The organism is Bacteroides sp. K03 (genome assembly GCF_019734355.1).
In the GTDB taxonomy this organism is placed as follows: Bacteria; Bacteroidota; Bacteroidia; order Bacteroidales; family Bacteroidaceae; genus Bacteroides; species Bacteroides nordii.
Genome location: NZ_JAASHC010000035.1, coordinates 1 through 57,671, shown reverse-complemented (window position 1 = coordinate 57,671; position 57,671 = coordinate 1). Strand labels below are relative to the sequence as shown.

Annotated in this window: 32 protein-coding genes; 23 read left to right on the top strand and 9 right to left on the bottom strand. The window is 40.2% G+C overall.

All coding sequences use genetic code 11. The features are described 5' to 3' along the window. Positions 1-89 precede the first annotated feature (89 nt). The 9 genes from argC to HCG69_RS20780 all read right to left on the bottom strand — a co-directional run bounded on the left by argC (position 90) and on the right by HCG69_RS20780 (position 6,809). Entirely contained in the window at positions 90-1,058 is a 969-nt protein-coding gene (argC, locus tag HCG69_RS18055) for an N-acetyl-gamma-glutamyl-phosphate reductase (RefSeq protein WP_221651171.1), read from the bottom strand. Beyond that, complete coding sequence (locus HCG69_RS18050; RefSeq protein WP_221651170.1) at positions 1,051-1,263, bottom strand: PspC domain-containing protein; 213 nt, start codon at positions 1,261-1,263, stop codon at positions 1,051-1,053. Before HCG69_RS18050 ends, argC begins: the two co-directional genes overlap by 8 nt. A gap of 6 nt (positions 1,264-1,269) precedes the next feature. Then, positions 1,270-2,475 (bottom strand): argininosuccinate synthase, encoded by a 1,206-nt coding sequence (locus HCG69_RS18045; protein WP_221651169.1) that lies wholly within the window; start codon positions 2,473-2,475, stop codon positions 1,270-1,272. A gap of 15 nt (positions 2,476-2,490) precedes the next feature. Beyond that, positions 2,491-3,048, bottom strand: coding sequence for a GNAT family N-acetyltransferase (locus HCG69_RS18040; protein ID WP_002559039.1), 558 nt, complete (start codon positions 3,046-3,048; stop codon positions 2,491-2,493). A gap of 36 nt (positions 3,049-3,084) precedes the next feature. Then, complete coding sequence (gene argR / locus HCG69_RS18035; protein WP_221651168.1) at positions 3,085-3,558, bottom strand: arginine repressor; 474 nt, start codon at positions 3,556-3,558, stop codon at positions 3,085-3,087. Between the two features lie 383 nt (positions 3,559-3,941). Next, on the bottom strand, positions 3,942-4,136 hold the full coding sequence (locus HCG69_RS18030; protein ID WP_195660559.1) for a hypothetical protein: 195 nt from the start codon (positions 4,134-4,136) through the stop codon (positions 3,942-3,944). 519 nt (positions 4,137-4,655) lie between these two features. Continuing rightward, positions 4,656-5,018 (bottom strand): hypothetical protein, encoded by a 363-nt coding sequence (locus tag HCG69_RS18025; protein WP_221651167.1) that lies wholly within the window; start codon positions 5,016-5,018, stop codon positions 4,656-4,658. 361 nt (positions 5,019-5,379) lie between these two features. Next, positions 5,380-6,393, bottom strand: a complete 1,014-nt coding sequence (locus HCG69_RS20785) for a hypothetical protein (protein WP_255586232.1) — start codon at positions 6,391-6,393, stop codon at positions 5,380-5,382. Between the two features lie 20 nt (positions 6,394-6,413). Next, entirely contained in the window at positions 6,414-6,809 is a 396-nt protein-coding gene (locus tag HCG69_RS20780; protein WP_255586231.1) for a hypothetical protein, read from the bottom strand. Positions 6,810-7,168: 359 nt separating this feature from the next. Between HCG69_RS20780 and HCG69_RS18015 the strand changes: the two genes are divergently transcribed. From HCG69_RS18015 to HCG69_RS17905, 23 genes are all read left to right on the top strand, one after another. Beyond that, positions 7,169-9,697 (top strand): glycoside hydrolase family 88 protein, encoded by a 2,529-nt coding sequence (locus tag HCG69_RS18015; protein ID WP_195448758.1) that lies wholly within the window; start codon positions 7,169-7,171, stop codon positions 9,695-9,697. Between the two features lie 87 nt (positions 9,698-9,784). Next, positions 9,785-12,538, top strand: coding sequence for a glycosyl hydrolase (locus HCG69_RS18010; RefSeq protein ID WP_195448756.1), 2,754 nt, complete (start codon positions 9,785-9,787; stop codon positions 12,536-12,538). Next, the gene (locus HCG69_RS18005; RefSeq protein WP_221651166.1) at positions 12,531-14,363 is read left to right on the top strand and encodes a silent information regulator protein Sir2; all 1,833 of its coding nucleotides are present in this window, start codon (positions 12,531-12,533) and stop codon (positions 14,361-14,363) included. Before HCG69_RS18010 ends, HCG69_RS18005 begins: the two co-directional genes overlap by 8 nt. Positions 14,364-14,668: 305 nt before the next feature. Beyond that, positions 14,669-17,710 carry an endo-1,4-beta-xylanase gene (locus HCG69_RS18000; protein ID WP_002559052.1) on the top strand — a complete coding sequence of 1,014 codons (3,042 nt, stop codon included), beginning with the start codon at positions 14,669-14,671 and terminating at the stop codon, positions 17,708-17,710. A 45-nt stretch (positions 17,711-17,755) separates the two neighbouring features. Then, positions 17,756-19,285, top strand: a complete 1,530-nt coding sequence (locus HCG69_RS17995; protein ID WP_002559053.1) for a glycoside hydrolase family 28 protein — start codon at positions 17,756-17,758, stop codon at positions 19,283-19,285. A gap of 96 nt (positions 19,286-19,381) precedes the next feature. After that, complete coding sequence (locus HCG69_RS17990) at positions 19,382-20,806, top strand: glycoside hydrolase family 28 protein (RefSeq protein WP_196039443.1); 1,425 nt, start codon at positions 19,382-19,384, stop codon at positions 20,804-20,806. 17 nt (positions 20,807-20,823) lie between these two features. Continuing rightward, the gene (gene rhaB / locus HCG69_RS17985; RefSeq protein ID WP_007483728.1) at positions 20,824-22,281 is read left to right on the top strand and encodes a rhamnulokinase; all 1,458 of its coding nucleotides are present in this window, start codon (positions 20,824-20,826) and stop codon (positions 22,279-22,281) included. Beyond that, positions 22,275-23,534, top strand: coding sequence for an L-rhamnose isomerase (locus HCG69_RS17980; RefSeq protein WP_182416605.1), 1,260 nt, complete (start codon positions 22,275-22,277; stop codon positions 23,532-23,534). The genes rhaB and HCG69_RS17980 overlap by 7 nt, the downstream gene beginning before the upstream one ends. Before the next feature lie 121 nt (positions 23,535-23,655). Then, a complete protein-coding gene (gene rhaT, locus HCG69_RS17975) occupies positions 23,656-24,687 on the top strand; it encodes an L-rhamnose/proton symporter RhaT (protein WP_002559057.1) in 1,032 nt (343 codons plus the stop codon). A 152-nt stretch (positions 24,688-24,839) separates the two neighbouring features. Continuing rightward, the gene (gene rhaD / locus HCG69_RS17970) at positions 24,840-25,649 is read left to right on the top strand and encodes a rhamnulose-1-phosphate aldolase (protein ID WP_002559058.1); all 810 of its coding nucleotides are present in this window, start codon (positions 24,840-24,842) and stop codon (positions 25,647-25,649) included. Between the two features lie 20 nt (positions 25,650-25,669). Then, positions 25,670-26,968, top strand: coding sequence for a glycoside hydrolase family 105 protein (locus HCG69_RS17965; RefSeq protein WP_221651165.1), 1,299 nt, complete (start codon positions 25,670-25,672; stop codon positions 26,966-26,968). Positions 26,969-27,207: 239 nt separating this feature from the next. Next, positions 27,208-30,210, top strand: coding sequence for a LamG-like jellyroll fold domain-containing protein (locus HCG69_RS17960; RefSeq protein WP_221651164.1), 3,003 nt, complete (start codon positions 27,208-27,210; stop codon positions 30,208-30,210). A gap of 673 nt (positions 30,211-30,883) precedes the next feature. Beyond that, positions 30,884-32,878 carry a T9SS C-terminal target domain-containing protein gene (locus HCG69_RS17955; RefSeq protein WP_195349796.1) on the top strand — a complete coding sequence of 665 codons (1,995 nt, stop codon included), beginning with the start codon at positions 30,884-30,886 and terminating at the stop codon, positions 32,876-32,878. 170 nt (positions 32,879-33,048) lie between these two features. Beyond that, a complete protein-coding gene (locus tag HCG69_RS17950) occupies positions 33,049-35,964 on the top strand; it encodes a LamG-like jellyroll fold domain-containing protein (protein ID WP_122201118.1) in 2,916 nt (971 codons plus the stop codon). An 11-nt stretch (positions 35,965-35,975) separates the two neighbouring features. Then, entirely contained in the window at positions 35,976-38,228 is a 2,253-nt protein-coding gene (locus HCG69_RS17945; RefSeq protein WP_122201006.1) for a fasciclin domain-containing protein, read from the top strand. 16 nt (positions 38,229-38,244) lie between these two features. Then, the gene (locus HCG69_RS17940; RefSeq protein ID WP_221651163.1) at positions 38,245-41,514 is read left to right on the top strand and encodes a TonB-dependent receptor; all 3,270 of its coding nucleotides are present in this window, start codon (positions 38,245-38,247) and stop codon (positions 41,512-41,514) included. 16 nt (positions 41,515-41,530) lie between these two features. Next, positions 41,531-43,015 carry a RagB/SusD family nutrient uptake outer membrane protein gene (locus tag HCG69_RS17935; RefSeq protein WP_221651162.1) on the top strand — a complete coding sequence of 495 codons (1,485 nt, stop codon included), beginning with the start codon at positions 41,531-41,533 and terminating at the stop codon, positions 43,013-43,015. 16 nt (positions 43,016-43,031) lie between these two features. After that, positions 43,032-44,585, top strand: a complete 1,554-nt coding sequence (locus tag HCG69_RS17930) for a fasciclin domain-containing protein (RefSeq protein WP_221651161.1) — start codon at positions 43,032-43,034, stop codon at positions 44,583-44,585. 11 nt (positions 44,586-44,596) lie between these two features. After that, positions 44,597-46,219, top strand: a complete 1,623-nt coding sequence (locus HCG69_RS17925) for a fasciclin domain-containing protein (RefSeq protein WP_221651160.1) — start codon at positions 44,597-44,599, stop codon at positions 46,217-46,219. A gap of 69 nt (positions 46,220-46,288) precedes the next feature. Continuing rightward, complete coding sequence (locus HCG69_RS17920) at positions 46,289-49,375, top strand: SusC/RagA family TonB-linked outer membrane protein (RefSeq protein ID WP_221651159.1); 3,087 nt, start codon at positions 46,289-46,291, stop codon at positions 49,373-49,375. A 19-nt stretch (positions 49,376-49,394) separates the two neighbouring features. Next, the gene (locus tag HCG69_RS17915; protein WP_221651158.1) at positions 49,395-51,107 is read left to right on the top strand and encodes a hypothetical protein; all 1,713 of its coding nucleotides are present in this window, start codon (positions 49,395-49,397) and stop codon (positions 51,105-51,107) included. A 4-nt stretch (positions 51,108-51,111) separates the two neighbouring features. Next, the gene (locus tag HCG69_RS17910; RefSeq protein ID WP_221651157.1) at positions 51,112-54,192 is read left to right on the top strand and encodes a LamG-like jellyroll fold domain-containing protein; all 3,081 of its coding nucleotides are present in this window, start codon (positions 51,112-51,114) and stop codon (positions 54,190-54,192) included. Positions 54,193-54,434: 242 nt separating this feature from the next. After that, positions 54,435-57,281, top strand: a complete 2,847-nt coding sequence (locus HCG69_RS17905; protein WP_221651156.1) for a glycoside hydrolase family 2 TIM barrel-domain containing protein — start codon at positions 54,435-54,437, stop codon at positions 57,279-57,281. Positions 57,282-57,671: the final 390 nt, after the last annotated feature.

Here is a 57,671-nt window from a genome sequence, read left to right as displayed (position 1 = left end):
CAATTTACGATTGAAGTTACTTTTATTGATTTACGATTTACAATTGAAGTAACCCCAATCGTCTAATTGTAAATCGTCCAATCGTCAATCTAAAAGGCCGATGGTTTTAGTCGGAGACCTACCGTTTCTTCGAGATTAAACATTAGATTCATGTTGTGGACAGCTTGCCCACTGGCACCTTTCAGTAAGTTGTCGATACAGGAGATGATGAGTAGCTTATCACCGTGTTTCTCCAGATGTATCAGACACTTGTTGGTGTTGACAACCTGCTTCAAATCGATATTCTTTTCTACGATGTGCACAAAAGAGTCTTTGGCATAATACTCCTCATACATGCGTACGATCTCTTCCAGAGCAACTTTTGTTTTTACGACAATTGTAGTGAAGATGCCGCGTGGAAAATCTCCCCGGTAAGGGATGAAATCTATCTCTGATGCAAAACTATTTTGCAGCTGCTTCAGTGACTGTTTGATTTCAGGCACATGCTGATGATCAAAAGCCTTGTATACGCTCATATTGTTATTGCGCCAACTGAAATGGCTGGTTGCACCGGGTTTTACTCCGGCTCCTGTGCTTCCGGTTATGGCATTCACCATGATGTCGTCATTCAGCATCAAATGTTTGGCAAGTGGAAGCAGTCCTAACTGAATGCAAGTTGCGAAACAGCCGGGATTGGCTACATGCTTGGCAGAACAAGTGGCGCGCCGATTCAGTTCGGGTAATCCGTAGATAAAGTCATGATCCGGAGAAGCAATGCGATAATCCATAGAGAGATCGATGATTTTCAATTCTTCCGGGAGGTTGTGGCTCTCTATAAATTTTTTGGTATCGCCATGAGCAGTGCAAAAGAAAAGTACATCAATGTCATCCAATGGAAGTTCGTCTGTAAAAGTCAGATCGCACTCTCCGTAAAGTCCTTCGTGTACGTCGGTTATTTTATTTCCGGCGTTACTACTACTATTAATGAATACAATTTCGGCTTCAGGATGATTCAGAAGCAGGCGTATTAATTCACCTGCGGTATATCCGGCTCCGCCTATTATTCCTACTTTAATCATTTGAATATCTGTTTTTTTCTTCGGGAATGATAATCCACATTAAAATATATACAGGGACACCGGCAAATGCGGTGAATATTGTTAATATAGCATAGGCGATGCGTACGAGAGAGGTATCCAATCCGAAGAATTGGGCCAACCCGCCGCAAACACCTGCAAGCATTCTATCACTACGTGAGCGTGTAAGTTTACGTTCGTTACTCATCAGGGACTAAATTTCTTCGTCCTTATGGTTTGCGTAATAAACGCGTAGTGGGGTGGAAGTTACTTTTATGAAACCTTTTGCATCTTCGGCTGTCCAGCCTTTTTGCATTTCACCGTACTCACCAAACTTTGTTTTTACAAGATCATCTTCAGATTCTACTCCGATGGTAGAGAAAGAGAGCGGACGGAGTTCAAGGATAGCCGTACCGTTCACATTGCGTTGTGATTCCTGTAGCATAGCTTCAATATCTCTCATCACAGGTTCCAGATACTGGCTTTCATGAAGGAACATGCCATACCAGTTGGCTACCTGATCTTTCCAGTATTGTTGCCATTTGCTCAATGTATATTTTTCAAGGAAACGATGAGCACCGATGATCAGCATAGGAGCGGCAGCTTCAAAACCAACACGGCCTTTAATACCGATGATTGTGTCGCCAACGTGCATGTCACGTCCAATACCATAAGCGGCACCAATTTCTTCCACTTTCTGAATAGCGGCAATCTTGTCTTCAAATACTTCTCCGTTTACGGCATGAAGTTCTCCTTGTTTGAATTCAAGGCGTAACTGTTCGCTACCTTCTTTTTCAACTTGCTTCAGGTAAGCTGTTTCGGGCAATCCTTGTGCAGAATCCAGTATCTCACCACCACAGATGGAGGTTCCCCATAGGCCTACGTTATAAGAGTATTTGAGTTTTGTAAAATCGGCACTGAAACCATTTTTGTTTAGATAGTCAATCTCTTCCTGACGGCTCAATGCCATATCACGGGTTAGTGTAATGATTTCCACACCCGGTGCAAGTACCAAGAAAGTCATATCAAAACGAATCTGATCGTTTCCGGCTCCGGTAGAACCATGAGCGATAGCATCCGCACCGATTTCATTTGCATAACGAGCAATGGCAAGTGCCTGGAAAATACGCTCTGAACTGACAGAGATGGGATAAGTACCATTACGCAATACATTTCCGAATATCATGTATTTTAAGCTCTTTTCATAGTACTCTTGTGTTACGTCGAGTGTAACATATTTCACAGCACCCAATTTATAGGCGTTTTCTTCATTCTGTTTCAGTTGTTCGTCACTGAAACCTCCTGTATTGGCACATGCTGCATATACTTCATAGCCTTTTTCTTTGGCCAGGTACATTACAGTATATGAGGTATCCAATCCTCCGCTGAATGCAACTACCACTTTCTTTTTCTGTTCCATGATATATCTCCTTATTTATATAATATCTTCTTTATGTTTTTCGGGGTCGTAAAGCATAGCTGTACAGATGCAGAACTTACGGTTTTTTGCCACCAGTATGTCATGATTGATACAACCTTCGCAACCGCGCCAAAATGATTCATCATCAGTCAGCTCGTTGAATGTTACAGGTACATAACCAAGTTCTGTATTCATTTTCATTACAGCAGCACCGCTGGTCAGACTGAATATCTTAGCCCATGGCCAACGTAAGCGAGCCAGTTTGAAAGAGGCTTGTTTGATACGTTTTGCCAGTCCCAATCCACGGTAGTCGGGATGTACAATAAGGCCTGACGTTGCTACATATTGTTTGTTACCCCATGACTCAATATAAGTAAAGCCTGCAAATTTTTCTCCTTCAAGGGCGATAATAGCTTTGCCTTCCTTCATTTTGGTAGCAACATATTCATGTGTACGTTCTGCAATCCCTGTTCCGCGCACTTTCGCTGCGTTTTTAATTGTCTCCAAAATAGTGTCAACGTAAACCTCATGTGAGGCGTCGGCTACCATCACATCTATTTTTTGAGTCTCCATTTCTTTAATTCGTGTGTCGAGTATATTGTTATATGATTATTGTATATTCGGGAAGATGAGCGACAAAAAGTTCTGCACCATTTTAGGTTCAGCTCCTTCACGCAGTACTAACATGATAGTATCATCTCCTGCAATGGTACCTAAAATATCTCCGAACTCACGGTTATCAATGTCATAAGCCATACTGCTGGCATATCCGGGACGTGTTTTGATAACAGCAATATTGCCAGAGAACTGTAGGGAAATGAAACCATTGTTCATTAACATCTCAGTGGCACTTTGGTCACCTACGCGTTTATACATGATGTCATTGGGCAATACATACACATATTTACCATTCATGCTGGCTGCCTTGGCTACCTTTAATTGTTTCAGGTCGCGAGAAAGAGTAGCCTGAGTCAATTCAAAACCTTCAGCGGCAAGTGCTTGCAGAAGTTCTTCCTGTGACCCTACCTCTTTGCTCGAGATAATCATTTTAATAGCATCTAATCGGTTTGCTTTCTTTTTCATCTTGTATAATTATTCTAAGAATGGCGCAAAAGTATGCAATATTTTGGAGATTTGATGCATAAAACCAAACTTTTTTATTCTTTTTATACATGAAAGCAGAATTTATTCAAAAATGGTTTTAATAAACACTGGAAGGGAGGGGGGAGTATAGCGATATAACTAATATAGAAGATTGCAAAGTTGTCTTAGGCTTCTTGGAAACAGCTTCTATATTTTCAATTTTATTGAATTATTGATTAGGGATATATACGATGTGTCGTCAAATCAAAAAAAATCCCGACCGAAAAACAAAAGGTGTCATTGAAACACATCTTAACATAAAACAAAAATGATTTTGAGTGCAAAATAAAGCCTGTTTGATTGAGTGGAAAATATCTTGGATTTTAATCGTCTTCATTTTCTTGCCAAATATCCATAGGAACTCCATATTTTTCTAGTGCAAATTCTTTACATGATAAACTGTCGTCCTGTAAGTAATCCGCAATGCATTTACCTTTTTCAAAAACATATAAATATGTACCTATTTCTGGAAAATCATTTTTGATTATAAATTTCATGTTATTATAAATAGCTTTCATGTTTTTTGATCTTATTAAATTTATTGAGGGTATATACGATGAGTTCCTGGTATTGCATTTTTCTATTTTTAAAGATTTCTAAATGAATATGGGGAGCATCCCCATGTGGAGTTGATATCAAAACGTATTTTTCTTAATCTGTCTTTCGATATGAAAACATAACCCGTTAACTCTCTCTGACTTCCAAAGATAAGATTTTTTCTTTTCAATTGATTTCATTTGAAAGAAAAAAAGCAGGAGTTTGTCAGATTGTATGGCCGATTTGTCTGATCGGATGGTACTTTTGAAGTTGCAATGTCCAATCGTGCAGGTCCTCCCGCTTGTAACGTTCGGTGGAACAAACCCTTTTATGCCCGGCCATGTATTGCACCTGACGGATGTGGTACTTCTTCAGCCAGTTCATAATGACCGACGAACGGATGTGCCTTGGATTGCGGATTTCAGGATGCTGTTGTTTAAGCCTGGTTACAAGAGTTGATACCAGATCAAAGAACCGTTCTGTGGTTTCCTGTTTTTCATTCAGCTGAGCCTTGTATGGGTCATGTAGTGGTTAATAGAGAGTATCTGAACAGATTCCAGTCTGAACGTTTTTACCGCATTATTCCTCGATGTTGCAATGTAAACAATGCCTTCCCTCAGGTTGATGTCTTTGACCGTCAATCGTTCCAGATCACCGCTGTCTAATCCCTGGAAGACCATCAGCCCTAACATTACACTGTTCCGTTGGTACAGAAGTTTCTTATACGGATGACCCGGTTCTTTAGCCAGGAAGGTTTTGTAGATATCCTGCAGGGTTTCTTCCTCCATGGGTAGGAATAGAAGACCATACTGCCTGTCCTGCAGGCGTATTCCTAAAATACAGCAAAAAATCCCGTTAGCCACTTTTAGACCAACGGGATTTAAACTATTCAATCAGTTTTGGGCAGACCAAAACACAAACTTGCTACTTTTCTCAATATATTGAGAGAAAATAATTCGATAAAGAAATAAACCACAATACTAATGTTACAATCAAAAACAATTTAATTCCAATCATATTCTTGAACAGAAGTAGTGCTATATAAGCTCCAATAATCCCAAGCAAAGCGTTTATCAATAAGACCCAATTCGGATACATAAACAAAAACAATTTGTCAGTGAAATTATATGTAAAAAGCAAATAGAGAGATTTGAAAAATAACAGTACATTAATACATATTGTTATCAATCCGAGTATCTTATTTGTTTTATATCTTTCCATAATCTACCAATTGGAGGTTGCATTTCTGTATTCTTCTTCACTATTATATGTCTGAAAAGAGACATTATTGTTTTTATCTCTAGACACAGTCATATAATGAGTAGTAGTTTCCTTTCTTGTCTTATCAGGTACTCTTAAACCCAGAAAATTTTTCTTGTAACTCTCAACAATTGTGGTGGTTTTTGTATAACTAAAACCGTAACTTGTTTTATCGGAATTATTGCCTAGTGTAGCAAAGTCTGATATTTTTTCATTTCCTCCAAATTGGTGGAAATTTCCTTTTATGTAACCATATTGTTCTCTCAATGGTGACAATGAGTAGGTACTTCGCAAATAATTTCCAAAACTTACAGCACGAGGTTCTACAAGATCTCTACTATACCCCGCATTGGCCGAATTATTAATAACATATAGAGCTTGTACAGCACAGATGTTTGCATAATGTTGATAAGCCGTTAAATCAGAAGGAGAATAGCGCAAAACTAAATTGCTGTTTTCTTCTATAAAATGATCATAGCCATAACGGGAAATGTAATAAGCAGACAAGTCATTGAGAATATGGGCAATAGTCTGTTTCATAGTCCGTGGATTCAGATAAATACCTGTCTGTATAGCTTTGGATTTAATGAAACCGCTATTCATATAGAAATCATCTGTGACAACAGCACCTTGAGTTAGCTCTATGTTATACCAACGGTTTTGCTTGTCTTGGAATTTTATAAAAGAGTGGCTCGGTGAAAAACACCAGAAAGCTTCTGTTTCCAACTCTTCGGCAAGAATCAAAAACAATAAAGGCATGGAATGGCACTGTCCAGTGTTTTGGGCTAAAAGCTTTGATACCATGTAATTACTGGTGTTAACATCTGCGCGATAATCTTCAAAGTCATATTTCATCGGGTGATGAATGATTGTTTTTTCACTACCGGGTTCTTTGACTTCGATAACTTCCGACAGAATACGAAAGATCATCATTAATTTTGCTAACCCGTCATTCTTATCTAATTTTTCTTCCTGCATTTTCAGCAGACAAATGTGTTTTAGATTCTGAATGGCTGCATCAAACTCTTATATTTCATTTTATTCCCGAAAAAAGCGTTTTCCGTCACGAATACGGCTCTTTTCAGACTCATCTCCTTTTTGCCTTCAAGCATTTCAAGTATCTCTTCACGGGCACTTTGAAAACATTCTGAACCGGGAACTGAGGAAAAATCCGGTAAAGGGATCGAGTTGGATTTCATGTATTTCTGAATAGCATATTTGCGGTTGATGGCTGCTCTTCTACGTTCGTTTTCTTTTACCTCACGTATGATGGCCTCATTTTGCCTTTGAATCAAGGCATCACAGGAAGATGATATGCCAGGTGTCTTTTGGGGAGAAGTTTGGTGGAAGTTATCGAAACGACCTATTTCTGCCGGTTGAGGAATTGATATCACTGGAACTTGGGCAAACAAAGAATTTGCTCGGAGTATTGGGATTAATATTATACTCCAATAAATTATTTTATGTAAAACCACCTTAATCATAGCATTTGTTTTAAGGATTTTTCAAAGGTAACTTTATTTACTTAGATTTCTTATGGCCTTTAACTTTTTTTGTATTTTAAATAAAGCCTATCGGTTGATTTATAGAAAAATGAATATGTAGTAGAGATATTCTACGGACAAGTAATTTTTGAGATGAAACGACAAAAAGGTTAAGATTACAGTCAAAAAACAGATCAATACTTTGGATGATTCTGCCTATTTTTGCATCATCAATAAATCCATTAATTTTCTTAAACTATCAAAAGCACATGAAAAAGCAGTTTTGGTACTTTATACTTCTATTCTTATATGTTGTTTCGTTTCCGGTACAAGGTAAAGTAACGCTTCCTTCTATTTTCTCAGACAATATGGTGTTGCAACAAAAAACTCAGGTGAATATCTGGGGAAAAGCCCGTCCGGGTGAACAGGTGACTGTTTCTCCTTCTTGGGATAAAAGAAATTATGCGGTGCAGACATCTGCTGACGGACATTGGAAGCTACAGTTGAAAACTCCTGGGGTGATGGATAATCAGACACTGATTGTAAAAGGAGAAAACACGATTATCATACATAATATATTAATAGGTGAAGTATGGCTTTGTACGGGACAGTCTAATATGGAGTTTCCGGTGGCACGTGATCCTAAAGTTAAATGGAAAACGGGGATGATAAATGAAGCGGAAGAGATGAAAGATGCTGATTATCCTTCTATTCGACTTTTTCATGTAGAGCACCAACTTGCGCCTGAGGATGAAAAAGAGGATTGTGTAGGGCAGTGGGTGATTTGTAATCCGGAGAATTTAAAAGATTTCTCGGCTGTTGGATTCACATTCGGGCGTAAACTTTATAAAGAATTACAAATTCCGGTTGGGTTGATCCAGTCTACCTGGGGAGGTACACATGCTGAGTCATGGACGAAGATGGAGGTTATGAAAAATAACCCATTATATTCTGATGTTCTGGAAGATTTTGCTGTGCAAAACGTGAAACGTGAAAAAGATAAATGTAAAGTACCGGCTACCTTGTGGAATGGTATGATTGCTCCGATTCTGGGTTATACAATAAAAGGGAATATCTGGTATCAGGGAGAATCTAATTCCATTCGTTATGAAAAGTATCAGGAGGTATTTACAAACCTTATCAATAGTTGGCGTAAGGAATGGGGACAGGCCGATATGCCTTTCTATTTTGTGCAGATTGCTCCACATTATAAACAACCTGCTGGCATTCGTGAAGCACAATTGAATACCTGGCAGAGTGGTTTACGCAATGTGGGTATGGCGGTAATTACAGATGCTGCTGATTCTATCGATATTCATCCGCGTAATAAAAAGGTGACAGGGGAACGTCTGGCAGCTTGGGCTTTGGCTAAACAATATGGTAAAAAGGGGGCTTATTCCGGTCCGCTTTATAAGAATATGAAAGTGAAAGAGGGAAAAGTTACACTTACTTTTGATTATGCAGAAAGTGGATTGCAGACCCCTGATGATACCCCTGTAAAAGGCTTCTTTATTTCAGGTCCAGATGCTCGTTTTTATCCGGCAACGGCAATGATCCAGGGGAATAAGGTAGAACTCTATGCTCCTGAGGTTCCTCAGCCTACAGCCGTGCGTTATGGTTACGGAAACTTTTTCCGTGTGAATCTTTATAATAAAGCCGGTTTCCCGGCCATACCTTTCCGTACGGATCATTTTGCTCCGGATACGTATGCCCGCTGGTTTGCTGATTCTGAGATGCGCCGGTTTCCGAAGGCTTATCAACTGGATCATGGAAAGCGTTTGTTTTTTGGCTATGCACAAGGAGTAGGTTGTTGCGCTATGCTAAGGATGTGGAAACAGACAGGTGAGAAGCGTTATTTTGATTATGTAGAGGCATGGGCGGATTCGCTGATAAATGAAACAGGGCAAATCCATCTGTATGATGTGTCCACCTACAACATTGATTATATTAATTCGGGTAAAGTGCTATTTGATCTTTATCGTGAGACGGGTAAGGAAAAGTATAAAATGGCAATGGACCTTTTAATAAAACAGTTGAAGAACCATCCCCGTACACTGGAGGGTGCATATTGGCATAAATTGATTTATCAGCACCAAATATGGTTGGATGGTTTGTATATGGCTTCACCTTTTCTGGCACAATATGGGGCGGAGTTCAATCAACCGATGTGGATAGATGAGGCAGTGAAACAATTTACACTTTGTCACAAGCATACTTATGATGCTAAAACGGGTTTGTATCATCATGCTTGGGACGAGAGTAAAAGCCAGCGTTGGGCAGATCCGGAAACGGGACATTCACCTAACTTCTGGGGGCGCAGTATCGGCTGGTGGTTTATGGCTTTGGTGGATGCTCTGGACTATATTCCGGAGAATCATCCCGGACGTGCCGATATGATAAGCTGGATACAAGGGCTTGCCGATACACTTCCTAAATACCAGGATAAGGCCGGCTTGTGGTACCAGGTGATTGATCAGCCGAAGCGTGAAGGCAATTTCCCGGAAGCATCTGTAACTTCACAGTGTATGTATGCTTATGCAAAAGCGGTAAATAAAGGATATATTGATGCGAAATACAGAGAGGTAGCGGAGAAAGCTTTTAAGGGATTGAAAGACAAACTGCTTATTGAGAATCCTGATGGTACACTTACGTTGACGCGTTGTTGTCAGGTAGGTGGTCTGGGAGGACATCCGTACCGGGATGGTAGTTTTGAATATTATATCGGTGAGAAAATGCGTGATAACGATGCCAAAGCTACGGGTCCTTTTATCATGGGATGTATCGAACTGGGAGAGTAGGTGATAAAAATAATGATGAGTACTGATTTAAAATTAGTATAAATAATACCCGCTAAATAATCATTTAATTGTGATGCATTACTTAGGATGATGGATAAAAAAATAAGAATAGTGTTACTGGCTTGGTTATTGTGCCCTTTTGCAGCGGCACAAACAATAAGTTGGCCGGAGATAACCACTGAATCGAAACCTGCTGCCCGTTGGTGGTGGATGGGAAGCGCCGTAGATAAAGAAAATCTGACTCATAATCTGAATGCTTATGCGAAAGCGGGAATGGGAACGATGGAGATAACTCCTATCTATGGAGTAAAAGGAAATGATGAAAATGATATTCCATTTCTTTCTTCTCATTGGATGGAGATGCTGCAATATACTGAGGGTGAAGCGAATCGCCTGGGTATGCAGATTGATATGAATACTGGTACCGGGTGGCCTTTCGGAGGCCCGGAGGTAACCATAGAAGACGCTGCCTGCAAGCTTTTCGTATCGGAATATACATTGCAGGGTGGTGAACAACTGAAAGAGAAAATAGAAGTTGCTGACGAGAAGCAACGTGCCTATGCTAAGTTAAGCCGTTTGATGGCTTTTTCTGATAAAGGGAAATGCATAAACCTGACGTCTAAAGTGAAAGACGGTATTTTGCAATGGAAAGCTCCCAAAGGAAACTGGCAATTGATAGCTGCCTTTTGCGGAAAGACATTCCAGAAAGTGAAGCGCGCTGCTCCCGGAGGAGAGGGATACGTGATGGATCATTTGTCCGGCCGGGCTGTGAAAAATTATCTGAATCGTTTTGAACGTGCCTTTGAAGCATCAGGAGCACCTTATCCGCATAACTTCTTCAATGATTCTTACGAAGTCTATAAGGCAGATTGGACTGAAAATCTTTTTGACGAATTTGCCACACGCCGCGGATATAAACTGGAAGAACATCTTCCGGAATTTTTGTCGGATAAACGTACGGATATGGTTTCCCGGATTATTTCCGACTACCGGGAGACGATTGCCGAATTACTTTTAGAGAACTTTACCCGACAATGGACAGAATGGGCGCATTCACACGGTTCCAAAACACGTAATCAAGCACATGGCTCACCTGGTAATCTGATAGATCTGTATACTACTGTAGATGTTCCCGAATGCGAGGGCTTCGGAATTTCTGATTTTGGAATCCGTGGTTTACGCCGTGATTCATTAACACGTCCTAACGATTCAGACTTGTCGATGCTGAAATATGCTTCTTCGGCTGCTCATATTGCCGGTAAACCATTTACTTCGTCTGAAACATTCACCTGGCTGACGGAACATTTTCGTACGTCGCTTTCTCAGTGTAAGCCCGATATTGATCTGATGTTTATCTCAGGGGTAAATCACACCTATTTTCATGGGACCACTTATTCGCCTGTTGAGGCTGTATGGCCGGGATGGAAGTTCTATGCTTCCGTTGATATGAGCCCTACAAATAATATCTGGCGGGATGCTCCGGCATTTTTTGATTATATAACCCGTTGTCAGAGCTTTCTGCAGATGGGGAAATCTGATAATGATTTTCTGGTATATCTGCCTGTATATGATATGTGGCAGGAGCAGGACGGACGTCTCTTGATGTTTGATATTCATAAAATGGCAAAGCGTGCGCCCCGTTTTATCGATGCAGTTCATCGTATTTATAATGCAGGTTATGATTTGGATTATATTTCCGATAATTTCATACGCTGTCTTACTTGTATGGGTGGGAAATTAGTTACCTCCGGAGGTACCGTGTATCAGGCGTTACTCATTCCGGGCGCGAGACTGATGCCGGATGATGTACTTGCCAAATTATTCCGGTTGGCAGATGAGGGAGCTACTATTGTATTTCTGGAACAATATCCGGAAGATGTTCCAGGATATGACCGGTTGAATGAACGTCGTGCTGCTTTTAAGAAATTGATGGCACAAAAAGACAAATTACGGAAAGGGCGTATTTTGTTTGGAACGGATTATGACCACACATTGGCGGAAACAGGTGTACAACCCGAAAGGATGAAAACAGCTTATGGTTTGAGTTGTATCCGTCGTACAAACGAAGATGGATATCATTATTTTATTTCTGCCCTGAAAGGAGAAGATACGGAAGGATGGATACCTTTGGGAGTTCAGGCTGCATCTGTCCTGATCTATAATCCTGTGAACGGAGAGAGTGGAAAAGCTCTTTTGCGTCAGAAGGATGGACGTACAGAGGTGTATTTGCAGGTAGCATCCGGGGAATCAATATTGCTGAAAACGTTTACGAATGCCGATGTACAGGCTTCTGCATGGGGATATTACGAGCCAAAAGCCGATGGATTGACTTTGACGGGTAAATGGGGCTTTCGTTTCGTAGAAAGTATTCCGGCTGTTTCGGCTGCTCCTGATTCGGTAACGCTGGGCTCATGGACTGAACTTCCGGTAGCAGAAGTAAAGAATACAATGGGAACAGCCTCTTATTCATTCAAATTTAACCTGAACGATCTTTCTATTCCTGAATGGAGACTCGATTTGGGTGATGTGCGTGAGAGCGCTCGTGTTCGTATTAATGGAAAGGACGTTGCTACATTGTGGTCAGTTCCTTATCGTTGTCTGGTAGGTAAATATCTTCGTCTCGGTGAAAATATACTGGAGGTAGAAGTAACTAACTTACCTGCCAATCGCATTGCGGATATGGACCGGAGAGAAATACCCTGGCGTATTTTTAAAGATGCCAATATTGTAAGCCTGGATTATAAAAAAACGGGATATGGAAACTGGGAACCTGTGTCAAGTGGATTGATTGGCCCGGTAAAAGTAATTCCAATGAAGAAAGGAACTTTCTATTATGAATAAATATTTTGCTTTGATACTTTTTTTGTCTGCTGTAGTTGCTGTTTATGCACAGGACCCTCGCGAGCGGCAATATATGTATGAGATACTTGATCCGCGGCATGAGCCCAAACCACTGGTTGAGGGTTTTGCTAAAGAGCGGATTACGGAACATTTGAATCGCGGACTTTATGCCGCTCCTTCCCAGGATGGGAAAGGGGTTTACCTTAGTTGGCGGTTATTGAATACAGATACTCCTGCTACCGCCTTTCATGTTTATCGGGAAGTAAATGGCAAGAAACGCCGTCTCACTAATAAACCTGTGATGCAAACCTGCGACTTTATTGATAATGCTCCTGTACAGGAAAAGGCGGTTTATTGGGTAGTTCCCGTGGTAAAAGGGCTTACACCTGTTGCATCCGAAAGAGTAGAGATTGAAGCCGGGAAATGTACTAATTATACTTCTATCCGGCTGAAAGATAATGCGAAGGCTGGTAAAGTAGCTTTAGCCGATTTGAATGGCGATGGTGCTTATGATTACATTATCCGTACACCTGAAACCAATGTAGATCCGGGTATGCCGGGAGATACTACCGGAAAAACGTATAAGATATCTGCCTATCTGAATGATGGTACCTGGCTTTGGACCTATGATATGGGCCCTGGTATTGAGCCTGGTATCTGGTATTCTCCTTTTATCGTTTATGATTTTAATGGGGATGGTAAAGCTGAAATTGCTATAAAAACAGCCGGTTCTGATTTTGTAAAAAATGAGAAAGGACGTGTTTGTGGTGGTAGTGAATATCTGTCTGTGCTGGACGGAATGACCGGTAAAGAGATTGATCGTGTGGACTGGCCCGAACGGAATGATCGTTATGGCAATCTGATCCGACAGAACCGCAACCAGATGGGAGTGGCTTATCTGGATGGGAAAACACCTTGTATACTCGCTGCCCGTGGTACTTATAAGTTGATGGTGGTAGACGCCTGGCAATTAAAAGAAGGTAAGCTACAACGTATGTGGCGTTGGGATGGAGACGAAGAAAATCCGGTTGTGCGTAGTATGGGAGCTCATAGTATGGTGACGGGAGATGTAGACGGTGATGGGCGTGATGAGATACTGCTGGGTTCTTGTATGCTTGATGATAATGGGACTTTACTCTGGTCATCGGGATTAGGACATAGCGATAAGGCCTATTTGTGTAAGTTACATCCGGATATGGAAGGATTACAGGTATTCATGGTGAGTGAACCCAAAAAAGAAGATGGACGTGGGGTATCTGTTGTGAGTGCCCGTACCGGAGAATTAATATGGGACATTGGGCATACAACTTACCACGTAGGTGATGGTATGGTAGCCGATTTTGATCCGGAATATCCCGGTTTAGAGTGCTTTGCCAGTGAAGACCGCAAAGGAGGGAGTACTGATAAGTATTTGTTGACTTCAGACGGAAAGAAACTGAATGTAACCCGTGAAGAGGTTCCGGGTTGTCGTAATTGGATTTGGTGGGATGCCGATCTGCTTCGTGAAACCTTTCGTGGCGATGATAATCGTTGGGGAGCAGGCTCTTCTTCCAATGGTAAGAAACAGAGTATCTGGAAGTGGAAAGGCGAAGAGCTGACCAAAGGTGTTGAGGGAGATATTCTGATGATGGCCGATATGGAAGGAGATTGGCGTGAAGAGCTAATTACTGCACTTCCGGGAGAGTTACGCATTTACCATACTGTTATTCCGGCAAAGGATCGTCGTATTACGCTTATGCAGGATCCACTCTATCGTAGCTATGTGGCTCATCGCAGTATGGGATATCCGCAGGCACCGGTAACCTCTTATTTTCTTGGAGAATAATTGAGTCACATAAACTAAGAATATTTGCAGTGATGCTTTGAAGGAATATACCACGAAGTTGAGAGTCTGTTTTAATCTTCCTCTTAAAAGTATTTCTCGATTTATTTAGAGTTTATTTTTGGGCCATTTTTCTGTTTTTATTTGTCAGATAGTGCGCTATCCTTCTTCTTGGAAATGTAAAAAGTCCTCGATGATAACTTTAAAATAATACTGAACAAAATTTATAAAATATATGCTTCAGTAGCATGTACTGCATGAATCAACCTATATGGTAAATCAAATTTTTAACGATATATTATTTAAGGATGAAAAAGAAAATTTGTGCTTTTTTGCTTACAGCTACAATGGCTGTAGTATCTGTTGCCACTCCCCTTACAGTGTGCGATTTCGAGAATTATCCCATTGGAACGGAATGGAAACTATGGCAGAGTAACGGTGGATCTATCACTTCGACTGCCATAGTAGAAGCTGATCCAACAAACCCTGATAACAAAGTTCTCCATATCGTGTTGAAAGATTGGGGATGCCATCCTGAGTTTATAATCAACAGTACATTGCGTGGCAACGAATTAACGGATCGTTATGGTTCCATACGTTATCGCTTGTATCGCAGTGCCACCGACATCGACAATTGGAAGCAGTTTGCAGCTTTTATAGGTGACACGGAAGTATATCGTGACGAAGGCTATCCCCAACAGGGTAATAACAACGAATGGCAAGTGAAAACTTATACGATGAAGGGATTGTCTCCTGACAATGTCTCCGACAAACTTCGCTTGGGCATCCATCACGCCAATTCGGATTTTTACATTGATGATATACAATTGGTTGGGACCTATGATGATTTTGTGTCTGTGGAAGATAATGGTACCTTCGATTATTGTGTGGACAACACAGCTTCTTCCTATAGGAATATTTCTGACAATATCTATATCTCTGCGGGACAAATTGCCAATGTGCTAACCTCACGCTATTCGGAATGGACGGGTAAGTTGGCAGGTGAAGGCACGCTCAAAATACATGCTGGAGGTGAACGTTCGTATTTGGGAACCTCTGCCAGTAAAGGAACCACTACGCCGGATTGGAGTGGTTTTAAAGGAAGTATCGAACTCTATCCTTATAAAGATGTGAATAGCAGTTGTGGATTTTATGGGCTGGTTATGAGTAGTGGTACTTTTCAACCCGATAATCTGGCTGCATCGAATTGCAATAATCTTCTTGCCGACAAGACTCTCATCATGAGAGACGGTACGATGTTGGCATTGGAGTCTGGTACGCGTGGCGTCCGTATCGGTGAAATCCACAGTAGTAAAAACTCTTGGTTGGGAGGGTATTATAAAAAAGGTACAGCCAATTCTTATTATGTCATTGGAGGCAAAGGTACTGATGGCGTGTTGGGCAGTCTGATTGCCCCTCAAGCATCGGGTAACAAAGTGGGTATCCTCAAGGAAGGTATTGGTAATTATTATCTGACAGGCAACGAGAACGATATCAACGGAGGATTGTGCGTTCTTCAAGGTGGTATCATAGTTGCAAATGACAAAGAAGTGGCTTTACAAGAGAATTTATCGGGTGCGACTGGTAATAGTAGTACTGTGATGGTATATCATAGGGCTACACTCTGTGGAAATGGGAATATTGCTGCCGCTACAGAGGTGTATGGCACATTGACGGGGGGAGACCCGTTTACACTTGACCAAGCGTTGGGTACACTCACTTTTGCGGACTATACTAAAGCAGCGTTGGCAGTGAAAGTAACTTTGCATCCCGAAGCCAATATTATTGCATATATTAAAGATGCGAAAAACTTTTCGGCGATTGACATCAAAGGTACACTTGTCTTTAGTACGATAACTGAAGACTTTGAAACCTCTGATAAGCAGCCTCGTTTGAAGATAGCGTTGACAGAAGATGCCGAACTGCATGTGGGTGATGAGATTGTCTTGCTTTCAGCTATGAAGGAGGATGTGGATAGTTGGGATTTCGACATCCGTTATCCCAAGTCTTATACATGGGTAGTGGATGAACGAGAAGCAGAAGACGGTCGTTTCTGCGTAGTGGCCAAAGTGACATCGCTCGCCTATAGTGGTCAAGGTGATCAGGAGGACGATGACGAACCAGATGATGGGGAGACTGTTTATCCTGATGACGACTGGGTTGAGGATATGGATATGACTACCTCACTTCGTTTCTATGCTGAGAAATTAGGAAAAAATATTGGTGTGGCAGCTGCCAGTTATCGATATGATTTCAGCCAGACTAACGGTGAGATTGGTCTTGTGGGGGAGGAATTCAATATGATTGTTGGTGAAAATGAGATGAAATTTGATGCCACTGAACCTAACCAAGGTGAATTCAATTACGGAGGTTCTGATGCCATTCTATGGCTTTCAGACAGATACGAGCAGGTGGTACGTGGTCATACCTTGGCATGGCATCAGCAGGTTCCATCGTGGGTAAGTTCGGATGGAAAGAAGAATAATAACAATTTCTCCAAACGTCAACTTTTGGATATCTTGAAAAATCATATATTCAATGTTGTTGGCAGATATAAAGGTAAGATTACGGAATGGGACGTATGCAACGAGGTACTCGATGATGACCAGTCAATTGTTCGTTCTGATCCTACAGCCTATAAACTTCGTCCCTCTATCTGGGCTACTTATATCGGTGAAGAGTTTATTGACTCAGCTTTCGTTTGGGCACATCAGGCTGATCCCGATGCTAAGTTGTATATCAACGAGTATGGGGCAGAGATGGTAGGAAAAACAAAGACGGAAGCTTATTACAACCTTGTTAAGCGCTTGAAAGAATCAGGTTTGGCCATCGAAGGGTGTGGTTTGCAGTGCCACTTCACTACAGGTGAACTTGATACCATGAAATTGGAAAAGAATATCCGCCGTTATGACAATCTTGGGCTTAAGTGTATCATTACAGAGTTGGATATTGCCCTTGCTGATCCTACAGCGGAGGATGCACTCGAGAGACAAGCGAAAGAATATGGTGCAATTACAAGAATATTTTTAAGGAATGAAAATTGTTCCTCGATGTTGGTTTGGGGTATTTCGGATAACCACTCTTGGAGAAAGAATGCTCCACTTTTATTCAATCATGAACTGAAAGCAAAGCCTGCTTATTATAATGTACATGCGCAACTGCGAAAGGCAGTGGAACAACTGTCCACAGGTCTTGAAAGCCCAAAGACAGATGGCAAGCCATCAGCAAGGTTGTTACGCACTGTTTATTATAATATAATGGGACAAGAAATGACTTCTCCTACAGGTTTTAGGATCGAAAGGAGATTTTATGATGATGGTAGTATAGAAACTATCAAAACGTATAAATAGCATACCATAATTAACGTGAATCCTATGAATTATAAATAAAGTCGAATGAAGAGAATTTTAATTGTTTGGTTTCTTTGTGCATGGACGGTATTGCCGTCCTGGGCACAAACTTATAAATATGAAGAAATATACCAAAAACTTCCCTTTACAATGCCAAAAGTAGAAGCACCCCAGTTTCCTAGTCTGAAGGTGTTTCTGCCGGATTTTGGTGCTGTCGGTAATGGGGTGGAACTTTGTACTGATGCTTTTGCAAAGGCTATTGAAGCATTATCGGCTCGTGGAGGTGGGTACTTGATTGTTCCGGCAGGTATTTGGCTGACCGGTCCTATTGTTCTGAAAAGTAATATTAATCTTCATATTGAGAAAGGGGCTGTGATTCTCTTCTCTCCGGATGTTGAACTTTATCCGTTGGTAGAAACTGTGTTTGAAGGATTAGACACTCGCCGTTGCCAGTCGCCTATTTCGGGACGTAATCTGACTAATGTAGCTATTACCGGACAAGGAGCAATAGATGGAAACGGTCATTATTGGCGTCCTTTGAAACGTGAGAAAGTGACAGAAAGTGTCTGGAAACAAACCATTGCCCGGGGAGGAGTTTATAAACGTCCTACTTATTGGTTTCCATATCCGCAAACACTTAAAGGAGATACTATCAGCAATATGAATGTACCTCAGAATTTAAAGACGGAGGAAGAGTGGCAGAGCGTACGTCATTTCCTGCGTCCGGTGATGGTAAGTCTGATAGAGTGTAAAAACGTCTGGTTCCAAGGGGTGATCTTTCAAAATTCTCCGGCATGGAACCTACACCCTCTGATGTGTGAGAATGTTTTGATAGAGGATATACAGGTACGTAACCCGAGTTATGCTCAGAATGGCGACGGGCTTGATTTGGAATCCTGTAAAAATGCACTGATTGTGAATTCTACATTTGATGTAGGAGATGATGGTATCTGCTTGAAAAGTGGAAAGGATGAAGACGGACGTCGTCGTGCCCGTCCTTGTGAGAACGTTGTAGTAGATGGCTGTACGGTATTCAAAGGACATGGCGGTTTTGTTGTAGGCAGCGAGATGAGTGGTGGAGTACGTAATGTTTCCGTTAGTAACTGTCAGTTTTTGGGGACGGATGTCGGACTGCGTTTCAAGAGTAAGCGGGGACGCGGGGGAGTTGTTGAGAATATCTGGATACGTAACGTTTCTATGATGGATATTCCGACGGAACCTGTGACTTTCAATCTTTACTATGGAGGTAAGTCTGCTGTTGAAGTATTAGAGAGTGGTGAGAAGATTCCTGCTAAAGTTGACCCGTTGCCGGTAGACGATACTACTCCTTGTTTTCGTAATATTCATATTTCGAATCTGGTATGTTCCAATGCACGCCGGGCGCTGTTTTTTAATGGTATACCAGAGATGCCAATTGATGGTATAACGCTTGATAATCTGGATATTACTTCTCAGATAGGAGCCGAATTTATTTATAGTCGCAATATTACTTTGAAGAATGTGACAATACATAATAAAGAAGGTGAAAAGTTCATTATCCGCTTTTGTGAAGGAGTGAGCCAAATTGTCAAATAAGACACCCTTTATATCAAAACGTGCAGCACAAATAGGGGAGGAATCCCCTATTTTTGTATCATTAAAAGTATTACTCACAATAATTGAATGTATACCATGAAGAACCTGACTTGCCTGATAGGAGTATTCCTGTCTGTTATAAGTTTCAACGTTACAGCACAAACTGCTAATATCCCCGATTTCCCTTGGATGAAGGAGGTTGGCGCTAAGACTTTTCCTGTACAACAAACCGTTTATAATGTAACCGATTACGGTGCCAAAGGAGATGCATTGGAAATGAATACCACTGCTATTCAGAAAGCAATTGACGCTGCTGAGCAGGCAGGAGGAGGTATTGTTACTTTTAGTCCGGGAATTTATCTGACCGGTGCTCTCTTTGTAGGTAATAATGTCAATTTTAATATTCCTAAAGGAACTACGCTTATCGGTTCGCAGGACATTGATGATTATAAGAAAATAGATACCCGGGTGGCCGGTGTAGAAATGAACTGGCCTTCGGCATTGGTCAATATAATAGGTAAGAAGAATGCCGCGATTTCCGGTGATGGAGTAATTAACGGTCGCGGCAAAGTTTTCTGGGATAAGTATCGTTCGATGCGGAAAGAATACGATCCGAAAGGGTTACGCTGGATTGTTGACTATGATTGTGAACGTCCGCGAGGTATTCTTATCGCCGAATGTGAGAATGTAACAGTAGAAAACATAGTGCTTTATCAGCCGGGTTTCTGGAGTTTACACATTTTATATAGTAAATATGTTACTGTTGACGGAATTATTATTAGTAATAATATTGAAGGTCGTGGTCCCAGTACAGATGGCATAGACATCGACTCTTCAGAATATATATTGGTACAAAACTCGAATATCAATTGCAATGATGATAATTTTTGTCTGAAAGCAGGCCGTGACAGTGATGGTCTCCGGGTGAATCGTCCTTGCCGTTACGTCGTGATTCGTGATTGCATTGCCGGACATGGAGACGGATTGTTTACTTGTGGCAGCGAAACTTCGGGTGGTATCAACAATATTGTGGCTTATAATATGACAGGTATGGGCACAAAATACGGATTACGTTTCAAGAGTACTTGTCAGCGTGGTGGTGTAATAGAGGATATCTATCTCTGTAACATTGAAATGATTGGAGTACGCGATCCGTTTGTGGTTGATTTAAACTGGCATCCGGCTTACAGTACTTCAAAGTTGCCTGAAGGTTACGATGAAAAAAATGTTCCGACACACTGGATTAAGATGTTGACTCCGGTAGATCCTAAACAAGGAACTCCCAAATTCCGTAATGTACATTTTATGAATGTTACTGCCACTAACGCACAAACCTGTATCAAGGTGTCTGGTATAGAGAATAGTACAATTGATGGATTTGACTTTGATAATGTACATTTCAGTGGAGAGAACGCAGGAACCATTTCATGGGCAAAAGACTGGAAGATGAATAACTTTTCTGTAAATGCTAAAAGTAAACTGAAACTTGAACATAACAAGAATGTAGATATCACAAAATAAACACGTATAATACAGACATGAAGAACTCTTTTTTTGCGGTCGATCTGGGTGCTACCAGCGGACGTACTATTTTAGGCTCCTTTTCGGATAAGGGATTGGAGCTGGAAGAGATAAATCGTTTTCCCAATCAGCTTATTGAAGTAAGAGGACATTACTATTGGGATATTTATGCTCTATACCAGTCTGTTATAGATGGACTGAAACTGGTGGCGAAACGGAATGTATCTATAACTTCTATTGGCATTGATACCTGGGGGGTTGATTTTGTTTGTGTAGGTAAAGACGGACATTTGCTGCGTCAGCCTTATGCTTATCGTGACCCTCATACGGATGGAGCGCCGGAAGCTCTCTTTACCCGCGTTCCCCGCAGCCGGGTGTATAGTTTGACAGGCATTCAAGTGATGAATTTTAATTCTTTGTTTCAACTTGATACGCTGCGTGGCAATAGTGACAGTGCGTTGGCTGTTGCCGATAAAATATTATTTATTCCGGATGCTTTGAGTTATATGTTGACAGGCGAAATGGTGACAGAATACACTATCGCCAGTACGGCACAGTTGGTCAATGCCCAAACCCGGAAGTTAGAGCCGGAATTGTTGAAAGTGGTCGGACTGACTGAAGAACATTTTGGACGCTTTGTTTATCCGGGTGAACAAGTAGGAGTGTTGACAAAAGAGATACAGAAACTCACTGGTCTGGGAGCTATTCCGGTTATCGCTGTAGCAGGACATGATACTGCTTCTGCTGTAGCTGCCGTTCCGGCGTTGAATCGTAACTTTGCTTATTTAAGTAGTGGTACGTGGTCACTGATGGGAGTAGAAACAGATGCTCCGGTAATCACAGAAGAGACAGAACGGTTGAACTTCACCAATGAAGGTGGAGTAGCAGGTACGATTCGTCTGTTGAAAAACATATGTGGTATGTGGCTACTCGAGCGTTGTCGTACAGGTTGGGAAAACATTTCTTATCCGGAATTGATAGCTGAAGCCGAGAAAGCTGAACCTTTTCGTAGTCTGATTAATCCGGATGACGCTTGTTTTGCCAATCCTGCTGATATGCAGGAGGCGATTTGTCGGTACTGTGCAGAAACCAATCAGCCTGTACCGGAAACACGCGGACAAATTGTACGTTGTATTTTTGAGAGTCTGGCGCTTCGCTATCGTCAGGTATTGGATAATCTACGTAATTTGTCTCCTATGCCTATAGAGACGCTTCATGTAATAGGCGGAGGAAGCCGGAATGAGCTATTGAATCAGTTTACTGCCAATGCAATCGGGATTCCGGTTATAGCCGGTCCTTCGGAGGCTACTGCCATTGGAAATGTTATGATACAGGCTATGACAGCAGGTGAGGCGGAAGATATTAAAGGAATGCGACAACTTATTCACAACTCTATTCCTTTGAAAACTTATAAACCGCAAAATTCAGAGAATTGGGATACGGCTTATATTCACTTTAAACATATAATATCATGAAAGAAGAATTGATTAAAAAAGCTTATGACGTAGCTGTTGAACGTTATGCGGCTGTGGGGGTTGATGCTAATAAAGCTCTTGAGGATTTACAGAAAATTTCATTGTCTTTACATTGCTGGCAGGCAGATGATGTGGCTGGCTTCGAATCAAACGGATCATTGAGCGGAGGTATCCAGGCTACTGGTAATTATCCGGGTAAAGCACGTAATATAGAGGAAGTTAGACAAGATATTCTGAAAGCTGCTTCATATATACCTGGTACACACCGTCTGAATTTGCACGAAATCTATGGTGATTTTGGAGGACAGTTTGTAGACCGTGATCAGGTAGAACCGAAACATTTTGAAAGTTGGATACAGTGGGGAGCAGAACATGGAATGAAATTGGATTTCAATTCTACCTCTTTCTCTCATCCAAAAAGTGGAAACCTTTCCTTGTCAAATCCGGACAAAGAAATTCGTGACTTCTGGATAGAGCATACTAAGCGTTGTCGTGCTATAGCTGAGGAGATGGGTAAACGCCAGGGTGATCCTTGTATTATGAATTTGTGGGTACACGATGGTAGTAAAGATATTACTGTGAATCGTTTACGTTATCGTGAATTGCTGAAAGATTCTCTGGATCAGATTTTTGCCATTGACTATAAGCATATGAAGGACTGTATTGAATCAAAAGTATTTGGTATTGGCCTAGAGAGTTATACGGTAGGCTCTAATGACTTCTATATTGGTTACGGGGCAAGTCGTAATAAAATGGTAACATTGGATACCGGTCATTTCCATCCTACTGAGAGTGTAGCCGACAAGATTTCGTCTTTGCTGCTTTACACACCCGAAATTATGTTGCATGTTAGTCGTCCTGTTCGTTGGGATAGTGATCATGTGACTATCATGAACGATGAAACATTGGATCTGGCAAAAGAAGTTGTACGTTGCAATGCACTTGATCGTGTACATATCGGTCTGGACTACTTTGATGCCAGCATTAACCGTATCGGAGCATATGTTATTGGTAGCCGTGCCACACAGAAATGTTTTCTGCAAGGTTTACTTGAACCGATTGCTAAACTTCGTGAATACGAAGCTGACGATAAATTATTTCAGCGCCTTGCTCTGCTCGAAGAATCGAAATCACTTCCGTGGAATGCTGTTTGGGATATGTTCTGTCTGAAGAATAATGTTCCTGTAGGTGAAGATTTTATCGCAGAAATAGAGAAATACGAGGTAGAAGTAACTTCAAAAAGAGGGGCGTAGTGAATTAGTGGTTAGTGATAAGTGATGAGTGATTAGCGGGTTTCGCTGTTACTTATCACTTATCACTCGTCACTTATTTATCGCTAATCGCTAATTACTAATCAACTAATCACTAATATACATGAATACACTGATAGGACTCATTATTATTGCCATTGGAAGCTTCGGACAGAGTAGCTCGTATGTGCCTATAAATAAAGTAAAAAACTGGTCTTGGGAAAGTTTTTGGCTGGTGCAGGGGATTTTTGCATGGCTTTTATTTCCTTTGTTAGGGGCTTTATTGGCTGTTCCTGGGGGAAGTAGCCTTATTGAGTTATGGGGCTCAGGAGGAGCTCTTCCTGCTATTATCTACGGGGTGTTGTGGGGTGTTGGAGGACTTACGTTCGGACTTAGTATGCGTTATCTTGGTATAGCTCTCGGGCAGAGTATTGCGTTAGGGACTTGTGCCGGCTTCGGTACTCTTTTCCCTGCTATTTTTGCCGGAAAGGATTTGTTTCATGGTGATGGATTGATGTTGCTTATTGGGGTCTGTATCACGTTAGCCGGTATTGCGGTAATCGGTTATGCCGGTAGTTTACGTTCCAAAAATATGACTGAGGAAGAGAAAAAAGTGGCCGTAAAGGACTTTGCATTAACTAAAGGTCTGTTGGTCGCTTTACTGGCAGGTGTAATGAGTGCTTGTTTTGCCCTCGGGCTGGATGCGGGAACTCCTATTAAAGAAGCAGCTCTTAACGGTGGTGTAGAAGCTCTGTATGCAGGGCTGCCTGTTATCTTCCTTGTTACTTTTGGTGGTTTCTGCACTAATGCTGCATATTGTATTCAACAGAATATTAAAAACAAAACGGGTAAAGAATATTTCTCTGTTAAAGGAGGTCAGTTGATTAATAATTTGTTATTTTGTGCATTGGCTGGAGTACTATGGTATTCTCAGTTCTTTGGTTTGGAAATGGGAAAGAGTTTTCTGGTAGATAGTCCTGTTTTGCTGGCATTCTCCTGGAGTATCCTGATGTCTTTAAATGTTACTTTCAGTAATGTTTGGGGGATTATTCTCAAAGAATGGAAAGGGGCAAGCTGTTCAACAATCGGGACATTGATTTTAGGGTTGGCGATACTCATCTCTTCCATTATAGTGGTTGCTATGGCACAAGTCTAAAGGAATTTACGATTTTATTATTTACTATTTACGATTGAAAAATGTCTGTAACCAATAATAAATCAGGTAACTTCAATCGTCAAATCGTAAATCGTCAAATCGTAAATCATTTTGTTTTTTAATCGTAAATCGTTAAATCGTAAATAATAAAGATGAAATCAATTTTAGAAAATCGTCCGGCTCTTACAAATGAAGTGAACAAAGCCGCTGAGGTAGCCGGATACCTCTGGCAAAAAGGATGGGCCGAACGTAATGGTGGTAATATCGTAGTGAATATTACTGAATTTGTTGATGATGAAATCCGCGCTCTGGCTCCTATTAGTGAAGTGAAGGCTATTGGTACTGTACTTCCTTATTTGAAGGGGTGTTATTTTTATTGCAAAGGAACCAACAAGCGTATGCGTGATTTGGCTCGTTGGCCAATGGAACACGGTTCTGTCATTCGTATTCTCGATGATTGTGCCAGCTATGTCATTATAGCCGACCAACCTGTACAACCGACTTCCGAACTTCCGTCACATTTGTGTATGCACAATTATCTGATTAGTAAAGGATCTACCTATAAAGCATCTCTTCATACGCATCCTATTGAGCTAATTGCTATGACGCATCACGAACCTTTCCTGAAGAAGGACGTGCTGACCAATCTGCTTTGGAGTATGATACCCGAAACAAAGGCTTTCTGTCCGCGTGGTTTGGGGATTATTCCGTATGCATTGCCAAGCTCTGTAGCATTGGCTGAGGCCACAATCAAAGAGTTAGACGATTATGATGTAGTGATGTGGGAAAAACATGGTGCCTGTGCTGTTGGTGAAGATATTATGGATGCGTTTGATCAGATTGATGTATTAAGCAAATCGGCTCAGATCTATATTAATGCACGCAATATGGGCTTTGTTCCCGATGGTATGAGTCAGGAACAAATGCGTGAAATGACAACAGCGTTCAATTTACCTAAATAATCATCAAAGCAGTTATATCCATGAAACGAATCTTTATATCTTGTGCTCTTTTCTTGTGTACTATTTCTCTTTCCGCTCAGACTAAAATGACGGCAAGAGAGGCTGCAGTGAAAATTGCCGATCGGATACTTAATAGTACTACGTACGAATTTAAGAACACCAAGACTGGAGAGGTTTATAAATCAGTGAAGAAACTTCCTCTGTCAATGGATGTGAAAGTGGCTTGTAAATACAATAATTGGCACTACACGAATGGGGTCACTAATATCGCATTGATGGAACTTGCCGATAAAGTAGGCGACCAGAAATATGACAAGTATGTATTGAAGAATATGAATTTTGTCTTCAATGAAGGTAATCTTGACTTTTTCCGTCGCCAGTATGATCAGGCTTTCAAAGAAGGAGGTTGGAATGCAATTCGCAAGTTGAGCTGGCATATGATTTTCCGTGCTAAACGTTTGGATGATAATGGGCCGATGGGTGCTAGTTTGATTGATTTACAGATGCGTCACCCTAATGAGGCTTTTCTTAACTATGTGAATGAAACAGCAGATCATTTGAATTATGCCGAACCTCGCCTGGTAGATGGAACGATTGCCCGTCTTTGGCCGCATGTCAATACAATCTGGGCAGATGACGCTTTCATGGCTATCTCTTTCCTGGCCCGTATGGGGAAAATGACTGGTGATGAAAAGTATTTCAATGATGCTGCCAATCAGGTGCTGAACTACACCCGTTATTTGTGGTGTCCGGAAAAGAATATCTATTATCATTGTTACCATACCGATAACAAGGAACATGGCGTTGCTCATTGGAGTCGTGCCAATGGATGGGTATTTATGGCACAGGCCGATTTGCTTAGCATGATGCCGAAAGATCATCCGATGCGTGAGGCGGTTATTGAGAATTTCCGTAAACAGGCCAGCGGTGTCGCCCGTTATCAGGGGAAAAATGGTTTGTGGCATCAGTTGCTTGATAAAGAAGATTCGTACGAAGAGATCACTGGGACAGCCATGTTTGTTTTTGGTATTGCCCGTGGTGTAAAAGAAGGTTGGTTACATCCTGACTTTATTTATGTAGCAGAGCAGGGTTTGAAAGGCATGATGAAGAAGATAACGGATGAGGGAGATGTGACTGCTATTTGTGTAGGTACAGGTATTATGCCTTCTATCTCTTATTATTACAATCGTCCAACTCAAGAGAATGATCCGATGGGGGAAGGCCCCGTACTTCGTGCGTTGATTGAAATGATTGATGCACCGAAATATTCTGAAATAAAGGCGGAAGAGCAGTACGATAAAATAGTATTGAAAAAGTAATATATATTTTAAATAAATAGCTTTTTACTTTTTTATTTATTACCCTCTTTTATAAGTGTAATATACTTATAAGAAGGGGGTAGTATTGTATTTATTAATTATTGTTTGTTGTGTTGTTTTGGTTTTGAATTTAGTGTCTGTATGGTGATAATCAAAATTTATATCTAAAGTGCCAAAAACAATAATATGTTCTTTTCTCTCATTGCCTATTTTTGCCTCGTCATTTAATATATAATAATATGAAAAACTTTACTTCAATCGTGGGAACCTTTGCTTTGGCTCTTTTTCCTCTCTTGCCTGTGACGGCACAGTCTGTTACCGAACCACAATTAGCTTTTCCAGGTGCAGAAGGATTTGGTCGTTATGCTGTTGGTGGTCGTTATGGCGAGGTTTACCACGTGACTAACCTGAATGATTCGGGTGAAGGTTCTTTGCGTGATGCAGTGAGCCAACCTAATCGAATTGTGGTTTTCGATGTGTCGGGTGTAATCCATGCCAAATCAGTTATTCCTTTTGCTAAGAATTTGACTATTGCAGCTCAGACAGCTCCCGGAAATGGTATTGTGATCTATGGAAATCGTGTCTCTTTTTCGGGAGCAGATAATATTATCTGCCGTTATCTGCGAGTACGTTATGGTTATGAGGAATCTCCGGGTGGATATGTAGATGCAGCTGGAGTTGCTTTTGGTTCAAATATGATTTTTGATCATTTGTCGGTGACCTGGGGTACTGATGAATGTTTCTCCATCAATGGTGACTCTAAACGTCCGGATGATCAGCCCCGTAATATCACTATTCAGAACTCAATTATGGGTCAGGGGTTGTGGGACCACTCTTGCGGTGGCTTGATGCAGACCTCTGATGAGAATGGTATTACACTTTTCCGTAACCTCTATATTGATAACAAAACACGTAATAATAAAGTGAAAGGGCTTAATCAGTTCGTTAATAATGTAATCTATAACTGGGGTGATGGTGGTGCTTATATTATGGGGGATACAGATGCGGCTTCACTTGCTGATATTCAGAATAATTATTTTATTGAAGGTAAGAGTGAACGCTATCTGGTACGTTATAATGGAGGGACTCCTGAAAATCCCGTTACCCAGTCTTTTAGACCGACTGTCCCTTTTACACGTGCTAAACCTGCTTTTGTAACTTATTTTGCAGGTAATTACTTTGACAATAACAGAGATGGTAAGTTGGATGGACGTTTATTGACACGTGAGGATTGTAACCGTTATCAACCAGACAGTGCTATCCCTGAAGGAGGTCAGCAACTTACACCTACATTTTTGGATGGACCCTCAGAGAAACATCCGGTAATTGGTGCTAAGATGACGGCTGAAGAAGCTTATCATTGGGTTGTTAGTAACGTAGGAGCGACTCTTCCTGTACGTGATGAGGTGGATGCATATATGATTGATGAATTGACGTCTTTAGGTACTAAAGGGCAGATAATAGATACGGAAATGTCATTGCCGACCCGTGGCCCAGGTGAAATCTTGAGAGGCGTAAAACTTCCGGATACTGATAATGACGGTATACCTGATGCTTGGGAGGAGCAGAATGGTCTCGACAAGAATGATCCGACAGACGCTATGAAGATTGCAGCTAACGGTTATGCCAATATCGAAAATTACATTAATAGTATTGATGCACCGATGCCTTTCTTGGCATGCCCTTCAACGATGGAAGCAACAGCGGATCATACTACTATTACACTTTCCTGGAAAGATTATTCAGATGAAGAAGAGGGTTATATATTAGAGCAACGTGATGCACAGGGTACCTTTGCAGAAGTGGCAAAATTACCGGTTAATACTACTTCTCATACTGTTTCAGATCTGACACCGGGCGTACTGTGTGCATTCCGTCTTAAGGCTTATAATACTACAACGGAGTCGGTATATTCCGATGTGTTGGAAGTAGCAACAAAGCGCTTGCTTGTAGCACCTGATCAATGTATTGAACCGTCTCCGGAGATAGATGCTATCCTTTCTTTTAATGCTTCGAAAGATATCACACTTTCCTGGAAGAACGAAACGCATCCTGATAATGGTGTTACTACTTATAAGGTATATGCCGGTACAGAAAAGAATAAATTGGAATGTATCTCTGGTGCAGAAGCACAGGAAGCTACTTCATTAACATTGAAAGCTGATCCTTCAAAGACTTATTATTGGCGTGTTGATGCTCTTAATGTGAAAAACGAAGTAACAACAGGTACAGTTTGGAGTTTCATTACTCAAACATTGGATGCAAAAGAACCGGTCATGTATTTATCATTAGACGGGACATTAAAGAATTTTGCGGATGTTGCTGGAGCAAAGGATGCCGAATTGGTTGAATTGGAGCCAACTTACGTAGCAGGAAAAAATGAACAGGGACTTTTGTTGGAAAACGTGGTGACCGGCTCTTGTATCTCTGTACCCTATTATGAAAGAATGAAATTTGAAGGGGGGAGTGGTACGGCAGACCCGGCAGCTTCGTTCTCTGTATCTATGTGGGTGAAGTCTGATGGTTCTTGTCCCGTAGATGGAAAAGGATTCTTATTCCATAAAGGTACATTTAAAGATAGTAAAGGCAAGGCAAGATGGTGCGGTGCGGAAATACGTAACAATGAACTTTACTTTGCGGTTAGTCAGAACGGAACAAAGCATGAGATAAAGTTGGTATCGGGTGATGCATTCAAAAATATCTTTAATAATGAGTGGCATCATTTAGTATTTGTACGTAGCCATGAGGAACAGGCATTGATTGCTTATTGTGATGGCAAACTCTTGGGAAAAAGAGATTCCAATCGTGCTTATATGAATTCTGAAGTGGGCATTGTTTTTGGTAATGTGATGGAAAAACTCAATGAACCGTTTGCTGGAACATTAGACGAACTTAAGCTGTTCCGTGGAACTTTAATAGCAGAGGAAGTTGCCAATCTGTTTGAAACAGGAAATACAGCAGGTATTCCTACCAGTATCAACCAGGAACTCGCTATAAACAGTGAACTGGGCATTTATCCTTCTCCGTTCTTCAATCACTTTTATATAGTAGTTCCGCAAGAAGAGGTTTCGGTTAAGATATGCCTGTACGATGCTTCCGGTCGGCTGGCATTATCCCGTGAAGTAAAGGCTGATAATGGTACAGCTTACATCGGTGAGTTGAATGGATTGGCTGGCGGTATTTATGTTGTGTCTGTAGAAACTTCTACAGGTGTAATAACTAAGACAGCTTTGAAAAAATGACACACTTTACTTCGTTGGTTTACTTTAGGCTATTTTTTAACGGAATTTCTGCTAAGTACTTAAAAACGGAATGATAATTCGGTAGGTACATTATTTGTATTACTCTTTGCGAAAATCTGTATTGATCCTATGTATCAAGAATAATCATTGATTGTTGTATCTCCTCATAGGGGAAGGGCGATATTCTACAGGAAAGCAGATTGATCTTGGTAGGATATTTAGTGTTTTAAGATATAAAATGTACTCCGGTATAAAACAAAGTATACCCTAATAGATTGACAATCATTTTATTTTTTTTGATGTCGTTATACTTTTACCTTCCTTCCCTCACGCTATGTATCTTCTGCATATTGTATGTTTTATCATAGTGTGAGGGATGTTGCAAAATAACTGCCAAATGTAACTTTCTCCCTTCTCTGTGTAGGAAGCATAACTTTTAAATTAAATTGTATTAGAACTACCTATTCCGGCATAAAACAATTTTTGTTGTTGAAAATTCATTAAGAAGTTTTAGATAGTTTGCTATCTTTCTTCTTAATTTCAAATCATAAAAATCAATTTTTGTATCAATTCAGCCAAAATTTACATGGTTCCGTGTTCGATAACTGCGTATTTTTGCATCGGTGTTAATATATTAATATTGAACTGTTGTTAAACTAATAATTTAAAAACTATGAGAAAGAATACTTTTCTTAGTGTAGCGCTTTTAGCAGCGTCTGTATCAATTGTCAATGCACAGGAACTTATTTGGCAAAATTCGTATGGGACAGGTGTTTGGGGAGTTTCATCGTCAGAGTGGGGAAAAGATTACGGAGGTGGTTTTTTGCTTCCTAACGGATGGGATAATGGTTCTACGGCTATTTTTAATGGCGGAGGCCACTTTAAGGATGCTGATGGGAATGATGTGAATACAGAAACCATTAAGTTAACCGGTGAAATGGAAGTGGCTGATATAAAGGTAAGTGGAGATAAGAATTACTCTATTTCTTATCAGGCAGAAAAGACTACTGATAAGATTGTTGGTGAAGGTACTCTTTTGAAAGAGGGTAGTGGAAATTTTATTTTAAATGTTCTCAATGAATTGAAAGGTGGAACGGTGGTACGTGGCGGATGTGTTATTATGGAAAAAGCTGATTCCCCTAATGCGTTTGGTCGTAAAGTTTCACTAGAAGGTGGAGGTATAGGTATGGCTATAAGCGATAATAAGAATACCCTCAAATTTTCTGCTGCGTCAATTGTAGTCCCAGATAAAAGCACAGGAGCTATAACAGCCGGACGTTATGTATATTTATTAAATGAATTTGGCGGTAAAGGTCAACTGACTATCTACTCCGGTGGTGAACGTGTAGGTTTTACTGAAGATTTTGCAGGGAAAACAGATATGGCAGGTTTAACAGGTTTTGAAGGTGAGTTGCTGATAGGTGCTAATAACGATGAAGCTCTTTCACCCGGATATAAAGCTGTATTCTTGAATACTACAAAGAAATTTGATGATTTTGTTGCAGCTGGAAACTTTAGCGGAGATTTATATGGAGTAGATTCTACATTTGTGTACACGAAAGTTACTTTGCTGGAAGGAGCTGGATTTACAAGTGGTAGTGGAAACCGTTGCTATGCAATCGGCGAATTGAATGCAGAAGAAGGCGGATGGCTTGGTGGATATGTGAAGAATTCAACTTCTCCGGATATTACTTATGCTGTGGGTTATTCTAATACAGATGTAACAACACCGGTCGCTATCTTTGATCCCGGAAAAAAATCGTATAACTGGGTTCGTCTGATAAAGACAGGTACAGGAACCTATACTTTTACTCATGTGAATGAAAGTCCGGCTGCTGTATTCAAGGGCTTGTTCGTAAACTCTGGGCGTGCTTATATTAATATTCCTGTTACTGAAACTGGAGTGGCATTAGATAGAGTAACAAAAGCTCCTGCTGCCATGACTATTTATGCTAATGCAGTTGGTGGTGGTAACGGGCGTCTTGTAGGTGGTATAGCTGTAGAAGGTGGTAAACTTGAAGTAGGCTATATGGGTATTGGCGAACTGGTATTGGCTGATATTAATGGTGAAACTCAGAAATCTCCGTTAACGGTAAAAGATGGGGGGATAGTTGAATTTGAACTTGCCTCTGCAACAAGTTATGATAAACTGACTACAAATAATGTAGCTACATTCAACGGCAACAAGATTATTGTGAAAGCAGCTGAATCTTTTGATATAAAGAATGGTGATACATTTACTATTTTAGATGCTGCGGTTGTCTCTGCAGGTGATACTTATGAGATTGAATATCAGGGATTCCCGGCCGGACTTACGTTTACTGCTGAAAGACAAGAATATCAGTCTGGTACAAAAATAGAGGGTGAAGGTGAAGAAGCTACGGAGGTTCCGGTAATGGGCTACAAAATTATACTGACTGCTAACGGATCAGGTACAGGTACTGGCATTGAAGTAGCCGAAACAGCTGAAGAAGTAGTGGTTTATGCACAAGATGGTAGTATTGTGGTGAACGGTGTCGATGTTGAGAATGTTGTAGTAGTGAATAATCAAGGTATACCGGTTGCCAACTCCAACTCAACTGTTGTTCCAATGAATGCTATGGAGGGTTTATATATTGTAAAAATTAAAACATCTAAGGGGATAGTTGTTAAAAAGATTGTTTTATAAACATTTTGTTTAAAAGGAAAAGAAGAGAGACGGTTTCGATAAGAAGAACCGTTTTTCTCTTCTTAATTTTGATATTTATTCTTAATTGCCTTTAAAAATTAATCTTACTACGTACTATTGAGAGATATTTGATTTCTTTCCTGCGTAACCTTCAAATAAATGATAAAACTATGTTGTATAAGAAACTTATTACTACATTGCTCCTCCCACTCTGTATGGGAACAATGTATGCACAACAGTTGGCCTTTCCTGGTGCTGAAGGCTATGGACGTTTTGCCAAAGGGGCAAGAGCTAGTGAATCTCCGGAAATATACCATGTAACCAATCTTGATGATTCAGGTAAAGGTTCCTTACGTGATGCTGTAAGTCAACCCAATCGCATTATCGTATTTGATGTGGCAGGAGTGATAAAATTGAAATCTCGTCTGGTATTTTCAAAGAATCTTACAATTGCCGGACAAACGGCTCCAGGAGAAGGAGTGGTGGTTTATGGTAATGGAGTTTCTTTTTCTGCTGCCGAGAATATCATTGTTCGTTATTTGCGTATACGAATGGGCATTGGCGGTACTAGTGGGGCCGATGCTGCGGGTATTGCTAATGGTGGTAATATGATATTTGATCATGTATCTGCTACATGGGGATTGGATGAGAATTTCTCAATAAATTGGGATAGTAAAGGTTTTGAACCTTATAATATTACTATTCAGAATTCTATCATTGGGCAAGGAATTATGGTACATGCATGCGGAGGTCTTATCCAGACAAATGGGGGAGTTACTTTGTATCGTAATCTTTATATTGATAATAAAACTCGTAATCCTAAAGTAAAAGGATTGAATCAGTTTGTCAATAATGTGGTTTATAATTGGGGAGAAGGTGGTGCCTATATTTTAGGAGATACGGAAGCCTCTTCATGGGGAGTTATTACTAATAATTACTTTATTAAAGGTCCGGTTGAAGGTACTAAGGCTTTTACGCGTGCAAAAGCAGCTTTTCAGGTTTACCAAAAAGGTAATATGATTGATTACAATAAGGATGGGATACTTAATGGATATGAGGCCACAGAAGATGATTATCGCCGTGATGCGTCCAATCCGGAAAGTGAGAATGTTACTTTTGTAAAATCGATTGATGAATTTGATTATTCGGACTATGATAGAAGAAAATTAGTCGATGGTGAGAAAGTAGTAGTTACAACGATACCAGAAAAACATCCTGTTATTGAAGGAGAAACAACAGCGGCTGAGGCTTATGATTGGATTATTAATAGGGTAGGAGCATCTTTACCGGTACGTGATGAAGCTGATAATTATATGATTGATGAACTCCTATCATTAGGAACTAAAGGAGCTTTACTTAGTGGAGAATCAGAGTTGGGGCTTCCCAATGGGGTTGGAAATATTTTTGATGGTGAAAAAATGTTGGATACCGATAATGATGGTATGCCCGACGTTTGGGAAGATGCCAATGGATTGGATAAAAATAACCCGAATGATGCTTTGTTAATGGCTGAAAATGGATATTTGAATATTGAGAATTATGTTAATAGTATTACGGCACCAATGCCATATGTTAAATATCCTACTAATTTGCAACTGACTTCTTTGAGCACAGACTATCTTTCATTTAAGTGGGTGAACAATGCTCCGGAATCTACTTCAGTAATTCTTGAGTATTCCATCGATAATAAAGATTTTACTTCAATTTCTTTAGCCCCCGGTACAACTACTCATAAATTGGAGTCCTTAGCTCCTAATACCACTTATTACATTCGCCTAAAAACAGTGAACGGGGAGAAGGAATCATTATATACTTCCACCCAGGAATTTGCTACACGTGGTGTTCCTGCACCTCCAATTGCTTCTGTTAATCCGATACCTGGAAACGAAACTACTATTACCGATTATACATCTGTTCGCCTTTCATGGGAGAACAAGACTGGTGCTTGGGCAGGAGCTCTTTCGTATACAGTATATTTAGGAAAATCTGTAGAGGATATGGATGTTGTGTTGACAGCATCTACTGCAAATGTAGTAACGGTTAACGTAGAGGCTGCCACTACTTATTATTGGCGCGTAGATGCAAAAAATCTGTTAGGGGATTGTAAAGGAGATGTGTGGAGTTTTACAACCGGAACAAAACCCGAGCGTGGTAAGGTTGCTTATTATTCTTTCAATGAAACAGAAGGTACTATACTTGAAAATATGTATGGTGAAAATGCTACTGCCAAAGATTTCACTCCACTATGGGTGAAAGGTATTCAAAATAATGCTGCGCAGTTTGATAAAGCGAATGCTGCTTTTGTACAGGAACATTATGATGCATTGACTTTGGGTAATGAATCATTTTCCATTGAATTGTGGTTTAAATCTGCAGGTGGATCTGTCGATTGGTATTTGCTCCATAAGGGAAGTCACGCTACTAATAGTTATGAGGGAGCTACTGGTAAATGGTTTGGTATTCAGTATCAGAAGAACAGTAAGAATGATCGTTTGACTTGGGCTGTTGACGATGATGTAACGAAGACAGATATCAATGTGACCGGGGCGACAACTAAATATTTTAATAATGAATGGGTACATTTAGTTTGTGTACGTGATGTGGAAGAAAAACAGCTAAAAATGTATGCTAATGGTATATTAGTAGCTTCCGGTGCTGATAAAACTGGAGATATTGGTACTATTGAGAGGATGGCAATAGGCAATTGTAACACAGCTTATGAGAATGGCTTTCAAGGATTAATGGATGAATTAACGATCTATAATGAAGCGTTAACAGCTGAAGAGGTAAGTGATCATTATAAACAAGGTACAAGTACTCATATTGAGAATATCATTACTCCAAATACAGGATGTGCTTATCCGATGCCTTTTGCAGATGATTTCTACATATCTGTAATGGGTGCCGAAGATTTGACAGCCCAGGTGTCTGTGATGAATACTGCTGGGCAAACTGTTTATCAGGCACAAGTAATAATTCAAGGAGGTATAGCACATGTGGCTAACGTCGGTTTTCTGCCTAAAGGATACTATGTTTATACGTTGAAAATTGATCAAAGGATATTGGTTGGTAAAATTGTGAAATAATATAATTTAAGATGAAGAAATACTTTCTGATAGGTCTTTTCTTTTGTTCGCTGGCGGCATGTCAGTCGGAAATGGATAAGTACTATGAAATTCCTGATTGGTTGAAAGGGAATGCTTATGAAGTAATGAAAGATAAGGGGACATTCTCTACTTTCATGAGAGCTGTAGAGCGAAGTAGTTATGCTGATCTTGTAAAAGGGAAAGGTATTGTGACTGTTATGGCACCTACTGATGAGGCTTTTACTGCCTATCTGTCTAAACATAATTATAGCTCGATAGATGATATTCCGGAAGTGGAACTGAATAAATTAGTAGGATATCATCTGGTGTATTATTCTTATAGCAAACGTGATTTTCTGTTTTATAATCCGAATGGTGTAGATAATGAAATACAGAAGCCTGGTCATTACTTTAAATTCAGGACAAAGAGCCGTGATGCTATTTCTACGGTAGTGGATCGTGCGAACAATGACGTTGTACGTAAAATAATGCATAAAGAACGTTTTATTCCGATCATTTCGGAATATTCTTTGAGCAGTATTAGTGCATCCCAAAAAGAAGATTATGAAACGATGTTTCCGGGATCGGTTTATACAGGTGGAACCGGAAGCTTCAATGTAGCTAATGCATCTGTTATCGGAGATGAAGTGGTGACGGATAATGGTTATTTATATACCATAAATCAAGTGATTGAGCCATTGGAAACGATTTATGCAGAGATGAATAAGGAGAATTCGGATTACACACAGTTTGCCAAGATGTATGATCGTTTTGTGGTTTATCAGTATGATGAGGATGCAACAAGAGATTATGGTAATGGGGATTCTCTATTTGTACATTCACACAACATATTACCACCTATTGCATGTGAATGGACGAACTTTTACAATTTATCTACACCAGATTATGCTCAAATGAATTATTTGACAAGTGTTTCATATGCAGTACTTGCTCCTGATAATAAATCTATTAATCAATTCTTCCAGAAGTACTGGTCTGCTTCATTTAGTTCATTAGAGGAAGTGAATTTTGTGCCACTCTATCATTTTATGAATGAGCATGCTATCAGATATGGTGGTGGTATGATTGGAGCTTATGCTTTGGGAAGTTATATTGTCAATAATGACATCTGGGATGACCACCAATTAGCAATGCCTACTGATGTGAAAGTATGTTCAAATGGTATTTTAGGAGGAATGAAAGATAATGTGATAACTCCTGAAGTATTTGAAACACCTATTGCACCGGCGCTTTGCAATAAAGATTACAATGTGTTTGCATTACTATGTCATAAAGGCTCTCTTTTTGATATATTTAGTAAATCACTGGATAAAGACTTTGATGTGTTTTTCCCTACCGATGAAATGTTATTGGGTAGTGAATATAATGGTGATTACATTCAGTATTTGAAAGGGAATCCTTATATCATTACTGATGAACAGGTACAAGTAGCTAACAGTACCGATGGGACAATGAGTAATGCTACAACTTCTCAGGCGAAAGCCATTGCCGGTGCACATATTGCGGATGGTATTATGGCTCAAAAGGGAGAAACAGAAATGATATATTCAACTTATAATGATTATGAATATCTCTATCGTAAGGGGAATAAAATATATTCTTCAGCTACCTGGAATTCAGAAAGATTTGATAATGAGGTTTCTGTAGCGGAAATAGAGCTAATCAAGAGTTATAACATGGGAAATGCGTATGCATTGAAAGGTGATAAAGGAACTACCTCGTTAATAGCTGACCAGAGTAATTTTAAGGATCGTGTAAAACAGATTAAAGGCACAAATGATTATTCGGGCTTCGGTATATATTTAGGAATGGCCTCTGTAGATGATACGGAACCGGCTTTTAATTTCCTGCAAGGTAATCGTTTTATTGTATTTGTATCAACACAGGCATCTGTTTTAGCTGATCTTATAGGAAGTAATCCTAAATTTGATCGACAGGCTCCTCAGGAGGAGAGAGATATGTTTGTAAAAAGTCTTTTTGTCGATATGTCAGCCAGTGGTTTGGTTGATTATCCGTTTGCAACCACTGGTAAAAATACAGAGAAAGTCTTAACTACATTTGGCACTAAAACAGTGAATGGTAAGAAAGAAAATATAACAATTACGCTTATTAATAAAGCGGATGGCTCGATGAAACTAAGAGACAGCAAAGGAAATGAAGTAAATGTGACTTCTTATTTTCCTTATATCTATGCTGATGGTGCAGCTTATGTAATAGACGGCGTATTGGATTTATTGAATTAATATAGAATAAAGAAAGATGAAAAGAAATCGCAATATAATCCTACTATTATTGTTAGCATGTGCGCAGATGATTATGGCACAACATGTGTTGACAGGTACGGTGATGGATAAAGTTTTTAATGAACCCTTGGTGGGAGCCAACGTATATGTTGCAAATGCATCTAATCGTTCTTTAGGTGGTAGCATTGCCGATGTAAATGGTAATTACCGTTTGTCGATACCTGATCAAAAAGATCTGTCTATTGTATTCTCTTTTATTGGTTATAAAACACAAACCATAAAATATACGGGTCAGAAAGTGATTAATGTCACGTTAGACGAAGAAGGTATGGCGTTAGAAACTGTGGAGGTGACTGCTAAAAAAATAGAGCGGAATTCTATGGGACAATCTGCCAGAGAGATGATTTCTGCTACTCAGAAACTTACTCTTGGTAGTTTGGAAACCGCACCGGTGACTTCTGTAACAGAAGCTTTACAAGGTGCTATGGCTAATGTGGATATTCTTACAGGCGCTGATCCTGGTTCCGGAAGTTCAATTCGTATTCGCGGTACAGCTTCTTTAAATGCTTCCAATGAACCTTTGTTCGTTGTAGATGGTGTACCTTTACCTGTTGATATTTCAGATGATTTTAGTTTTGCTTCTGCAAATTCTGATGATTATGGGTCTCTGTTGAATATTTCTCCGGCTGATATTGAATCTATTGAAGTTTTAAAAGATGCGGCGGCTACAGCTGTTTGGGGATCAAAAGGTGCCAATGGCGTTTTGATCATAAAGACAAAGAGAGGTAGCAAAGGACGTTTGCAGTTTAATTTTAATACAAAGTATGAATTCAGTAAGGAACGCTCCGGAATCCCTATGCTGAATGCTAACCAGTATATATCTATGATTCAGGATGCTGTTTATAATACTGTGTCTGATTTGGGGTCGAGCGCAGCCAAATCTCAGGAGTACCTTAAGCTGCTTTATAATACGAAAGAAATTGGGTTTGATCCAGACTGGCAGTATTTTGATGAATATAATCAAAATACGAACTGGCTGGATGAAATTACCCAGACTGGTTTTATTTCTGATAATTCTTTTTCTGTGTCGGGTGGGGGTGACAAAGCGAATTATCGTTTATCACTTGGGTATCTGAATCAGGAGGGTACTACAATAGGTACGGGTTATGAACGTTTTAATGCGTCGTTCAATACAGATTATCGCTTTTCAGATAAACTTGATATTGCATTGCAATACAGTTTCACACGTGGAGTTACGGATGCCAATTACGTAGATGATACAGATGAATTGAAGAAAGCTTCGATTCGTGGACACGCTTTAACTAAGATGCCTAATATGAGTCCTTATGTGATCGGAGCAAATGGACAACGTACGGGTGAGTATTTTACTCCATATGAATCGTTTGGTATGACCTTTTCAAATGATAAGGTATACAACCCCGTAGCAATGGCAAATGAGGCACAGAACAGAACGATTGCTACAAATAGTCGTATGACTTTCGTTCTTCATGCTAAACCTTTTAAAAGTTTAGACTATTTTGGTACAGTTGGTTTTAACGGACAGTTCACAAAAATAAATCGTTTCCTTCCGCAAAGCGTAACAGGGGTTGCTTATGAGCATGAATCATCTGCTTTGAATTATGACATTGGTAAAGACCTTCTTTATTTGACTACGGAAAATCGTCTGGTTTATAATCAGTCTATTAATGATGATCATAAATTGTTGCTTAGTGGTATTTTTCAGACATCAGATCAGACAACGAGTACATATAGTAGCCGATCGGCAAATACAGCTTCTTCTGGTATAACTTCTCCTATTGCAGGTTCTACTACAGCTAAAGGAGGTTCTGGAAAAACGATTAATAGAGATATGGGCTTAACTCTTAACGGACAGTATATCTTTAAGGAGAAATATATGTTTAATGCGGGATACCGTTGGGAAGCAAGTTCGGCAATGGATGCCAGTGGACGTTGGGGGGGATTTCCCACATTTGGTGTCGCGTGGCATTTAGGTGATGAGGAGTTTATCCAAAGATTAGGATTTATCTCATTAATAAAACTACGTTATAGCTGGGGACAATCGGGTAATGCTCCTACCGGAACATCACCTTATATCGGCAAATTTTCGGCTGTCACACCTGGTTATGGAGATATGAGCGCCGTGAAGCCAGAGAGTCCGGATTTGACACATTTAAAATATGAAACAATTACTTCAAATAATATTGGAGTAGATGTAGGGCTTTTCTCAGATAGAATAACTTTTGCTGTAGAGTTATATACGAAGGTGACAGATGATATGTTGCAAAAGAAAATTAAAGTGCCCAGCTCAACAGGTCTGTCTACTGTGGCCTGGTATAACTCTGGTAAAATGGAGAATAGAGGTTGGGAATTTAATATTGATGTAGCTGCTGTTCGTACAACAGACTGGGGATTCAATTTCGGATTCAATATCTCACAAAATAAGAATAAAGTTTTGGAACTTCCAGAAAATCAAAGTGATGAAACTTACACTTTCGGTAATAAAAAATATGCATATCGCGTGTTAATGGGCGATCCTTTAGGTTCATTCTATGGATATCGTTATAAAGGTGTGTACCAAAATGTAGAACAGACTTATGCGGTAGATAAAAGTGGGCAGCAGATCATGGATATAAATGGGGCACCGGTAGTTGTAAAAAATGGTGATCAAAAAGTATATCCGGGTGACGCTAAATACGAAGATGTGAACGGTGATGGGGTAATTGATGAGAACGATATCGTTTATCTGGGCAATAGTAATCCTACGTTGACTGGTGGCTTGAATTTTACGCTCCGTTATAAAAAGTTGAGTTTAGTAGCAGCATTTCATGGGCGTGCAGGTCAAAAGGTTATTAATGAGTCACGCATTAATATGGAAAATATGTATGGTAAAAACAACCAGAGTGTAGCTGTATTACGCCGTTGGCGTAGTGAAGGAGACGATACTGATATTCCACGGGCATTGTATGATAAAGGATACAATTATTTAGGATCCGATCGCTTTGTGGAGGATGCTTCTTTTCTTCGGTTGAAGACCATTACTTTAAAATATCAGTTCCCTGAAAAATGGATGAGACCATTAGGTATCAATAAGCTTGAGATTTATGCAACAGGTTATGACCTTTTTGTCTGGACGAAATATACCGGACAGGATCCGGAAATAAACCTGAAGAACCCGGAAGATGGTTCTGCAGCACAGGTAGCTATTGATAGTAATAATACTCCGAAGGCTATGCGTTTTGCATTTGGTTTGAATTTGAGATTCTAATTCACAAAAGAAGGAAATGAAAAAGATAAGTTATTATATTTTGCTACTTCTAACCACGTTATCCCAAATATCGTGTGAAGATTATCTGACTGTATTACCGGAAAATAATCAGAGTAGCTTTGAATATTGGGAAACCAAAGAAGAAGTGGAAGCGGTTCTTGCTTCCGGGTATATTAATTTGAGAAGCTCGGTAGAAACCTTCCTGCTTTGGGGAGAAGGTAGGGGGAATGGGCTCTCTTTTTGGTCTACTTCTGGTTCGGATTTACAGAAAGCAGCGGTGAAGTTACGTGCTTTCGATATTTTGCCTACAAATGGATTGGCCGATTGGAGTAAACCTTATGCAGCTATTGCTATGGCTAATGCGGTTATTAAATATGCACCGGATGTAGTAGATAAAGACCCGTCTTTCGATATGAATATGTGTCGTTCGTTTATGGCAGAGGCTTTCTTTCAGCGGACACTTGCTTATTTTTACATCGTTCGTACATTTAAAGATGCCCCTTTTGTTACGGAGCCGTATGTAGATGATAGTGCTCCTTATATAATGCCAAAGGAGGATGGCGTTACTATTTTAAAATCATGTATGGCTGATTTGGAAGAATATTTGCCTAATGCAAAGGAGTTTTTTCCTGAAGTAGATAATGATAATCCTATCAATACGAAAGGGCGTGCCACACGCTGGGGGATTCATGCTCTGCTTGCTGATATGTATCTTTGGTTAGGTGACTATGAAAATAGCATAAAACATTGTAACTCAGTAATTAATTCCGGACGTGTAGGACTGATTGGTAATGGCTTTTTGAATTATTATCCGGGAAATAGTAATGAAGGAATTTTTGAAATACAATATAGTAACCCGAAGAGTCAAACGAATAGTTTCCTGACTTGGTTTAAAGCAGGTACTGACGGATATTACAAAGTATCCGATTATATGACTAATCTTTTTGAACAAAACGAGAATGAATCTCGTGGATTGAATTATTCATATAATGAGGCTGGTTATATTTGGAAGTATCTTGGGGTAGATAATGCTACGGCGCGTGTTGCCTCAGAAAATGATCAGAATTATTTGGTTTATCGTTTAGCTGATGTCTATTTAATGAAAGCAGAAGCACTGATTATGCAGGATAATTATGAAATGGCGGGCGAACTTATAGATAAAACTCGTCAACGTGCCGGTTTGGAAAAAATGACATTAAGTGAAGACAGGTTAACCATGTTGGAATATTTATTGGTAGAGCGGCAGAAAGAGTTCTTTGCTGAAGGTAAAAACTGGTTTGATATGTTACGTATCGGTTTAAGAAGCCAACAGTTATCAGATGTACGGTATAAAAACTTATTCATAGAACAAGCTCTGAAAGCTGTGGCTGCCACGTCGCAATCATTGGGACGAGCTACGTTGTCCAACGAAGGGTCATGGTATATGCCGTTCTCAGAGTCTGAGTTACAGAAAAACCCATTGTTAGTACAAAGTGAATATTATGAAAGTATCAGTAATTAAAAAAAAGAAGGACAATATGAAACGCGTAGTAATTCTATTAGCGGCGGCATTTACTCTTATGTGGGGGGCTTGTTCCGACCCGTATGCCGATCAGGTGTTCAAAGATACAGATAAAATGCCCGCTGCCAGTTTTATGGAAGCCAACGAGGATGTATATTCCTCATGGGTAGATTTATTGAAGTATACCGGACTGTTTAATACAGTGAATCTGAATATGGATTATACTTGCTTTGTACCTGATAATGAAGCGATGTACAAATATCTTCAGGCAAAAGGAAAAAGTTCGGTACGGGAGCTGGATATGGAGGAAGCTTCTAATCTGGTTCGTTATCATACGATAGCTTCTAAACAATATACAACTTCGGATTTTCCTGATGGTATGTTTCCGGATTCTACAGCAAGTGGAGATTATTTAAGTCTGGAAATGCGTGAAGGTGGGTTTCAGGCATTCTATATTAATGGTGAAGCACGTATCAAGGAGTTGAATATTACAGCCACCAATGCAGTGATTCATCTTTTGGAAAGTGTTTTAACACCTGTGACGGGTACTATTGTTGATAATCTGGATGAAAATTATGCTTTAATGCTTGATTTACTCGATAAAACAGGTTATGACAAGCTATTGAGTAGTATTTATATGAATGGTGTAAAGTACCGTTACACTCTTTTTGCTGTACCGGATGATGTGTTTACGGAAGCCGGTATAAATAGTGTGGCATCGTTGGCTGCTTATTTGGGTGAAACAAATACTAATTATACTGATCCAGCCAATAAGGTAAATCGATATGTAGGTTATCATATTGCAAATTCTGCTTATTCATTTGCCGATATGAATACTGATATAGATAATAATACATCGAAAAATGTTTCCATGATGGCATCTAATACCCTTATCAGTATGAGATTGGTAAATGAGATGTTTTTTCTGAACTATAATGAAGAAACAAAGAAGGGTATCAGTGTCACTCGAAAAAATCTGAATTGTAAGAATGGAGTCATTCATGTGGTAGATGGGATGATGGAAATTACAGAACCGAAAGCAACTAAAGTCACTTGGGATTTGACCGATTATCCGGAGCTGGCAGGTGTATGTGAGAAGTATCAATTAGAAAATCAATCTGAAACATATACTCGTAGTCTGGCATATGATACATTGAACTGTTATAAACTTTCTGGTGGATATGGTAGTAACTATACTTATCATCTGGCTAATAAAAATGAAGCAATGTATAAAGCTTCCAATCACGATTGTATGTTTCTGAATCTTGGAAAATATGGTTGGATACAGATGGAATGTCCGATGATCATTGCTGGTAAATATAAAATATCTCTGGTACATTACAATCAGGCTCTCAAAACTAAAGAAGGACGATGGTCGGTTATCGTTGACGGCGAATATGTGGGAGCACAGGTTACTACCTGGGGAAATAGTACCTCCAAAAGTGAGATGATTACCACAACCGTAGGAGAGGTGGAGTTTACTGAATCGGTACCTCATACAGTACGTTTTATGGCGGGTGATGATTATTACTCTTATTTGGATTGTTTGATATTTGAACCAATTAATTAAAAGGAGGAATTATGAATAAGTATATCTTATCTATATGTGCATTGCTTACCCTGATTTTTATTTCTTGTTCGGATAAATGGGATGAATATTATCATGGGAGTAATAAATTATCAGAAGAAATTTTGGATGAAACTTTGAGGGAGTTTTTTGACGGTAATCCTGAATATAGTGAATTTTACAATCAACTTAAAGCATGTGGTCTTGACAAAGAGCTAACCAAGGAGCAACAACAACTTACTTTTTGGGTAGTAGATAACGCTGCAATGACTGCTTCGGGAATTGACTCTAAGGACACTCTAAGAATGGAGTATCATATTAATTATTTGCCTTTTCTGCAGAGTGATTTGAAAAATGGTTTGCGTATTCCTACACTGAATGGGGTATACCTTCAAATAACTAAACAGGGGGAAGATACCTACGTTAACAAGTCTAAAGTACAACGTTCCTATCGTTTGAAGAACGGGGTTGTTCATGTGATTGACGAATTAATGAAATCAAAAATTAATATGTTCGATTACATAAAGAATCTTCCGGATGAGTATTCTATATTTCGTGATTCTGTCATGAAGAATAATGAAATGCGTTTTGATAAAGTAAACTCTATTCCTACTGGGGTAGATATAACTGGTAATACTGTGTATGACTCTGTCTTCTATGTGTACAATCCGCTGTTTGAGAAAGCGGAGTTCAACTCGGAATTTAAACAGTTTACTCTTTTCTTACCGGATAACAATGTGATGAAAGACTGCTTCGATAAATTGAAGATACAATATACGGCTATGGGAAAAACATTGACAGCACTGGACTCGGCTACGGCTATGACGTGGATTAAAGAAGCTGCATTCTATACCGGAGAATTGAAAAATTTTAGTACCATAGATATAAAATCTTCTTTTAATAGGATTTGGCGTACTACTGTTCAAAAAATAGATGAAAGTAGTATGGAAGAGTTGAGTAATGGTATTATGTATAAAATGACGAATGTAAAGATACCAACTAACTATATTCTGACACGCATCAAGTCGTTAGTGCATTATTATGAATATCTTACGGAAGAGGAACAGAAAATGTATTATAGTTTTATGAATACGACTAAGATTGCTATTTTTGAAGATTCTGCGACTCCCAAACCTGAAATTCTGTCAAACTATTATATCTTGGATTTAAATGGTGACGAAGATGTTTCTCCTTTCTGGGCTGAGTTTCCTCCACTGGAACGATATAGAGAAAAAGAGAACGATCCTTATAAAGCGAGAGTGATGCAAGTTCCTTGTGGTGAGTATGACCTATATATGGGATTTCATAGTAGTGGGCACCCGTATGTCAATGTTTATTTTGATGGTAATACCGATGGGAAAAGCCCTTCACCAAATGCTAATATGAAATTGATAGGTTCTAATCTCTCTATCGTTTCATCTACTCCATGGAATTTTGATCGTGTAAATGAGACAACAGCTGACTTGTATGGAGATAAAGTTGTGAAATGGGATGGACTTGGTGGTCCGGTTGGCACTGTAAAAATAGAAGGTGAAGGTATGAGCTCCTTCCGTATCCGTGTGGAATTCTACAAAGGAGACAGTAAGAAATTGCGCATTTACCATTGGGCTTTGAAGCCTTCGGCAAATAATTATTAATCCTATAGCATTAGAATAATGAATAACTATAAAATAATATTGATAATATTTCTTTCTACCTTTTGCTTTATGAATTTGAAAGCACAAAAAGGTGGAATGAAAATCTCGGGTACAGTGGTCAGTTCCTATGGTAATCAGCCTTTATCCGATGCGGTGATTACGTTATCGGGTATGGATGAGACGGTTACTTGTGATAGTATCGGACGATTTATTGTTAATAATGTGTCTGCTAAAGCTACTATATCCGTATGGTGTCCGGGTTTTTATACGAAAGAAGAACCTATAGCAGGACGTGCAGAGCTACGTATTGTATTGATACCAGACGATATGAAAGGATACGCCGACAAAGTTACACTACCCTCTGTGGGCTTGGTGAGACAAAATGTGAAACAAACCAATCTTACGTCGGTTAGTAAAAGTGAACTTAACTTAGCTATAACAGATGTAGAACAAGGATTTCGTAACATTCCCGGAATAGAACTTATTTCAAAAGGGGGGCAGAATAGTGAAGGAAACTATTTCAAGTTACGGGGTGCTAATACGATGGTAGCCAACTCTTCTCCATTGATTGTAATAAATGGTATACCTTACATGCCCGATATGAACGAATCTGGGGTTATTGGTGGATACTCTAAGAATATTTTCAGTGTAGTGAATGTACAGGATATTGAGAATATTACGGTTCTGAAAGGGGCAGATGCCGCTTTATATGGCTCATTGGGATCAAATGGGGTTATTATGATCGAAACAGATAAAGCTGCGGATCTTGATACAAAAGTCGAATTTATAGGGCAATACGGACTTTCATGGAATAATGCTACACTACCGGTTTTAGGAGTAAACGATTACAAGAGTCTGATGGGGAATATAGCTTTGACAAAATATGAAGATATGTCTGATGCATTGGCGGCTTTTCCTTTTTTAAAAGAAGATCCGGGTTATTATTACAATTATCTCTATAATAATAATACTGACTGGCAAGATTTGATTTATCGGAATGCTTTTGTCACAGATAATGTGTTAAAAATCAAAGGTGGTGATGCAATCGCTAAATATGATTTCTCTATCGGCGTGAAAAATAAGCAAGGAGTGGTAGAGGAGACAAACTCGACCAAATACTATGCTCGTATGAATGCCGATGTGAATCTTAGTAAAAATGTGAAATTATTTTCGACGATTTCATTCGGATATACAAACAACCGAGTGGCAGAACAGGGAATGATATCAGAAACGAATCCGATATTAACAGCTTTGCGCAAGGGTCCTTTATTCTCTCCTTATAATAAAGACAGTAAGAATAACCTGTTGCCGGATTTTGCTTCCATTCGTGATGCTGATGGTAATCTGATAGAGAACAATAGTGTAAGTAATCCGCTTTCTGTTGTCAATGATGTGGAGATGAAACAGCACGCTTATGATGTATTGATGAATGCCGGTTTATTATATACCATAAATGATAATTGGAACTTGAAAGCCAATTTTGGTTTAAATTATAATCTGACACAAGAAGATGCTTTCGTTCCGGGTGTAAGTATTACTACTATTATGCCGTTAGAAAACCGCTTGGCAGAGAATACGATACGTTCGGCGGAAGGAACGACTCTAAATACTTATTATGCCCTTGAACTGGGCTATCAGAAAGTACTGGCAAGTATACATACAGTTTCTGCAGCGGCAGGTGCCCAAATTGCAATGAATAGTATTGATTACAACGCTGGTTCGGGATGGAATACTGCAAATGACTATTATAAAACATTGAATAATGTGCAGACCATCGGACGTTCATATTATGGTTATATAAATAAATGGAACTGGATGAATTATCATGTTTCTGCTAAGTATAATTATAATCATCAGTTGTTTGCAGGTGTTAATCTCTCAGCTGACGGTTCATCATCTGTAGGTGCCGACGCTTCTCGTATACAGGTTTATCCGGCTGTAAATGTAGCATGGAGTGTGAGTAATTCATTATTAAAAAATATGCCACAACTGGATAATCTGAATGTACGTGCTGAATATGTCATGACCGGAAATAGCCGTTTTGCTTCTACTATCGGAGAGTATTATTATTTAAACCGTGTATTCAAAGGATTATCAGGGTTGGTACGTGCGGGAGTCCCCAATACGAAAATCACTCCGGAGTTAACCAATACATTCAATGTCGGTTTGGATCTTGCCATGTTCAATAATCGCGTGATGTTGACTGTAGACTACTTCAATAGTAAAAGTTCGGATTTGATTATGCCGGTAGAGATTTCGTCTGTATATGGTTCGAATTATATGTATCGTAATATGGGAGAAGTTGTGAATCAAGGTTTTGAAATTGGGGCACAAATAGGATTGATACAGAATCGTGATTTTAAATGGTATATAGGCGGAACACTTTCTACTTGTAAAAATGAAGTGAAATCATTGGGAGGGGAAAGTGAGATTGTTCTTTCTATGAGTGACGGCTCAGCTGTGGTTTCCAAGGTTGGTCAACCTTTGTACTCTTTTTATGGGTATCAGACAGCTGGTGTATTTGCTACTGATGCTGCGGCAGAAGCAGCAGGAAAGGACGGAAAGGCATTGACTAATGCGATTGGTGTACCTTTCGCTGCGGGCGATATGCACTTTGTAGATCAGAATAATGATGGAAAAATAGATAAGGATGATCGTGTTAATTTAGGAAGCGCACTTCCCGATTTTTATGGTAGTTTCTTTACTTCTGTGGAATATAAGGGGATACAACTGTCACTCACGTTCGGCTATAGTAAGGGTAATAAAATGTACAATGCTGTAAGGCGTTCTATGGAGTCTATGTCCGACTTTTCTAATCAGTTGACTTCTGTTAACCGTCGTTGGATGGCCGAAGGGCAGATCACCGATATGCCTCGTGCTGTTTATGGTGATCCGATGGAGAATAATCGTTTTTCTGATCGTTGGATTGAAGATGCTTCTTATTTAAAATTAAAAGAACTGATGGTAAGTTATAAATTTAAATTGTTTGCTGGCACTACTGTGTTTGTTGCTGCTGAGAATCTGTTTACAGCTACCGACTATCTGGGATTAGATCCGGAAACGATGTATTCTTATGATAGTTCGATGCGTGGTTTTGATTATGGAAAGGTAGCAAATCCGCGTACAGTAAAATTCGGTTTTAAGGTTCAATTCTAAAATTATATAAAGGTAAGTTATGAAAAAAAGAATATATTTCTTGGCATTATTGTTTCCTTTGTTGACGGGGTGTGATGATTTTTTCACTCCGAATACTGATGATGCATTGCTGGAAAAAGACTATATAGGAACTTCTTATGAGCTATATACAGGCTACATGGGGCTGGCTGCTTGTGTACAAGATGTAGTAGACCAAGCCATGTTTTTGGAAGGATTGAGGGGAGACCTGCTGGAACCTACTACCAATGCTTCAATAGATATGTGGGATGTTTATAATTACAAAGATTTACAAACTCCGTTTACTGATAATGAATTGGCTGATCCCAAAGGATTTTACGCTCTTATCATGAATAGTAATGATTATCTTAAACATGTATTTGAATACAGAGAGCAATATCCTACTGTGTTATCTGACAGTGATTATAAAGGTATTATTGGTGGTGCGTTACGATATAAAGCATGGGCTTATCTGATGCTTGCTAAAATATATGGTGAAGCCGTCTATTTAGATGATCCTTTGGCTACTTATCAGGACTTGTCACAATATCCCGTACTTAAATTCGATCAGTTGATAGATAAGTGTATCAGTTTGGTTGAAAATGGAATGAATGGTATTAATGGGAAAGGAGATATACGTTGGTCTACCGTGTTGTATCCGGGACAGGGTGATTCTCCCGAGTCTTTGGAGTGGAACCGTATTTGCCCTACTCCCGAGTGTTTGTTAGCTGAGCTTTATTTGTATAAAACAAAGAAGGAAAACTCAGCAGACGAAAATGCTGTTTATTATCAGAAAGTATGGGATAACTGTGTTAGTATTATTCGTACCGGTGGAGAACAAGAGGCTAGTTTTACATTGAATAAGTCGAAGTACGAGGGTTCCTGGAGTCAATTGTTCTCAACAACAACCTATAATCGTCAGGATCATATTTCTGTGGCTTTCTATGATTATAGTAAAAAACAAACGAATCGGGTGATTGAGTACTTTTCTAATACTTATCCAAATAAATATTATTTGCGTCCGGCTGTGACAGCTGTAACCCGGTGGGAAATAAGTGGTGCTAATGATCAGAAAAATAGAGGAATTAATAAATCCTATAAAGAAAGTACGGAAGGACTGATTTTTTATAAATTCTTAGGAGCTCATACTACCAGTGATTATATTTATCGTAATGATGTGCCTTTATGTTATTACAAAGCTGCTGATATCCATTTGTGGCTGGCCGAGGCCTGTGCCGGATTGGGACGCTATCGTGAAGCATTACAGTTCCTTAATGGTCAGTCTTCTGCCCGACAGAATTTCGGTTCGCTCTATAATAAAGCTACTAATACATTTTCACCCCCGTTCTCTGACTATCCTGTTTGCCTGTATCAATGTGTCGGTAAAGAGAGCCAGTTGAACTGTCAGGGAGTTCGTGGACGTATTGCGGCTCCGGCTTTGGGTGAATGGATTTTAGGTGAAGACGAAGAAACCAACGAGGTGATCGTTGAGCCGGAGTATGCCCATTGGATGGTAGATTCATTACTGGTTGAAGAGTCGAGGTTAGAGTCTGCCGGTGAAGCACGTACTTACTATACGATGTTGCGTTCGGCAAGGCGCTGGGGAGATAAGGCGCGTAAGATATGGGCAGATAAAGTTGCTGAAAAATATGTCACAGCTACTTCTGTGGGTAGTAACTTAGAGACTTCTGATGAGAACTGGTTTATTAGATATGATTTGAAGCTGAATAAGTAATCAAATGAAAAAAATAAGTATAGTATTATGTTTTTTGCTTCTTAGAGGTATCATGATACCTCTGTGGGGGCAGGCTCAGGAAAAATTGGATAGAGGAGTAGTTGCCGTAAAATCTTCCGACGGAGTGTTTCTGTCCTGGCGTAGTTTAGTTACTGATGCCAGAAAATTGGGCTTTGACATCTATCGGGATGGAGTCAAAATCACGACTATTCCTGTGGTAACTACAACCAATTATGTAGATAAAGACGGTACTGTAGCTTCTCGCTATATGCTTAAAGGGGTACTGGATGGTACAGAGACCGAAACCACAAAAGAAGTGTCCGTCTGGGCGGAACAATATAAAAGAATTCCTCTAAAACGTCCGGGAGGTGGAGTGACTTTACCTTATGACGTTGTTCAAACGGATAAAGATAAAACGCGTGAAACTTATCCGGATGGGCAGGAATATACTTACACTCCGAATGATTGTAGCGTGGGTGATGTTGACGGAGACGGGGAATATGAGATTATAGTGAAATGGGATCCGACCAACTCACGCGATAATTCTTTCTATGGATACACAGGCAATGTTTATCTGGATTGCTATAAGTTGGACGGAACTTTCATGTGGAGGATTGATCTTGGTAAGAATATACGTGCCGGAGCCCATTACACTCAATTCATGGTGTATGACTTTGATGGTGACGGTAAAGCCGAAGTTGCCTGTAAAACGGCGCCGGGAACTATTGATGGGCAGGGAAAATCTGTAATAATGGGGAGCGATGATCCCAATGCCGACTACCGCTCTTCCGGTAGTAAAGCAGGAATTGTGGTGGATGGCCCTGAGTATCTGACTGTTTTTAACGGACAGACAGGAGCGGAGATTTCGACCATTGCTTACAGTCCTCTTCGTGGAAACATTAATGATTGGGGGGATGGATATGGTAACCGTTCGGAACGTTATCTGGCATGTGTGGCATACCTTGACGGAGTAAAACCAAGTTTAGTGATGTGCCGTGGATATTATGCACGTACAGCACTGGCCGCTTATGATTTTGACGGAACAAAACTGACAATGAGATGGGCTCATGATTCTAAAGTATCCGGTTCGGGAGCTTATGGACAGGGAAACCACAATCTGTCGGTAGCAGATGTAGATGGAGACGGATGTGACGAGATCGTTTACGGAGCGTGTGTCATCGATCAGGATGGGAAAACGTTGTATCGTACCGGTTTAGGACATGGAGATGCTATTCACTTGTCCGATTTGGATCCCGATTTGGATGGGTTGGAAGTCTTTTCACCTCATGAAGAAAAAACGGCTGCTTATGGGTATGAGGTGCACTCTGCCGCAACAGGCGAGATTATATTTGGCGAGAAAACCGGAACGGACGTCGGGCGTGGGATTGCTGCGGATATAGATCCTGCTCACCGTGGGTTTGAAATGTGGTCGACTGCCAATGGTAATGTATACGATTGCAAAGGGAATATCATAGCCAGTAAGAACCGCCCTTCCGTTAACTTCAGGGTGTATTGGGACGGTGATTTGCAGGACGAACTGTTGGATGGAGTTAAGATTGATAAATGGAACGGCACGAAAGCGAACCGTATGATTACTTTGTCCGATTACAGCAATGCCGCTTCCTGCAACTCTACCAAAGCCACTCCCAATTTGAGTGCTGACATATTGGGGGATTGGCGTGAAGAAATTATCCTATGGGATTCAAAGACTTGCTCCGATCTGTTGGTCTTTACCACTATTATTCCTACTGAATATAAGATAACCACTTTGATGCACGACCCTGTTTATCGCATGGGAATAGCCTGGCAAAATGTGGCTTATAACCAACCTCCTCATCTGGGTTACTACCTGGGAGATCAGGATACGGAAAATGCTTCATTCGCGAAGAAGGGCATCGGTTATCTGAACCAGTCGATAGACCTGGGTGAAGCGATTTCACCGATTTCATATTCATGGAAGAATGCGGAAGATGTAAAAATAGCAGGACTGCCGGAAGGGCTTACCGTTGTCGTGGACAAGGAAGAATGTCTTTTCACGATTGAAGGAACTCCCCAGGCAACAGGCACGTATGCGTATACCATAGAGAGTGTTGGCGGACTTACCGTAGCTACTCTCTCCGGAACGATTAAAGTGAAAGCTCCGGTGATATTGAATGAATTAGCCTATTTCTCATTTGATGAAACAACCGGTACATCTGCTGTCAATTCGGTGTATGGAAAAGCAGAGGCAGTAGGTTTTGTTCCCACATGGATAAGTGGGGTCCGCCAACAGGCATTGGAGCTGCCCGCAACTCCTGCAACCCGTAGAATGGAACAACCCTCTTACGATCAATTACAACTGGGCACCGGGGATTTTAGTATTGAACTGTGGTTCCGTTCCAACGGAGACAATGGTGTAGACTGGTATCTGTTCCACAAAGGTAGCCATGCGAAGAATGCTTCGACCGGTGCTACTGGGAAATGGGTCGGATTACAGTACAAGAATGGAAATCTTACCTTTGGTATTGACGATGATGTTACGAAATCCAATCTCGACATTCCTGCTACTCAATATTTCAATGGTGAGTGGAACCACATAGTCTGTGTCCGTGATGGTGAAACCAAAACATTGAAAATGTATATTAATGGAGTTTTCCAAGGTGAGGTGACTGACAAAACCGGTGATATTTCAGAGTCGGAGTTGTTTGTTATCGGTAACTGTAATGTGAACTTCAATACTCCCTTTACCGGGGCAATTGATGAGCTTCACGTCTATGGAGGAGCCATGAGTGCCGCCAAAGCAAAGGAACGTTATGAGCTTAATAAGCCAACCGGCATCTCGGGAGAAACGGCATTCCACTCTGATCTGAACATTTATCCGCTTTATTTCAAGGATGAAATAACGGTTGAATTCCCGGCAGAGATATCCGGATGTACTACAGTTTCGATGTACTCTTCTGCGGGTACACTTGTTCACCGCACTGCCTATGTGGTAGACGGAGGAGCAGTACTGTACATCAGCGGATTGGACAGTTTGCCCAAAGGTACTTATCTTATTGTAGTGGAAGCAGGAACAACGAAGTTTGTGAAGAAACTGTTAAAGTAATAACATTTGATTTGTTTTCTATGGTACACGGATGAGGCAGATAGAGGACGGATGACAACGGATAAGATTCTCTCCTTTTGATTAATAAATAAATAAAATCCCCGTTGTTTCCGCCTTTTCTGTCTTATCTTTGTGCTATACAAAAACACAGAATTTCAATTGTTCTATACAGAGTTTAAAACAATTGAAATTCTGTGCTTTCTGTAATAAACTGATTTACACTGTTAATTTTCCTATTTGAGATGAAGTATATATTAGCTTTCTGGTTTATTTTTCTCTTTCAGGCGGTCTTTGCCCAGTCTACATCTACACATCGCCGCTATCTTTCCGGTACGGGATTGAATCACACCGTGACGTGGGATTTCTATTGTTCCGATGGGAATAATAGCCGTCGGTGGAGTAAGATCGAAGTACCCTCACAATGGGAATTACAGGGGTTTGGTACTTATACCTATGGACGGTGGTACAAGGAAAAAGGGGTAAAGAATCCGAGTATGGAAACCGGAATTTACCGACACTCTTTTAAAGTACCGAAGGAATACACCGGACAGACAGTGCAAATCGTTTTTGATGGGGTAATGACTGATACTGAAGTTCTGGTGAACGATTGTGTAGCAGGATCGGTTCATCAAGGAGGTTTTTATCGTTTCTCCTATGATATAACCAGGCTTCTGAATTTTGGAGGTAAGAACCGGTTGGAAGTACGCGTCAGTAAGCATTCTGCCAATAAATCGGTAAATGCTGCCGAACGTAAAGCTGACTGGTGGCTGTTTGGCGGTATCTATCGTCCGGTATGGCTTGAAATAAAACCAAAGGAACATATCGATCGGGTTGCAGTGAATGCTTTGTGTGATGGACATTTGTTGGCGGATGTCTATTTGTCAGGAGCAAAATCCGGTTATTGTTTATTAGCAACTGTTGAGAATCTAAAGAGTGGCGAATTGCTCAAAGAACATTCTTTCCAACTGACAGATAGTGCTACTCTTTATCGGTTGGATACTCAATGGGAGAATATTCTTCCCTGGACCCCTGAATCTCCGAATCTTTATCTTCTTAAATTAAAACTGCTCAATCGGAGCGGGCAACTATTACATCAACATCAGGAACGCATCGGGTTTCGTACGGTAGAGTTTCGTCCCCGGGACGGAATTTATGTCAATGGTGTGAAGATTGTAATGAAAGGTATCAACCGTCACTCTTTCCACCCGGATGGTGGACGCACTACGAATAAAGAGATTAGCGTGCAGGATGCTTTGTTATTGAAAGAGATGAATATGAATGCTGTCCGTTCTCACTATCCGCCTGATACACATTTCCTGGATGCTTGTGATTCGTTGGGACTTTTTGTTATTGATGAATTGGCTGGCTGGCAAAATGCTTATGATGAAAATGTAGGCAAACGTTTACAACAGGAGATGATTATCCGTGACGTAAATCATCCTTCTATTGTGCTTTGGAGTAATGGGAACGAAGGAGGCTGGAATTCTGCTCTTGATAAACATTTCTCGGATTATGATCCTCAGCAACGGCATGTAATTCATCCCTGGGCCGATTTTAGCGGACTGGATACACATCACTATCCGGCGTATCTCACCGGCGTAGCCCGTTTTACTAATGGCTATAATGTCTTTATGCCTACCGAATTTATGCATGGTCAGTACGATCAGGGACATGGAGCCGGACTGGAAGATTTTTGGGTTAATTACACTTCTCATCCCCTTTTCGCCGGTGGCTTTATGTGGGCATTTTCCGATGAAGCTGTCCGCCGGACAGATCAGGGCGGACGATTGGATTCTGATCGGTTCAATGCTCCCGATGGGATTGTTGGACCTTATCGTGAGCGGGAAGGAAGTGTGTATACAGTACGCGAAGTCTGGGCTCCCATTCAGTTCCGGCAATTTTATATAACATCTTCTTTTCGCGGAGAATTTGCTATCACCAATACCTATTTATATACTAATCTCCGTGATTGCCGGATGAACTACCGTCTTCACCGTTATCCTTCACCTTTGCAAAAGGAGATTGATGGCTGTTGTATTGATAGCGGAGAGGTTCGTTTGCCGTCTCTCGCCCCCGGTGAAACCGGATATGCACACATGCAGTTGCCTTCCTGCTTTTGGGAGGCAGATGTGTTGGAATTGGAAGCTTTCGGACCGGATGGTAAGAGCCTTTGTAACTGGACATGGCCTGTGCGTTATGCCGATGAGTATTTGAAACGTGAAATGCCTTCCTTCCTAACTGCTAATAAGAATATGGCTTCTTTAAGTCAGTGTGATTCGCTGGTGACATTAAGTAGTAATGGGATTGCTGTTTCTTTTCGGAAGAGTAATGCCACTATTGCCAAGGTGGTAAAAGAACACACACATATCGAAGTTCCATTAACCAATGGCCCTCTTCCGGTAGGTATGAAAATGGAATTAGTTCGTTATTCCACTCGTTTGGAGGGAAGCGATGCGGTGTTCTGTGCTTATTACCGGGGGGGAGTTGACTCTATACAATGGCGCCTTTCGGCTTCCGGCCTGTTATCTATGGATGCTGTATTGCTCAATCGTGCTTCCGGCGGGGGCGGATTTGATGATGCTTTTATGGATGAGGCTGTATTGAATCTTGGTCTGACCTTTTCTTATCCTGAGACAGCCTGTACGGGGATGCGCTGGTTTGGACGTGGTCCCTATCGCGTATGGAAGAACCGGGTGAAAGGAGCCAATTATGCTATTTGGCAAAAAGAGTATAACAACACGATAACCGGAGAGAGTTTTGAGAATCTGGTTTATCCGGAGTTTAAAGGATATCACGCTAATTTTTATTGGGCTACAGTGCAGAGTCGCATTGCCCCTTTTACGGTTTATTCTTCTACCGATGGACTCTTTCTTCGTATGTTTACTCCACAAGAGCCTTTCGGTAGGCAGGATGGGATTAATACGATGCCCGATTTTCCTTCCGGAGACATCTCTTTCTTATTAGATATTCCCGCTATCCGTTCATTTAAACCGATATCACAGCATGGCCCACACAGCCAGCCGGGAATTGTACGTATTAAAAAAGGAGATGAAGGACTAAGCATCAGATTGTTTTTTGACTTTATGTAGTATTGAAAGTTGTACCCATTGGTATAAGGTACCAATGGGTATAATACTTTGAGAATAGTTTAGAACGTACTAATTACAATGAAAATCAGATCCGATACTTTATATCAGATTTATATTAGTTATCGAAATAAGCATTATCTCTCATACATTGTATACGCTCACCACGCCTTTTCTTCTTTTAAAATTAGATTTATTTCTGTTTATGTTATTGAAAAACAGTAGATTAATAAAGTGTATTCTTTATGTTATAAAAGTACGTACTTAAGTATGTGTTAAATGTACACTTTTGTATGATAAAAGTACGTACTTTATGGGTTCTTCTTCAATTTAGTTGAAAAAGACATGTTCCATCACCATCTTAATTCTTAGCAACTCTAATCCTGCCCTTCC

Coding starts and splice junctions, on each gene's coding strand:
- HCG69_RS18015 (WP_195448758.1), top strand. CDS start 7,169: ATGAAAAAGCAGTTTTGGTACTTTATACTTCTATTCTTATATGTTGTT.
- rhaT (WP_002559057.1), top strand. CDS start 23,656: ATGAATACACTGATAGGACTCATTATTATTGCCATTGGAAGCTTCGGA.
- HCG69_RS17930 (WP_221651161.1), top strand. CDS start 43,032: ATGAAACGCGTAGTAATTCTATTAGCGGCGGCATTTACTCTTATGTGG.
- HCG69_RS17965 (WP_221651165.1), top strand. CDS start 25,670: ATGAAACGAATCTTTATATCTTGTGCTCTTTTCTTGTGTACTATTTCT.
- HCG69_RS20785 (WP_255586232.1), bottom strand. CDS start 6,393: ATGCAGGAAGAAAAATTAGATAAGAATGACGGGTTAGCAAAATTAATG.
- rhaD (WP_002559058.1), top strand. CDS start 24,840: ATGAAATCAATTTTAGAAAATCGTCCGGCTCTTACAAATGAAGTGAAC.
- HCG69_RS18030 (WP_195660559.1), bottom strand. CDS start 4,136: ATGAAAGCTATTTATAATAACATGAAATTTATAATCAAAAATGATTTT.
- HCG69_RS18005 (WP_221651166.1), top strand. CDS start 12,531: ATGAATAAATATTTTGCTTTGATACTTTTTTTGTCTGCTGTAGTTGCT.
- HCG69_RS17940 (WP_221651163.1), top strand. CDS start 38,245: ATGAAAAGAAATCGCAATATAATCCTACTATTATTGTTAGCATGTGCG.
- rhaB (WP_007483728.1), top strand. CDS start 20,824: ATGAAGAACTCTTTTTTTGCGGTCGATCTGGGTGCTACCAGCGGACGT.
- HCG69_RS17920 (WP_221651159.1), top strand. CDS start 46,289: ATGAATTTGAAAGCACAAAAAGGTGGAATGAAAATCTCGGGTACAGTG.
- argR (WP_221651168.1), bottom strand. CDS start 3,558: ATGAAAAAGAAAGCAAACCGATTAGATGCTATTAAAATGATTATCTCG.
- HCG69_RS18000 (WP_002559052.1), top strand. CDS start 14,669: ATGAAAAAGAAAATTTGTGCTTTTTTGCTTACAGCTACAATGGCTGTA.
- HCG69_RS17925 (WP_221651160.1), top strand. CDS start 44,597: ATGAATAAGTATATCTTATCTATATGTGCATTGCTTACCCTGATTTTT.
- HCG69_RS17960 (WP_221651164.1), top strand. CDS start 27,208: ATGAAAAACTTTACTTCAATCGTGGGAACCTTTGCTTTGGCTCTTTTT.
- HCG69_RS18045 (WP_221651169.1), bottom strand. CDS start 2,475: ATGGAACAGAAAAAGAAAGTGGTAGTTGCATTCAGCGGAGGATTGGAT.
- HCG69_RS17915 (WP_221651158.1), top strand. CDS start 49,395: ATGAAAAAAAGAATATATTTCTTGGCATTATTGTTTCCTTTGTTGACG.
- argC (WP_221651171.1), bottom strand. CDS start 1,058: ATGATTAAAGTAGGAATAATAGGCGGAGCCGGATATACCGCAGGTGAA.
- HCG69_RS17990 (WP_196039443.1), top strand. CDS start 19,382: ATGAAGAACCTGACTTGCCTGATAGGAGTATTCCTGTCTGTTATAAGT.
- HCG69_RS18040 (WP_002559039.1), bottom strand. CDS start 3,048: ATGGAGACTCAAAAAATAGATGTGATGGTAGCCGACGCCTCACATGAG.
- HCG69_RS17995 (WP_002559053.1), top strand. CDS start 17,756: ATGAAGAGAATTTTAATTGTTTGGTTTCTTTGTGCATGGACGGTATTG.
- HCG69_RS17935 (WP_221651162.1), top strand. CDS start 41,531: ATGAAAAAGATAAGTTATTATATTTTGCTACTTCTAACCACGTTATCC.
- HCG69_RS17910 (WP_221651157.1), top strand. CDS start 51,112: ATGAAAAAAATAAGTATAGTATTATGTTTTTTGCTTCTTAGAGGTATC.
- HCG69_RS18050 (WP_221651170.1), bottom strand. CDS start 1,263: ATGAGTAACGAACGTAAACTTACACGCTCACGTAGTGATAGAATGCTT.
- HCG69_RS17950 (WP_122201118.1), top strand. CDS start 33,049: ATGTTGTATAAGAAACTTATTACTACATTGCTCCTCCCACTCTGTATG.
- HCG69_RS18010 (WP_195448756.1), top strand. CDS start 9,785: ATGATGGATAAAAAAATAAGAATAGTGTTACTGGCTTGGTTATTGTGC.
- HCG69_RS17955 (WP_195349796.1), top strand. CDS start 30,884: ATGAGAAAGAATACTTTTCTTAGTGTAGCGCTTTTAGCAGCGTCTGTA.
- HCG69_RS17905 (WP_221651156.1), top strand. CDS start 54,435: ATGAAGTATATATTAGCTTTCTGGTTTATTTTTCTCTTTCAGGCGGTC.
- HCG69_RS17945 (WP_122201006.1), top strand. CDS start 35,976: ATGAAGAAATACTTTCTGATAGGTCTTTTCTTTTGTTCGCTGGCGGCA.